Source organism: Streptomyces sp. ISL-1, assembly GCF_018614585.1.
In the GTDB taxonomy this organism is placed as follows: Bacteria; Actinomycetota; Actinomycetes; order Streptomycetales; family Streptomycetaceae; genus Streptomyces; species Streptomyces maoxianensis.
The window spans coordinates 1-55,984 of record NZ_JAGGOI010000055.1 but is presented as its reverse complement, the minus strand read 5'-3'; the positions used below and the strand labels follow the sequence as shown (position 1 = coordinate 55,984).

52 protein-coding genes and 2 pseudogenes (1 of these 54 cut by a window edge) are annotated in these 55,984 nt (G+C 70.0%); 29 read left to right on the top strand and 25 right to left on the bottom strand.

Annotated elements, in window-relative coordinates:
- From J7E87_RS31720 to J7E87_RS31700, 5 genes are all read right to left on the bottom strand, one after another.
- On the bottom strand, positions 1 to 743 hold the 5' portion of the coding sequence (locus tag J7E87_RS31720) for a galactose oxidase early set domain-containing protein (RefSeq protein ID WP_215098072.1). The gene continues 1,669 nt to the left of window position 1, outside the view; only the first 743 of its 2,412 coding nucleotides appear in the window; it begins with the start codon at positions 741 to 743; its stop codon lies beyond the left edge, outside the window.
- A gap of 191 nt (positions 744 to 934) precedes the next feature.
- Positions 935 to 2,161, bottom strand: a complete 1,227-nt coding sequence (locus J7E87_RS31715) for a glycosyltransferase (protein ID WP_215098071.1) — start codon at positions 2,159 to 2,161, stop codon at positions 935 to 937.
- Positions 2,158 to 3,870 (bottom strand): phospholipid carrier-dependent glycosyltransferase, encoded by a 1,713-nt coding sequence (locus J7E87_RS31710; RefSeq protein WP_215098070.1) that lies wholly within the window; start codon positions 3,868 to 3,870, stop codon positions 2,158 to 2,160. Before J7E87_RS31710 ends, J7E87_RS31715 begins: the two co-directional genes overlap by 4 nt.
- Positions 3,867 to 5,129 (bottom strand): glycosyltransferase, encoded by a 1,263-nt coding sequence (locus J7E87_RS31705; protein WP_215098069.1) that lies wholly within the window; start codon positions 5,127 to 5,129, stop codon positions 3,867 to 3,869. Before J7E87_RS31705 ends, J7E87_RS31710 begins: the two co-directional genes overlap by 4 nt.
- 178 nt (positions 5,130 to 5,307) lie before the next feature.
- Entirely contained in the window at positions 5,308 to 7,323 is a 2,016-nt protein-coding gene (locus tag J7E87_RS31700; protein WP_215098068.1) for a thioredoxin domain-containing protein, read from the bottom strand.
- A gap of 149 nt (positions 7,324 to 7,472) precedes the next feature.
- Between J7E87_RS31700 and J7E87_RS31695 the strand changes: the two genes are divergently transcribed.
- On the top strand, positions 7,473 to 10,712 hold the full coding sequence (locus J7E87_RS31695) for a tetratricopeptide repeat protein (RefSeq protein ID WP_215098067.1): 3,240 nt from the start codon (positions 7,473 to 7,475) through the stop codon (positions 10,710 to 10,712).
- Positions 10,713 to 10,790: 78 nt separating this feature from the next.
- Here the strand turns inward: J7E87_RS31695 and J7E87_RS31690 are convergent, their stop codons facing one another.
- Together J7E87_RS31690 and mca are read right to left on the bottom strand one after the other, a co-directional pair.
- Positions 10,791 to 11,042 carry a hypothetical protein gene (locus tag J7E87_RS31690; protein WP_215098066.1) on the bottom strand — a complete coding sequence of 84 codons (252 nt, stop codon included), beginning with the start codon at positions 11,040 to 11,042 and terminating at the stop codon, positions 10,791 to 10,793.
- Positions 11,035 to 11,916 carry a mycothiol conjugate amidase Mca gene (gene mca, locus J7E87_RS31685; protein ID WP_215098065.1) on the bottom strand — a complete coding sequence of 294 codons (882 nt, stop codon included), beginning with the start codon at positions 11,914 to 11,916 and terminating at the stop codon, positions 11,035 to 11,037. The genes J7E87_RS31690 and mca overlap by 8 nt, the downstream gene beginning before the upstream one ends.
- Before the next feature lie 98 nt (positions 11,917 to 12,014).
- Between mca and J7E87_RS31680 the strand changes: the two genes are divergently transcribed.
- Positions 12,015 to 12,419, top strand: coding sequence for a DUF4307 domain-containing protein (locus J7E87_RS31680; RefSeq protein ID WP_215098064.1), 405 nt, complete (start codon positions 12,015 to 12,017; stop codon positions 12,417 to 12,419).
- A 174-nt stretch (positions 12,420 to 12,593) separates the two neighbouring features.
- Positions 12,594 to 13,091, top strand: coding sequence for a transcription elongation factor GreA (greA, locus tag J7E87_RS31675; RefSeq protein WP_215098063.1), 498 nt, complete (start codon positions 12,594 to 12,596; stop codon positions 13,089 to 13,091).
- Positions 13,092 to 13,189: 98 nt separating this feature from the next.
- Here greA and J7E87_RS31670 read toward each other — a convergent pair whose 3' ends face one another.
- From J7E87_RS31670 to ilvA, 3 genes are all read right to left on the bottom strand, one after another.
- On the bottom strand, positions 13,190 to 14,050 hold the full coding sequence (locus J7E87_RS31670; protein ID WP_215098062.1) for an ABC transporter permease: 861 nt from the start codon (positions 14,048 to 14,050) through the stop codon (positions 13,190 to 13,192).
- Complete coding sequence (locus J7E87_RS31665; RefSeq protein ID WP_215098061.1) at positions 14,047 to 15,075, bottom strand: ATP-binding cassette domain-containing protein; 1,029 nt, start codon at positions 15,073 to 15,075, stop codon at positions 14,047 to 14,049. The genes J7E87_RS31670 and J7E87_RS31665 overlap by 4 nt, the downstream gene beginning before the upstream one ends.
- A 183-nt stretch (positions 15,076 to 15,258) precedes the next feature.
- The gene (gene ilvA / locus J7E87_RS31660; protein ID WP_215098060.1) at positions 15,259 to 16,488 is read right to left on the bottom strand and encodes a threonine ammonia-lyase; all 1,230 of its coding nucleotides are present in this window, start codon (positions 16,486 to 16,488) and stop codon (positions 15,259 to 15,261) included.
- Positions 16,489 to 16,634: 146 nt separating this feature from the next.
- Here ilvA and J7E87_RS31655 point away from each other — a divergent pair, with 146 nt between their 5' ends.
- From J7E87_RS31655 to J7E87_RS31640, 4 genes are all read left to right on the top strand, one after another.
- The gene (locus tag J7E87_RS31655; protein ID WP_215098059.1) at positions 16,635 to 17,147 is read left to right on the top strand and encodes a MarR family winged helix-turn-helix transcriptional regulator; all 513 of its coding nucleotides are present in this window, start codon (positions 16,635 to 16,637) and stop codon (positions 17,145 to 17,147) included.
- Between the two features lie 32 nt (positions 17,148 to 17,179).
- Positions 17,180 to 17,653 (top strand): sigma factor-like helix-turn-helix DNA-binding protein, encoded by a 474-nt coding sequence (locus tag J7E87_RS31650; protein WP_215098058.1) that lies wholly within the window; start codon positions 17,180 to 17,182, stop codon positions 17,651 to 17,653.
- Positions 17,650 to 17,901: a hypothetical protein gene (locus J7E87_RS31645; protein ID WP_215098057.1), complete on the top strand. Its 252-nt coding sequence runs from the start codon at positions 17,650 to 17,652 to the stop codon at positions 17,899 to 17,901. The genes J7E87_RS31650 and J7E87_RS31645 overlap by 4 nt, the downstream gene beginning before the upstream one ends.
- Before the next feature lie 63 nt (positions 17,902 to 17,964).
- Positions 17,965 to 18,156, top strand: a complete 192-nt coding sequence (locus J7E87_RS31640; protein ID WP_215098056.1) for a DUF1059 domain-containing protein — start codon at positions 17,965 to 17,967, stop codon at positions 18,154 to 18,156.
- 319 nt (positions 18,157 to 18,475) lie between these two features.
- Here the strand turns inward: J7E87_RS31640 and J7E87_RS31635 are convergent, their stop codons facing one another.
- Entirely contained in the window at positions 18,476 to 19,630 is a 1,155-nt protein-coding gene (locus J7E87_RS31635) for a cystathionine gamma-synthase (protein WP_215098055.1), read from the bottom strand.
- Between the two features lie 235 nt (positions 19,631 to 19,865).
- Here J7E87_RS31635 and J7E87_RS31630 point away from each other — a divergent pair, with 235 nt between their 5' ends.
- The 8 genes and pseudogenes from J7E87_RS31630 (at position 19,866) to J7E87_RS31600 (ending at position 26,750) form a co-directional block, all read left to right on the top strand.
- Positions 19,866 to 20,969, top strand: coding sequence for a hypothetical protein (locus J7E87_RS31630; protein WP_215098054.1), 1,104 nt, complete (start codon positions 19,866 to 19,868; stop codon positions 20,967 to 20,969).
- A 95-nt stretch (positions 20,970 to 21,064) separates the two neighbouring features.
- On the top strand, positions 21,065 to 21,778 hold the full coding sequence (msrA, locus tag J7E87_RS31625; RefSeq protein WP_215098053.1) for a peptide-methionine (S)-S-oxide reductase MsrA: 714 nt from the start codon (positions 21,065 to 21,067) through the stop codon (positions 21,776 to 21,778).
- Positions 21,779 to 21,919: 141 nt separating this feature from the next.
- Positions 21,920 to 22,513, top strand: a pseudogene (locus J7E87_RS31620) (DUF4291 domain-containing protein).
- A 311-nt stretch (positions 22,514 to 22,824) separates the two neighbouring features.
- Entirely contained in the window at positions 22,825 to 23,376 is a 552-nt protein-coding gene (locus J7E87_RS31615; protein ID WP_215098052.1) for a YciI family protein, read from the top strand.
- Positions 23,377 to 23,515: 139 nt separating this feature from the next.
- Positions 23,516 to 23,659 (top strand): annotated as a pseudogene (locus tag J7E87_RS35670) (peptide-methionine (S)-S-oxide reductase); the annotation flags it as partial.
- Between the two features lie 63 nt (positions 23,660 to 23,722).
- A complete protein-coding gene (locus J7E87_RS31610) occupies positions 23,723 to 24,829 on the top strand; it encodes a serine hydrolase (protein WP_215098051.1) in 1,107 nt (368 codons plus the stop codon).
- A 300-nt stretch (positions 24,830 to 25,129) separates the two neighbouring features.
- Positions 25,130 to 25,849, top strand: coding sequence for a peptide-methionine (S)-S-oxide reductase MsrA (msrA, locus tag J7E87_RS31605; RefSeq protein ID WP_215098050.1), 720 nt, complete (start codon positions 25,130 to 25,132; stop codon positions 25,847 to 25,849).
- Between the two features lie 517 nt (positions 25,850 to 26,366).
- Positions 26,367 to 26,750 carry an MmcQ/YjbR family DNA-binding protein gene (locus J7E87_RS31600; protein WP_215098049.1) on the top strand — a complete coding sequence of 128 codons (384 nt, stop codon included), beginning with the start codon at positions 26,367 to 26,369 and terminating at the stop codon, positions 26,748 to 26,750.
- Between the two features lie 66 nt (positions 26,751 to 26,816).
- Here the strand turns inward: J7E87_RS31600 and J7E87_RS31595 are convergent, their stop codons facing one another.
- The gene (locus J7E87_RS31595; RefSeq protein WP_215098048.1) at positions 26,817 to 27,401 is read right to left on the bottom strand and encodes a hypothetical protein; all 585 of its coding nucleotides are present in this window, start codon (positions 27,399 to 27,401) and stop codon (positions 26,817 to 26,819) included.
- A gap of 207 nt (positions 27,402 to 27,608) precedes the next feature.
- Here J7E87_RS31595 and J7E87_RS31590 point away from each other — a divergent pair, with 207 nt between their 5' ends.
- Positions 27,609 to 29,588, top strand: coding sequence for a nitrate- and nitrite sensing domain-containing protein (locus J7E87_RS31590; protein WP_215098047.1), 1,980 nt, complete (start codon positions 27,609 to 27,611; stop codon positions 29,586 to 29,588).
- 50 nt (positions 29,589 to 29,638) lie between these two features.
- On the opposite strand, the gene J7E87_RS31585 is transcribed toward J7E87_RS31590, so the two are convergent.
- The 3 genes from J7E87_RS31585 to J7E87_RS31575 form a co-directional block, all read right to left on the bottom strand.
- The gene (locus J7E87_RS31585; RefSeq protein WP_215098046.1) at positions 29,639 to 31,243 is read right to left on the bottom strand and encodes a cation acetate symporter; all 1,605 of its coding nucleotides are present in this window, start codon (positions 31,241 to 31,243) and stop codon (positions 29,639 to 29,641) included.
- On the bottom strand, positions 31,243 to 31,515 hold the full coding sequence (locus tag J7E87_RS31580; RefSeq protein ID WP_215098045.1) for a DUF485 domain-containing protein: 273 nt from the start codon (positions 31,513 to 31,515) through the stop codon (positions 31,243 to 31,245). The genes J7E87_RS31585 and J7E87_RS31580 overlap by 1 nt, the downstream gene beginning before the upstream one ends.
- Before the next feature lie 193 nt (positions 31,516 to 31,708).
- Positions 31,709 to 33,013, bottom strand: coding sequence for a CdaR family transcriptional regulator (locus tag J7E87_RS31575; protein ID WP_215098044.1), 1,305 nt, complete (start codon positions 33,011 to 33,013; stop codon positions 31,709 to 31,711).
- 381 nt (positions 33,014 to 33,394) lie between these two features.
- Here J7E87_RS31575 and J7E87_RS31570 point away from each other — a divergent pair, with 381 nt between their 5' ends.
- The 6 genes from J7E87_RS31570 to J7E87_RS31545 all read left to right on the top strand — a co-directional run bounded on the left by J7E87_RS31570 (position 33,395) and on the right by J7E87_RS31545 (position 40,292).
- A complete protein-coding gene (locus J7E87_RS31570) occupies positions 33,395 to 34,273 on the top strand; it encodes an ABC transporter ATP-binding protein (protein WP_215098043.1) in 879 nt (292 codons plus the stop codon).
- Positions 34,270 to 35,142: an ABC transporter ATP-binding protein gene (locus tag J7E87_RS31565; protein WP_215098042.1), complete on the top strand. Its 873-nt coding sequence runs from the start codon at positions 34,270 to 34,272 to the stop codon at positions 35,140 to 35,142. Before J7E87_RS31570 ends, J7E87_RS31565 begins: the two co-directional genes overlap by 4 nt.
- Positions 35,139 to 36,029: a branched-chain amino acid ABC transporter permease gene (locus J7E87_RS31560; RefSeq protein ID WP_215098041.1), complete on the top strand. Its 891-nt coding sequence runs from the start codon at positions 35,139 to 35,141 to the stop codon at positions 36,027 to 36,029. Before J7E87_RS31565 ends, J7E87_RS31560 begins: the two co-directional genes overlap by 4 nt.
- The gene (locus J7E87_RS31555) at positions 36,022 to 37,278 is read left to right on the top strand and encodes a branched-chain amino acid ABC transporter permease (protein ID WP_215098040.1); all 1,257 of its coding nucleotides are present in this window, start codon (positions 36,022 to 36,024) and stop codon (positions 37,276 to 37,278) included. Before J7E87_RS31560 ends, J7E87_RS31555 begins: the two co-directional genes overlap by 8 nt.
- Complete coding sequence (locus J7E87_RS31550) at positions 37,275 to 38,531, top strand: ABC transporter substrate-binding protein (RefSeq protein WP_215098039.1); 1,257 nt, start codon at positions 37,275 to 37,277, stop codon at positions 38,529 to 38,531. The genes J7E87_RS31555 and J7E87_RS31550 overlap by 4 nt, the downstream gene beginning before the upstream one ends.
- Positions 38,532 to 38,642: 111 nt before the next feature.
- Positions 38,643 to 40,292: a hypothetical protein gene (locus tag J7E87_RS31545; protein WP_374195245.1), complete on the top strand. Its 1,650-nt coding sequence runs from the start codon at positions 38,643 to 38,645 to the stop codon at positions 40,290 to 40,292.
- Positions 40,293 to 40,494: 202 nt separating this feature from the next.
- Here the strand turns inward: J7E87_RS31545 and J7E87_RS31540 are convergent, their stop codons facing one another.
- Positions 40,495 to 41,541: an NAD(P)-dependent alcohol dehydrogenase gene (locus J7E87_RS31540; RefSeq protein WP_215098038.1), complete on the bottom strand. Its 1,047-nt coding sequence runs from the start codon at positions 41,539 to 41,541 to the stop codon at positions 40,495 to 40,497.
- 119 nt (positions 41,542 to 41,660) lie between these two features.
- On the opposite strand from J7E87_RS31540, the gene J7E87_RS31535 reads away from it, so the two are divergent.
- On the top strand, positions 41,661 to 42,530 hold the full coding sequence (locus J7E87_RS31535; RefSeq protein ID WP_215098037.1) for a helix-turn-helix transcriptional regulator: 870 nt from the start codon (positions 41,661 to 41,663) through the stop codon (positions 42,528 to 42,530).
- On the opposite strand, the gene J7E87_RS31530 is transcribed toward J7E87_RS31535, so the two are convergent.
- From J7E87_RS31530 to J7E87_RS31520, 3 genes are all read right to left on the bottom strand, one after another.
- Positions 42,527 to 43,525, bottom strand: a complete 999-nt coding sequence (locus J7E87_RS31530) for a GNAT family N-acetyltransferase (protein ID WP_215098036.1) — start codon at positions 43,523 to 43,525, stop codon at positions 42,527 to 42,529. The two genes, J7E87_RS31535 and J7E87_RS31530, sit on opposite strands and share 4 nt — an antisense overlap.
- A 176-nt stretch (positions 43,526 to 43,701) precedes the next feature.
- Positions 43,702 to 44,967, bottom strand: a complete 1,266-nt coding sequence (locus tag J7E87_RS31525; protein WP_215098035.1) for an Ig-like domain-containing protein — start codon at positions 44,965 to 44,967, stop codon at positions 43,702 to 43,704.
- Between the two features lie 157 nt (positions 44,968 to 45,124).
- Complete coding sequence (locus J7E87_RS31520) at positions 45,125 to 45,502, bottom strand: hypothetical protein (RefSeq protein WP_215098034.1); 378 nt, start codon at positions 45,500 to 45,502, stop codon at positions 45,125 to 45,127.
- A 108-nt stretch (positions 45,503 to 45,610) separates the two neighbouring features.
- Here J7E87_RS31520 and J7E87_RS31515 point away from each other — a divergent pair, with 108 nt between their 5' ends.
- Complete coding sequence (locus J7E87_RS31515) at positions 45,611 to 45,883, top strand: hypothetical protein (RefSeq protein WP_215098033.1); 273 nt, start codon at positions 45,611 to 45,613, stop codon at positions 45,881 to 45,883.
- Positions 45,884 to 45,944: 61 nt separating this feature from the next.
- Here J7E87_RS31515 and hutH read toward each other — a convergent pair whose 3' ends face one another.
- From hutH to J7E87_RS31490, 5 genes are all read right to left on the bottom strand, one after another.
- Entirely contained in the window at positions 45,945 to 47,486 is a 1,542-nt protein-coding gene (gene hutH, locus J7E87_RS31510; RefSeq protein WP_215098086.1) for a histidine ammonia-lyase, read from the bottom strand.
- A gap of 86 nt (positions 47,487 to 47,572) precedes the next feature.
- Positions 47,573 to 48,736, bottom strand: a complete 1,164-nt coding sequence (locus tag J7E87_RS31505) for a diguanylate cyclase domain-containing protein (RefSeq protein WP_215098032.1) — start codon at positions 48,734 to 48,736, stop codon at positions 47,573 to 47,575.
- Between the two features lie 97 nt (positions 48,737 to 48,833).
- The gene (locus tag J7E87_RS31500) at positions 48,834 to 49,628 is read right to left on the bottom strand and encodes an enoyl-CoA hydratase/isomerase family protein (protein WP_215098031.1); all 795 of its coding nucleotides are present in this window, start codon (positions 49,626 to 49,628) and stop codon (positions 48,834 to 48,836) included.
- 228 nt (positions 49,629 to 49,856) lie between these two features.
- Positions 49,857 to 50,945 carry an adenylate/guanylate cyclase domain-containing protein gene (locus J7E87_RS31495; RefSeq protein ID WP_215098085.1) on the bottom strand — a complete coding sequence of 363 codons (1,089 nt, stop codon included), beginning with the start codon at positions 50,943 to 50,945 and terminating at the stop codon, positions 49,857 to 49,859.
- Between the two features lie 303 nt (positions 50,946 to 51,248).
- Positions 51,249 to 52,106 carry a biotin--[acetyl-CoA-carboxylase] ligase gene (locus J7E87_RS31490; protein WP_215098030.1) on the bottom strand — a complete coding sequence of 286 codons (858 nt, stop codon included), beginning with the start codon at positions 52,104 to 52,106 and terminating at the stop codon, positions 51,249 to 51,251.
- Positions 52,107 to 52,220: 114 nt separating this feature from the next.
- Here J7E87_RS31490 and J7E87_RS31485 point away from each other — a divergent pair, with 114 nt between their 5' ends.
- The 4 genes from J7E87_RS31485 to J7E87_RS31475 all read left to right on the top strand — a co-directional run bounded on the left by J7E87_RS31485 (position 52,221) and on the right by J7E87_RS31475 (position 55,015).
- The gene (locus J7E87_RS31485; protein ID WP_215098029.1) at positions 52,221 to 53,810 is read left to right on the top strand and encodes an acyl-CoA carboxylase subunit beta; all 1,590 of its coding nucleotides are present in this window, start codon (positions 52,221 to 52,223) and stop codon (positions 53,808 to 53,810) included.
- Positions 53,811 to 53,841: 31 nt separating this feature from the next.
- Complete coding sequence (locus J7E87_RS31480) at positions 53,842 to 54,048, top strand: acyl-CoA carboxylase epsilon subunit (RefSeq protein WP_215098028.1); 207 nt, start codon at positions 53,842 to 53,844, stop codon at positions 54,046 to 54,048.
- 212 nt (positions 54,049 to 54,260) lie between these two features.
- Positions 54,261 to 54,389: a morphogenic membrane protein MmpB gene (gene mmpB, locus J7E87_RS36030; RefSeq protein WP_285427440.1), complete on the top strand. Its 129-nt coding sequence runs from the start codon at positions 54,261 to 54,263 to the stop codon at positions 54,387 to 54,389.
- 20 nt (positions 54,390 to 54,409) lie between these two features.
- The gene (locus J7E87_RS31475; protein WP_215098027.1) at positions 54,410 to 55,015 is read left to right on the top strand and encodes a nucleoside triphosphate pyrophosphatase; all 606 of its coding nucleotides are present in this window, start codon (positions 54,410 to 54,412) and stop codon (positions 55,013 to 55,015) included.
- 1 nt (position 55,016) lies between these two features.
- Here the strand turns inward: J7E87_RS31475 and J7E87_RS31470 are convergent, their stop codons facing one another.
- The gene (locus tag J7E87_RS31470) at positions 55,017 to 55,490 is read right to left on the bottom strand and encodes a hypothetical protein (protein WP_215098026.1); all 474 of its coding nucleotides are present in this window, start codon (positions 55,488 to 55,490) and stop codon (positions 55,017 to 55,019) included.
- Positions 55,491 to 55,846: 356 nt separating this feature from the next.
- Between J7E87_RS31470 and J7E87_RS31465 the strand changes: the two genes are divergently transcribed.
- A partial coding sequence (locus J7E87_RS31465) for a biotin carboxylase N-terminal domain-containing protein (RefSeq protein ID WP_215098084.1) occupies positions 55,847 to 55,984 on the top strand: 138 nt, incomplete at its 3' end.

Below are 55,984 nucleotides of genomic sequence, written 5' to 3'. Positions count from 1 at the left end.
GCCTCGAACAGCGCCTCGTCGTTGCCGGAGCCCGCGATGACGAGGACCTTCCCGTTGTGCAGAACCACGGAGTGCATGGAGCGCACCGGGTTCTGGACCGGCAGGACGTCCCAGCGGCCCTTGGCGCACTCCTCGGGCGTCCCCGTGCAGACGGGGTCGGGGGCGGGGACGGTCACTTCCTCCATGACGTAGTCGTCGGTGGTGACCGAGCCCGTTCCGTACACCGACACGCCCCAGGTGATCCGGTCGGTGCCGGGCGGGACGGCGGGGGTGCGGACCTCCACCCGCTCGTAACCGGCGCTCATGGGGAGGGTCTTGAGATCCGTCCAGTACTGCCAGCCGCCCGTCACGTCGTGCCGGAAGAGCGTGACGGCGGTGTCGGGGGTGGTGCTCTTGTACCAGAGGGAGAGGTCGTACTGGCTCTCCGGCTTCACCAGGGGCGCGCAGACCGCGTCCTCGGTGATCAGGGCCTTGCGGTCGCCGTCGACCCGGCGGCTCAGCGAGACCTTCATGGCCTTGCTGCCCGAGTGGGCGTCGGCGACGGTCTCGAAGGTGAAGTCGTTGTCCCCCCAGCCGGACTTCTCCCAGCAGGCGGGCATGTCCGCGAGGCCGGCGGACTCGAAGCCCGGATTGGTGATCAGGTTGGGCGGGCCGGCGGAAGCCTGCTGCGGGGCGGTTATCAGCAGCCCCGCGGTGAGCGCTACGACGGCGAGCAGCGCGGTGCGGCGTCTTCCGGCTCGCATCGCTGTGCGGCGTCGTCCGCCCTGCGGCGCGGTGCGAAGTCTCTCGCCCTGCGGCGCGGTGCGACGTCTCGCGCTTCGCAGCGCGGTGCGCAACGCTCGCATCCCGCGCGGCGCGCGGATGCGCGGGACGCGCGGTTCGGACGCGCGGGTCCCGGGCTCACATGGCCCGGAGGTAGGTGACTCGTCAGGCATTACACGGTCCTTTCCTTACGGCTCCCTCGACTGCTGTCGCCTTCTCCCGCGCCCCGGTGGCGACCGGCGCCGCGCGGCAGATAGACAAGCGCCTCCGTCGCCGCGAACCGCAGGACGAACGTGGTCAGCAGCGCCAGCGTGGTGGCGGGCAGCACCGCCAGCTCCAGCAGGCCCACGAACAGTGCGATCAGCGGGATGCGCAGCAGCAGATCGGCGTTGGCGAGCAGGGCGAACCGGCCAACCCGGTCCGCCCAGTGCCGGTGCATGCGGCGGTCCCGGAACAGCAGCACCTCGATGAGGAGAAAGTTCCAGATCACGCCGAACTGGTTCGCGACGATCTCGGCGGGCAGATAGTGCATTCCGGCCGCGGTCAGGACATGCAGCCCGAGCAGGTTCGGCACGAAGCCGGTGAGGCCGATCAAGCCGAAGGCCACCATCCGGGCCGCCGACGATGCCGTACGCAGCGCGACGAGATGCCCGAGGAAGCGCATCCCTTCCTTCGCCGTCGACTTGGACTCGCCGGCGAACCTGTCCTGGAACACGAACGGCACCTCGGCCACCGTCTCGGGACGGCAGCGCACCGCCAGCTCCAGCAGGATCTTGTAGCCGAGCGGCTTCAGCGCCTCGGCCGTAACCGCGCTGCGCCGGATCGCGAAGAAGCCGCTCATCGGGTCGCTGATGCCGCGCAGCCGGCGCGGGAAGAGCGACTTCGTCAGCCAGGTCGCCCCGCGCGAGACGGCGATACGGTAGCCGCCGGCGAGGCCCGCGCGGCTGCCGCCGCGGATGTAGCGGCTGGCGACGACGAGATCGGCGCCCGCCCGCTCCCCCGCCGCGACGAGTTCCGGCACGAGCGCGGGCGGGTGCTGGAGGTCGGCGTCCATGACGACGATCCAGTCGGAGCCCGCGCCCTTCAGACCTTCGACGACCGCGCCGCCGAGCCCGCCGGTCGGGACGTCGCGGTGCAGTACGGCGACCGGGAACGGGCAGTCCTGCGCGGCGCTGCGGATCACATCAGGGGTGTCGTCCGTGGAGTCGTCGACGAAGACGACCTCGCAGGGCAGCCGGGACGGCACGGACTCGGTGAGCCGGTGGAGCAACTCCCGTACATTCTCCGACTCGTTGAAGGTCGGGATGATGACGGTGACTGCGCCGGGCTCGGCGAGCTGGGCGGCGCTGAGCTCCGGATCGCCGAGTTCCTCGGCGCCCGCACGGGGTGTGGTGGTCATCGCTCGCCTCCGGTGATCCGGCGGATCTCGATCCGGTCCTCGCCGTCGCCGAAGACGGCGACGGGCTTCGAATGTTCAAGCGCCGCCTTGACGTTGGGCAGGTCGACGGCGTCGCGCCGGACGGTCGGCGACGAGACGACATAGTCGAGGTCCCGCCAGCCGCGCGGCATCGTCTTCGTCACCGCGGGGTCCAGGTCGGCCTTGTAGAACCAGATCGCGCCGGTGCCTGGCTCGAACCCGTCGTGCACGAGGTCCAGCCAGAGCGCGTCGTCCACCAGGACCCGGGTGGAGGCGGGGTCGGCGACCTCGTTCTGCATCCAGGAAGCGGCCGCGCGGTAGGGGGCGTTGGCGTCGACGGTGAGGGCGTCGCGGTTTCCGTCGTACCAGCTCGGCACGACGTACGCGGCCGCGGCGAGCGCGAGGAGCCCGGCCACGACGTGGCGTACGCCGATCCCCAGCCGTGACCGCGACTGCGGGCCCTGGTCCGGGGCTCCGCCCGGGACCCCGCCCCTCAAACGCGGACGAGCCTGAATGGGCGCTGCGGGACGATCCACCGGACGTCTGAGCACGGCGTGAGCGACGCTCGCCGCGCCGCCCGCCAGCACCAGTGCCAGGAACGGCAGCGCCTGGATGACGTACATCGCGGGCAGATAGCCGGAGGGCCGCATCGCGACAACCGCGAGGATCGCCACCGCCAGCGCCGGTCCGGCCAGCGCCCGTGCCGTCACCGACCAGCGCAGGGTCACCAGCAGCAGGGCCGCGCCGGCGAGTCCGCCGAGCGGCAGCACCCGGTCGTAGTACAGCCAGGACGTGAAGACGCCGTGCGAGCCGGAGCCCGAATCGAAGATGGAGCCCGAGCCCTCGCGGCCCATCTGGTACGTGATCCCGTCGATCAGCGACACATGGCCGGGCCCGGGGAACAGCTCATTGTTGAGCAGCGCGAAGAGCGGATACGCGAGCCCGATCAGCGCACATGCGGTGACCGCACCCGTCACCGCGTACTTACGGGTGTCACGGTGACTGTGCCGCCACATCGTCACAAGCAGCGCGGGCAGCACCACCAGCATCGTCTCTTTGGTGAGCACGGAGGTCGCGGCCGCAAGTCCGGCGGCGAAGTGGTGCCACAGATGGCGACTGGGTGACGCCGCCAGACAGAACGCCAGCAGCATCCACATCACCGCGATGTTGTCCAGGAAGATCTCGCGCTGCAGGACCACGGAGAGCGGGGAGAGCCCGAAGAGGAGCATCGCGAGAGCGGCCGCCCAGCGAGGCAGGAACAGCCGGCGCGCCAGTACGTACAACAGCACCGCGCACGCCGCGCTGACCAGCAGCATCGCGAACCGCATCGTCGCCACGGTCATCGTCTCGGGCGCGATCAGCGACGGCAGCCAGGTGAGCGCGGCTATCTGGACCCAGCCGAGCGGCGGATGGTCGTACCAGTACGTGTAGTGCGCGAGCCCGTCGCCCTGCTGGACCGCCCAGGCCTGGGCGAGATAGGTGCCTTCGTCGTCGCTGAGGGTCGGGAAGTGCGTGATGTTCCAGCCCTGGACGAGCAGGATCACGGCCAGCAGCCCGAAGCACAGCAGCAGATCGGGCCGCGAGCTGCGAAAACGTATGACGGGCCGCACATGGACGGGCACCGTCGGCCGGGGCTTCGTCGCAGCGGGCGCAGTGGCGGTGTCAGGAGCGGGAGGCAGAGTTGTGGTCACCGGTGGACTTCCTCTCGGGTCTCGGTGAGATGCGCGCCGACATGGCTGGTCAGCTCCCACTCGTTGCGTCCCCGCTGCTCCCGCCAGACGGCGCGTATCGCGGCGCCGGCCAGGAGTACCTGGTAGAAGGGGCCGCCGACGATGAGCTTGAGGTAGTGGACGAAGCGGACGCGAAGGCCGTACTGCTTGCCGAAGTCGTGCAGCCCGACGATCTCGAAGACAAAGGTGACCATGGCCGTGATCAGCGGCAGGAAGGTCACGATGGCGACCCCGACAGGGACGTCGAGGAAGAGCGCGATGGCCACGTTGAGCGGGATGATCACGCCGGAGAATGCCTGCAGAAAGGGCGTCATCAGGGTGTAGCGGGCGAGCCACCGCTGCCCGAAGCCCGGGAGCTGCTTCCAGTCCTTCTTCCGGTAGACCTGCAAGAAGCCCTGGTTCCAGCGGGTGCGCTGCTTGAGCAGGCTCATCAGCGTGCCGGGGGTCTCCTCGCGGGTGACCATGTCGCTGTCGTACGCGACGACGACCTTCTTGCCGACGGACGAGAGCCGGACGCCCAGGTCGCAGTCCTCGGCGAGGCAGTTGGGGTCCCAGCCGTCCGCCTCGCGCAGCACAGCCGTGCGGACGAAGACGGTGTTGCCGCCGAGCGGGATGAAGCCCTTCTGCGCGTGCAGATGGAGGCGGCTGCGGAACCAGAAGAAGTACTCCAGGCAGTTGCGCAGGCTGTACCAGCTGGAGTGGAAGTTGATCAGTTGTACGCCGCCCTGGACGACGTCCGCGCCGGTGGAGGTGAAGGCGTGGTCGACATGGGCGAGCAGCTCAGGGTGGACCTGGTCCTCGGCGTCGAAGACGCCCACGATGTCGCCGCGGCAGTGCGGCAGCGCGGTGTTGAGGGCCTTGGGCTTGTTCTTCACCTCGTGCGTGTCGGTGATGACACGCACCCGCAACGGGTCACGGGCGGCCGAACGTTCGGCAACCGCCGCGGTCTCCGGGTCGTCGTGGCCGACGATCACGATGATTTCGAAGTTGGAGTGGCTGGACTGAAGCAGCCGCTCGATGGTGTGCTCCAGCACGGCCTGCTCGTGGCGGGCCGGCAGAAGCAGGGAGAAGGAGAGCCCGACGCCGCCGTCGGGCCGGTCGAACCGGGTCGCCGCGAGTATCTCGGGCGTACGCCAGGCATGCATCTGCCACCACAGCGTGAACGCCGCCATCCAGAACAGCGCCACGGAAATGGCAACAACGAACACCGATATGAGCACCGAAAGGTCCCCCCTTGGACCTGCGCCCCGGCAGCAGGACCCCCCTGGCCGGCGACACACCTGTCAGCCTCGGTGCGGCACTCCCCAGTGCGCACACTCGGCTACTCCTCGTTCCGAGGACCCTATAGGCGGAACGTTAAAGTCCGGTGCTTGTCAGATAAAAACTGGAGTTCCGCCGTCAATTGGCGAGTTTTCGGGCAAGTGACGATGCGTCTGCGGTAGGGGCATCACAGACGAAGTGCCTGCATACGTACGCGGCGGCGCTGCCGTCCACCAAAGGACGGTCCCTGAGCAGCGGAAACTCCTCGCCGTCCGGTTCGCCGACCGCGACCACCGCACCCGGAGCCTGCGCCAGCAGCGCCGTACGGTGCAACTCCCGCGTCCCCGCGTCGTCCTGAGGGCCGACCACCGCCACCTCGCGCGGCCCGTCCAGCAGCGCCTCCGCGACCGCTAGCCCCCAGCTGATGAAGCGCGGAGCCCGCGGCCCGAGCGCCTTCACCACGCCCAACGCGCCCTCGGCGGCGGCGCGATGAGCCTGAGAGCCGGTCTGAGCAGCATACGAAAGCAGCGCGCCGGCCGCCGCGGTCCAGCCGGACGGCGTCGCGCTGTCCGTCGGGTCCTGGGGGCGGCGAATCAGCTGCTCGGCGTCGTGCGCGGTGTCGTACAGCGCCCCGCCCTCGGCCACGAACTGGTCGAGGACGATGTCCAGCAAAAAGCCCGCGAATTCCAGCCACACGCCTTCACCCGTCACGCCCGCAAGCGCCAGGAAACCCTCCGCCACATCCGCGTAGTCCTCCAACACCCCCGAATTCGCGCCAACTTGACCGTCCTTGGACGTACGGGCGAGGCGAGCCGCGTCGTCCATGTGCAGCCGCACCAGCAGATCGGCGGCCTCGGTTGCCCGCTCGACAAGATCCGGCCGGTCGAAGTACGCGCCGACCTCAGCGAGCGCCGCGATCGCAAGACCGTTCCAGGCGGCCACCACCTTGTCGTCCCGCCCGGGCCGCGGCCGCCGCGCCCGCGCCTCGAGCAGCCGCTCCTTGATCGACGACTCCACCTCCCCGTCCGGGAGTTGGAGAACGGACGCGCCCTCCTCGAAAGTGCCTTCCTCCGTCACGGCGAAGAGCTCGGCGGCCCGCCGCCCGTCCTCGTCGCCCAAAACCTCGCGCAGCTGCTCCGGCGTCCACACGTAGAACGCGCCCTCGACATGCTTGCCGCTACCGTCTGCGACATCACTGTCCGCGTCGAGCGCCGAGGCGAACCCGCCCTCGGCCGTGCGCAGCTCCCGCACCATGAAGTCCGCGGTCTCCAGCGCCACCCGCCGGGCCAGCTCCGAACCGGTCGCCCGCCACAGATGCGCGTACACCCGGCACAGGAGGGCATTGTCGTAGAGCATCTTCTCGAAGTGCGGCAGCACCCACTCGCGGTCCACCGAGTACCGCGCGAAACCGCCGCCGAGCTGGTCGTAGATCCCGCCGCGGGCCATCGCCCCACACGTCCGCGAGGCCATCTCGAGGGCGCCCTCGGCCCCGGTCCTGGCGTAGTGCCGCAGCAGGAACTCGACGACCATCGACGGCGGGAACTTGGGCGCGCCGCCGAAGCCACCGTGCCGCTCGTCGTACTCCCTGGTCAGCCCGAGCAGCGCCTGCGCCAGCTCCTCCTCGCCCGGCACGCCCTCTCCGCCGTACGCGAGCGAGCGCCCGGCCAGATCCCGGACGATCTTCCCCGCGACCTCGCTGACCTCGTCCCGACGGTCGGCCCAGGCGGCGGTGACGCCTTCGAGGACCTGCCGGAAGGACGGCATCCCGTGCCGGGGCTCGGGCGGGAAGTACGTACCGAAGTAGAAGGGCTCGCCGTCCGCGGTGAGGAAGACGGTCATGGGCCAGCCACCCTGCCCGGTGGCGGCCTGCACGGCTTCCATATAGACGGCGTCGACGTCGGGCCGCTCCTCGCGGTCGACCTTGATGTTGACGAAGTGCTCGTTCATGAAGGCGGCAGTTTGTTCATCCTCAAAACTTTCGACCGCCAGAACATGACACCAGTGGCAACTCGAATAGCCGACACTGAGCAGCACGGGTACCCCGCGCCTGCGGGCCTCCTCGAAGGCCTCGCCCGACCACGGCCACCAGTCGACCGGGTTGTCGGCGTGCTGGAGGAGGTAGGGGGAAGTCTCATGGGCGAGGCGGTTCGGCATAACTCCCATCCTCTCTCAGGTACGGATGATCGTCAGACTCTCTCGCGCTGACGCGCCGTACGCAGGACACTTGTCGCCGGACCGGAACCGGAACCCGGGACCGGACCGGAACCGGAGCAGAACCGGAAGGCACTCGGAGGGGGACCCTTATGCGGGACAGCCATCGGGCGGAAGCCGAGCGGCTGTTGGAACGCGCCGTCGAGGAAGAGGTACGGCGTTCGGGCGGGCGGTCGGACTCGGGCGTGCTGATGGCACGCGCACGGGCCGCCCTGGACAGCATGGCGGCGAACGCGGGCGAGGAGTACGCCGCGTACGAGCAGGCGCTTGTGGAGGCGGAGGCCGGGCAGCAGCCCCTGTCCTCGCAGTTCAGCCGGCAGAACATCTCAACTGCCGTACTGATCACGGCCGTTGCCACGGCCGCGGCGATCGGGGCGGACATCGCGCTGGGGACGGCGACGGGAACCGCGCTGGGCGCCGGGGCTGTCGTCGCCGTCGCCGGGGCTGCGACCACCGTCGCCAAGGTGACCGCCTCGCACTGGCCTGCCGCGCACCGCAGAGCCGGGGCGCTGGGGCAGCCGGGCGGGACCGAGCAGCTGCGGTTGCAGTGGCTGACGGCGCTGGAGGTACGGGGCATCCGCCCGTTCCTGGACCAGCAGCGGATGCTCGCCTCCTCCACCCGTACCGCGAAGAAGACCACCGCGGCGCCGCAGCTGCGCGGCGCGGACCGGAGCGCGGCGGCGCGCAGGCGGTCGGTGCTGGAGCAGTCCTTCGGGCATCTGCCTGAGCTCGGTGGGGGTACCTCCCATGCCGGAGGCCATGGCGGAGGGCCGTTCGCGGGCCGTCGGGAGGCGATGGCGCAGATCTCGCAGTGGGTGCACGCCGCGCGCGCGTCGACGGAGACCAGGCCGACGGTCGTGGTGCTGTACGGCGCGCCGGGATCGGGGCGCACGACCCTCGCGGTGCGGGCCTCGCACCATCTCAAGGATCAGTTCCGGGGCGCGTGCGTGGTCGATCTGCGCGGTGACAGCGAGCATCCGCTCTCTACGCGCGATGCGCTGCTGCATCTGCTGAACCGGCTGGGGGCGCCGCGCGAGCAATTGCTGTTCCGGGAGCGTTCGTCGGCCGAGCAGCAGGTGCGGCGGCTGGGCGAGTTGTACCACCAGCATCTGACCGGGCTTCCGGTGACGGTGGTGCTGGACGACGCGAGCGACCCGGAGCAGGTACGCACCCTGGTGCCGGAGCGCTCGGACAGCCTGGTGCTGGTGACCGCGCGTGAGCGGCTCGATCTGCCGGCGGACATTCCGGTGTGGGTGCACCAACTGCCGGTCGACGCGCTGGACCCGGCGGGCGCGGAGGAACTGCTGCGGGCCTCGGCCGAGGAGCCCCTGTCCGGCCCGTACGACGCACAGTCGGCCGACGAGGTACGGGAATTGTGCGGCGGACTGCCGCTCGCGCTGCGTATCGCCGGCTCCTCGCTGGGCCCGCGGACCACGCAACAGCTGGCGGCCGATCTCGGCGCGTACGGTCCGGTGGGCCCGGTCGAACGGGCGCTGTGGTTGCGCTACACCGACCAGTCCGAGCAGGCGCGGCGGCTGCTGCGCCGGCTCGCGCTGGCCGGGCGGGCGTCACTGGGGGCGGCCGCGGCGGCGGCGCTGCTGGCCACGGACGAGCAGGAGTCGCAGCGGCTGCTCACCGGCCTGGCCGGCGCGGGGCTGATCGACCATGTGCGGGCCAGCCGCTACCGGCTGCACGACGTCGTACGGTCCTTCGCCCGGGCCCGTCTCCTGGACGAGGAGAAGGCCGCGGAGCGTGCGGCCGCGCAGGAGCGGCTCATCCAGAACTACGCGGACCTGGCCGGGGCGGTGATCCGCATGGTGGACGGCAAGATGTCCACGCGCGCGGGCCAGTTCGGGGCGCACGGATTCGCCTCGCTGGACGCGGCGCTGCGCTGGCTGGACGACGAGTCGAGCTTCATCACCTCTGCGCTGCGGCACGCGGAGGGTGTGAACCAGCAGACGGTGCTCAATCTGCTGGGCGCGCTGTGCGACTACTGCCTGCTGCGCGGCGACCTGTACCGGCTCGGTGAGATCAGTGAGCTGTCGCAGGCGGTGGACCAGGGCCTGCTGGAGCGCTCCGTTCGGTGGCGTACCGGCATCGCGGCCCGCCAGCTCGGCGAGCTCGACAAGGCCCGTACGACACTGTCGTCCGTCGTCGGCCTCTACCGCGAGGCGCAGAACGATTCGGGCACCGCGCTCGCTCTCTGCTCCCTCGGCATCACCCTGCACCACCAGGGCAATCTGACCGAGGCCGCGGCGAAGCTGCACGAGGCGATCGAGCTGCAGTCGTCCGACGAGCAGGCCGAGGACCGGGCGTGGTCGCTGCACGCGCTGGCCGCGGTCGAGCGCGACCGGGCCAATCTCGCGGAGGCGCTGACGCTGCTGGCGACGGCGCTGACGCTGCACCGGGAGGGCGAGTCGCTGCACGGCGAGGCGTGGACGCACTTCCAGCTGGGCCAGGTGTGCCTGCGGATGGGCGATGTCGCGCGGGCCGAATCGGCGCTGCGTGCGGCTCTCGACCTGTACGGCCGCACCGGCGACGGCCGCGGCGAGGCCTGGGCGCTGACGCAGCTGGGCCGGGCCAGGCTGGTGGACGGCGACCCGGCCCCGGCGGTGGACCAGCTGGGCCAGGCGCTGTCCCGTCATCGCGACAACGAGGACGCGCGCGGCGAGGCGTGGACGCTGTACTACCTGGGCCAGGCGCTGGAGGAGCGCGGGGACCGCGATCAGGCGGTACGGGAGCTGGAGCGGGCTCGCACGATGTTCTCGCGGATGCGCGACGTGTACGGCCTGGCGTGCGCCCGGCACCACTCGGGTCGTGTCACCCGGGACCAGCGGGCGGCGCAGACCGGCAACCTGCGCAACTCCGGCTTCGCCCGCCAGCTCCTGGTGGACGCCCGCGCCGACTTCCACCGCATCGGTGTCGCGCACGGTGAGGCCTGGACCTGTCTGGAGCTGGCGTTGATCGACGCGGGCAACAACCGTGCGGGGCAGGCGCTGGCGCTGTGCGACGAGGCGGCGGTCCTGTTCGCCTCGTACCAGGACGAGCGGGGCGCCGACTGGGCCAGGTTCCTGCGCTGCACGCTGCTGCCGTTCGCGTCGCCGGGCGGCATCGAGGTCGGCACGGTGGTGGCTCAGGAGGAACTGGCTCAGCTGATGCGGACGGGGCACGCTTCGCGCGACGGCAAGCTGGAGGACTGCGCGGAGGCGCTGGCGGTGATGCTGGAACGGGGCGTACACCTGGAGGACGGCTGGCAGGCGTGGCACCTGGGCATGGTCCCCAGCCGCCATGCACGCGAGGTGATGGGCGTGCCGGTGCCCGCGACGACGTAGCGCCGGGGCCGTCCGGGGCGGAGTACCGGTTGAGGGAGGGGCGGGGCGGGGGCAAAGCCCGCCCCGCCCCTTGCCCCGTCACACCGCAGCAGGTCCCGACTTGCCCTTGCCGCCCCTGGGAGCCTCCGCCTTCGGATCCGGGGCTTCCTCGAAGTCGACCTTGCCCATGTGGCGGTTCATCGACTTCATCAGCAGCCACACGCCCACGGCCAGCGCCGCGAAGACGAGGAAGCCGAGGAGACCGGGGGTGACCTTGTTGTCGTCGACCTCCTTGGCGAGGGGGACGAGGTGCGTCAGTGCGAGGTTTGCGCTTGCGCTCATATCAGGCATTCTCGCGGATGCCCGCGAAGAGGTCGTCCTCGGGGAGGGAGGTATCGACAAGGGACTTGGCGAGCTCGTACTCCTCGGTCGGCCAGACCTTCCTCTGGATCTCCATCGGCACCCGGAACCAGCCGCCGTCCGGGTCGATCTGCGTCGCGTGCGCGATCAGCGCCTTGTCACGGATCTCGAAGAAGTCCCCACACGGGACGTACGTGGTCAGGGTGCGCTCGGCGCGCTGGAACTCCTTCCAGCGCTCCAGCCACTCGCCGTAGGGGGACTCGATGCCGCGCTCCAGCAGCGCCTCGTGCAGCGCGACCGTACGCGGCCGGTTGAAGCCCTGGTTGTAGTAGAGCTTCTGCGGCTGCCAGACGGGGCCGAACTCGGACTCCGGGAACTTCTCGGCGTCCCCCGCACCGTCGAAGGCCACCATCGAGATCTTGTGGGTCATGATGTGGTCGGGGTGGGGGTAGCCGCCGTTCTCGTCGTAGGTCGTGATGACCTGCGGACGGAAGCCGCGGATCGATCTCACCAGACGGCCGGCCGCCACCTCGACGTCCTCCAGCGCGAAGCAGCCCTGGGGCAGCGGCGGCAGCGGATCGCCCTCGGGCAGGCCGGAGTCGACGAAGCCGAGCCACTCCTGCTTGACGCCGAGGATCTCGCGCGCCTCGTCCATCTCCTTCTTGCGCACTTCGTGGATGTGCTCCTCGATGTACGCGTCCCCCTGGAGCTTCGGGTTGAGGATGGAGCCGCGCTCGCCTCCCGTGCAGGTCACGACCAGCACGTCCACCCCCTCGGACACGTACTTGGCCATGGTGGCCGCGCCCTTGCTCGACTCGTCGTCGGGGTGGGCGTGAACGGCCATCAGTCGCAGCTGCTCAGTCAAGACTCGATCCTCAATGATTAGTCGCGTTGGGCGGCTTCTATAGTGACCGAATCGGGGGACGGAAAATTCCGGCAGCCCGTTCTGGAGAGGGATCCATCATGACCACGGTGCGCGAGCAGCTTCCCGAGGGCCGTTACGGCCACTCGGCGGACGAGCGCGCCGACCGCAAGCTCAAGATGGTGGGCGCGGGCCTCGGTGTGGTGCTGCTCTCAGTGGTCGGCTGGTTCGGTTACGACTACATCGCCGGGCAGAAGATCAGCGCCGAGGTGATCAAATTCAAGGTCGTCTCGGACACCGAGGTCCAGGTGCATCTGGAGGTGCGCAAGGACGCGGACGCCACCGGCACCTGCACGCTGCGCTCCCGCTCCGAGGACGGCAGTGAGGTGGGTCGTGTCGACGTCGCCGTCGGCCGGCCGGGAGACAAGCGGATCGACCAGGTCGTGACGGTGCGCACCACGGCGCGCGCGACCAGCGCCGAGCTGGAGCGGTGCACCGCACGCTGACGGCGCGCCGCCAAACTGAGTCTCGGCTCTGACCTGCTTTGATGCAATTCTGATGGCTTTCGTCCTCCCCCTTTCGCCACGAAATTGTTAGGCTCGTGGTTTCGCCCATCCAGGAAGGCACATCCTTCTGGGTAGGGCGATGCTTTGTATTCCCAGTACCTACGAGGAGCACCTGTGACCCAGACCAGCGAGAACGTCACCTGGCTCACCCAGGAGGCGTACAGCCAGCTGAAGGCCGAGCTGGAGTACCTGTCTGGTCCCGCGCGCACCGAGATCGCCACCAAGATCGCGGCAGCGCGCGAGGAGGGCGACCTGCGCGAGAACGGCGGGTACCACGCGGCCAAGGAGGAGCAGGGCAAGCAGGAGCTCCGTGTGCGCCAGCTGACCCAGCTCCTGGAGAACGCCAAGGTGGGCGAGGCCCCGGCGGTGACCGGTGTGGTTGCCCCCGGCACGGTCGTGACCATCGCCTTCGACGGCGACGAGGACGACACGACGACCTTCCTGCTCGCCTCCCGCGAGTACGCGAGCAACGACATCGAGACGTACTCACCGCAGTCCCCGCTGGGCTCGGGCGTGAACGGCAAGAAGGTCGGCGAGAACGCGGAGTACGAGCTGCCCAACGGCAAGAAGGCCTCGGTGAGGATCCTCGAGGCCAAGCCGTACAACGGCTGAGACCGGACAGTACGAAGGGGCCGGACCGCGTGGTGACGCGGTCCGGCCCCTTCGTACTGCGCGCTTCGTGCTTCGTACTGCGCGCTTCGTGCTTCGGATCAGGCGGTCGCCGAGCGGTACTTGCGCACCGCCAGCGTCCGGAACACCACGATGATCAGAACCGACCAGAGGATCGAGGCCAGCACCGAGTGCTCCATCGGCCAGGCGTCGGACGGCGAGACACCCGGGTTGCCGAAGAGCTCGCGGCAGGCCTGGACCGTGGCGCTGAAGGGGTTCCACTCGGCGATGGGCTGCAGCCAGCCGGGCATGTTGCTGGAGTCCACGAACGCGTTCGAGATGAAGGTCACCGGGAACAGCCAGATCAGACCGCCGGAGGTGGCCGCCTCGGGCGTGCGGACCGAGAGTCCGATCAGTGCGCCGATCCATGAGAAGGCGTAACCCAGCAGAAGCAGCAGGGCGAAGCCCGCGAGCGCCTTGGGCAGGCCCTCGTGGATCCGCCAGCCGACGAGGAGGGCGACGATCGTGAGGACCACGACGGTCAGCGCGGTCTGTACGAGGTCCGCGAGCGTACGACCGGTGAGGACCGCTCCACGCGCCATCGGCAGCGACCGGAACCGGTCGATGAGGCCCTTGTGCATATCGTCGGCGATGCCCGCGCCGGCGCCCGCGGTGGCGAAGGTGACGGTCTGGGCGAAGATGCCGGCCATCAGGAATTCGCGGTAGACGATCGGGTCGGTGGACGACCCGATCTGCATCGAGCCGCCGAAGACGTAGCTGAACAGCACCACGAACATGACGGGCTGGATCATCCCGAAGATGATCATCTCCGGGATCCGGGTCATCCGGATCAGATTGCGCTTGGCGACGACGAGCGAGTCGTTGACCGACTGCACGATGCCGCCGCGGGGTCTGGGGGCCGTGACCTGCACGGCGTCCGTTGGGGCGGTGGTGGCGCTCACTTCGCGGACTCCTTCCGGGACTTCTTGGCCTTCGCGCCCTGGGCGCCCCTGGCGTCCTCCGCCTCGCCGTTCTCCTCGGCCTCGGTCTCGGCGGCGTGGCCGGTCAGCGAGATGAAGACATCGTCGAGGGTGGGACGGCGCAGGCCGATGTCGTCGATCTCGACACCGCGGACGTCCAGTTCGCGGATGACCTCGGCGAGCAGCTTGGCGCCGCCTGTGACGGGGACGGTGAGCTTGCGGGTGTGCTCGGCTATCGCGACATCGCCCTTGCCGAAGCCGAGGAGCACCTCGCGGGCGGGGCTGATCTGCTCGCTCTCGTGCACGACGACCTCGACGCGCTCGCCGCCCGTGCGGGCCTTGAGCTGGTCGGAGGTGCCGCGGGCGATGACCTTGCCGTGGTCCACGACGCAGATGTTGTGGGCCAGGTGGTCGGCCTCTTCGAGGTACTGGGTGGTGAGCAGCAGTGTCGTACCGCCGCTGACCAGCTCCTGGATGACCTCCCACAGCTGCTGCCGGTTGCGCGGGTCGAGGCCGGTGGTCGGCTCGTCCATGAACATCACCGGCGGCGATACGACCAGGGCCGCGGCGAGGTCGAGGCGGCGGCGCATACCGCCGGAGTACGTCTTGGCGGGGCGGTCGGCGGCGTCGGCGAGATTGAAGCGCTCAAGCAGCCCGCCCGCCCGCTTCTTCGCGTCCCGCGCGCTCATCTGGTAGAGCTGGCCGACCATTTGGAGGTTCTCACGGCCGGTCAGATACTCGTCGACCGCGGCGAACTGGCCGGAGAGGCCGATGGAGCGGCGGACTTCGTTCGGGTGCTTGAGCACGTCGATACCGGCGACGACGGCCTTGCCGCTGTCCGGCTGCAACAGTGTGGTCAGTACGCGCACAGTGGTGGTCTTGCCGGCGCCGTTCGGGCCGAGAAGTCCTAGAACCGTGCCTTCGGGGACGTCGAGATCGACGCCGTCCAGAGCCCTTACGTCGCCGAAGGTCTTCACCAGACCTTCGGCGTAAATGGCGCCTGGCATATGGGGTCTCCCAGGGTGGCAGGTGGTGGTCGCATGGTTGCGGAAAGCTTGGATGTGCGTGCGTGCCCGCGGCTCGGCGGGAACATGGCAGGACCCCTAAAGTAACGCGATACATCGCGATACTCAAGGGGATTACGACAGGGTGCAGGTCGCGAGTGTGCGGTCATTGAGTCGTACTACGACTCAGGCAATGACGGTGTAACCCGCCTCACGCAGCGCCGCCTCGACCTCTTTGCAGTGCTCAGGGCCCTTCGTCTCCAGGTGCAACTCCACCTCCGCCTCCGTGAGCCCGAGCCGCGGATCGGTCCGTACGTGACTCACATCAAGGACGTTAGCGTCGACCACTGACAACGAGCCGAGAAGTGCGGCAAGGGCGCCCGGCCGGTCCGTCAGGCGCAGCCGCAGCGAGAGGTACCGGCCCGCCGCCGCCATGCCGTGCCGCAGGATGCGCTGCATCAGCAGCGGGTCGACATTGCCGCCCGACAGCAGGGCGACAACCGGTCCTTCGAACGCCCGCGGCTCGCTCAGCAGCGCCGCCACCGGACTGGCCCCGGCGGGCTCCACGACGAGCTTCGCCCGCTCAAGGCAGAGCAGCAGCGCGCTGGAGAGCGCGTCCTCGGAGACCGTACGGACCTCGTCGACAAGATCGCCAATGATTTTGAACGGAACGTCCCCGGGGCGGCCCACCTTGATGCCGTCCGCCATAGTCGACGGATTCTCGATCGACACCGGGTGCCCCGCCGTGAGCGAGGGCGGATAAGCGGCCGAGCCCTCCGCCTGCACCCCGACCAGCTTCACATCAGGCCGCAGCGCCTTCACCGCCACCGCGATACCGGCCGCCAGCCCACCGCCGCCGATGCCGACGACGATCGTCCGCACCTCCGGGCACTGCTCGAGGATCTCCAGGCCGACCGTGCCCTGCCCGGCGATGATGTCGGGGTGGTCGAAGGGATGGATGAAGACCGCGCCCGTCTCATGCGCGTACTCCTGCGCGGCGGCCAGCGTCTCCTCGATGACCTGCCCCTGCATCCGCACATCGGCGCCGTACTCCCTCGTCGCGGCGACCTTCGGCAGCGGCGCTCCCACCGGCATGAACACCGTGGAGCGCACCCCGAGCAGCGACGACGCCAGCGCGACCCCCTGCGCATGGTTGCCGGCGGACGCGGCGACGACACCAGCGGCCCGCTCCTCCGGGGAGAGCCCGGCGATCCGTACGTACGCGCCGCGCAGCTTGAACGAACCGGTGCGCTGCAGGTTCTCGCACTTGAAGTGGACGGGCGCGCCCACCAGCTGCGACAGATGCCTGCTGCCCTCCATGGCGGTCATCCTGGCGACCCCCGCGAGCATCTTCTGCGCCCCCCGGATGTCGTCGAGGATGATGGGGCGAAAGGTGCCAGGCGTACTGAAGGTCATGACGTCAAGTCTCGCAGCTCACCGGCCCGGCGGCTGCCCGGATCCCGTGCTTCCCCACTGGTTTGTGCAGCCCTGGTACGCACCGGGTCGTTGCCGCGTACTCTGTCCCCCACCAACCGACCACCGCACGAGAGAGCCCCCTGGCCATGCCCACGACTCAGGACATGACGACTCATCTCGATCCCGGCCTCCTCGATGCCCTCCAGCACCAGGTCGCCGTCTTCGCACGCCGCGCGGAACAGACCCGGCTCGGCGGGGTCGGCCAGGTCCGCAACTCCATGGACCGTGCCGCATATCTACTGCTCAACCGGCTCGACAAGGAAGGACCGATGGGGGTCAAGGCGCTCGCCGCGGGGATGGGCATCGACTCGTCGACCGTCACCCGCCAGGTCGCGCCGCTCGTCGACACCGGCCTCGTCAAGCGCACCTCGCACCCGGAGGACGGCCGCGCTGTCGTGCTCCAGCTGTCCCCCCGCGGCCAGGCCAGGCTCGAAGAGGTCCGCTCCTCGCGGCGCGAGCTGATGGCACAGGTGACGGACGGCTGGACGGAGACGGAGCGGGAGGCGTTCTGCACCCTGCTCACCCGTTTCAACACGGCGCTCTCCGCCCGCCAGGCCGGCCTGCCGCCCGTGGACACGGAGACGCCGCCGACCTCTTGACCCCGGCGCCTCATCTGCCTCTATATGAGGATGTGAGCGAGCGGCAGACGGCACAACGGCGTCGCCGGGCCCGTGAGTTCGATGCGTTCGTCGCGGGCGCGGCCGGCCGGCTGCTGCATGCCGCCACCCTGCTCACCGCCGAGCCCCCCGGTGCGAACCCGCACGCCCAGCAGCTGCTGACCTCGGCCCTCGCCCATACGTACGCGGAATGGGACCGGCTGCGCGGCGAGGACCCGTACGACCGCACCCGCCAGGAGCTCGCCGCCCGCTTCGCCCGCAGTGCCTGGCGCTACCACCGGGTGCGCGGCGGCCTACTGGCCCGCCTCACTCCGCAGGAACGCCTCATCCTGGTGCTGCGCCTGTACGAAGGGGTCGCCGAGGAGCAGACGGCGGCGCTGATGGGGCTCCCGGTGGACCGGGTCCGCGCGATCTGCACCCGCGCGATCGCGACGATGCGCAGCACCCCGCCGACGCCGCCGCGGGCTCCGGCCGGGGCGGTGACATGAGCCGCCGGGACCGCAAGGAGGAGGAGGTACGCCGGATGCTGGAGACCCGCCACCCCGCGGTCCCGGCAGATCTGGCGGCCCGCGCGACGGAGCACGGAACCCGGCTGCTGCGGCGCCACCGGGCGGTGCGCCGTGCCGCATGGCTGCTGCTCGTGGCGGCGGCGATCGCGTTCGCGATCTGGGCGGCTGCCGCGGAGCCGTGGGTGACTCCGCCGACCGATACGACACCTCCGCTGGAGGGCTGGTAACGACCCCCTTGTCCCGATCTATGCTGGATGGAACGGCGCACAGATCGAGCCGAGGAGGTCGTCATGACCAGAAAAGTTGCCGACTGCCGCAAATTCCCCAGCGAGATGAACTGCACCCTCACCATCTCCGGCGAGGAAGAGGAAGTCGTCCGGGCCGCCACTGAACACGCGGTCTCCGTTCACGGACACACGGACAGCCTGGAACTGCGTGCACAGATCCGGGAGTTCCTCGCCGACGAGAAGGTCCCCGCCTGACCGTGCCGCTTCCACGGCCTGACCGGCAGCCGGATCCGAAGCCTGGCCTGGGAGCTTCCGCGACGTGACCGGAGGCGGGATCCGAAGCCTGGCCTGGGAGCTTCCGCAGCCTGACCCGAGGCGGGATCCGAAGCCTGGCCCGGGCCGGATCCGTAGCCTGACCGGAAGCCGGAACCGAAGCCTGGCCGGAGCACTTCCGCGGCCCGGCTCGAAGCCGGATCCGTAGTTCGACCGGAAGCCGGTTTTGGAAGCCGGTTTTGGAAGCCGGAAGCCGGTTTTGGAAGGCGCCGGCCGGGCGTCGGTCTCCGGTCCGCCCGGCTCAGCCAAGCGCCTGCTGCAGGTCCGCCAGCAGATCATCGGCAGCCTCGATGCCCACCGACAGACGCACCAGGTCCGCCGGAACCTCCAGGGCGGAGCCCGCCACCGAGGCGTGCGTCATCCGTCCCGGGTGCTCGATCAGCGACTCGACACCGCCCAGGGACTCACCCAGCGTGAAGAGCTTCGCGCGGTTGCAGACCTCGACCGCCGCCTCCTCACCGCCGGCGACCCGGAAGGAGACCATCCCGCCGAAGGCCTTCATCTGCTTCGCGGCGGTCTCGTGACCCGGGTGCTCCGGCAGCCCCGGGTAGAGGACCTGCGTGACCTTGGGGTGGCTGGTGAGCATCTCGGCGACCCGGGCGGCGTTCGCGCTGTGCCGGTCCATCCGGACGGGCAGCGTCTTGATGCCGCGCAGCACCAGCCACGCGTCGAACGGTCCTGCCACCGCGCCCATCGCGTTCTGGTGGTACGCCAGTTCCTCGCCGACCGTCGCGTCCGCCGCGATCAGCGCACCGCCGACGACGTCGGAGTGCCCGCCCATGTACTTGGTCAGCGAGTGCACGACGATGTCCGCGCCGAGCGAGATCGGCTGCTGCAGATACGGGCTGGCGAAGGTGTTGTCCACGACGAGACGCGCGCCCGCGCCCCGGGCGATGTCCGCGACCGCCGCGACATCGGTGATGCCGAGGAGGGGGTTGGACGGGGTCTCGACCCAGATGACCTTCGTCTTGGGGGTGAGGGCCGCGCGCACCGCGGCCGGGTCGGAGGTGTTCGCCACCGACCACTCGACGCCCCACCGGGAAACGACCTTCGCGAAGAGCCGGAAAGTGCCGCCGTAGGCGTCGTTCGGGATCACCACATGGTCGCCCGGCTCCAGCAGCGTACGCAGCAGGCAGTCCTCCGCCGCGAGTCCGGACGCGAAGGCGAGCCCGCGCCGGCCGCCCTCCAGCGCCGCGAGATTCTCCTCGAGGGCGGTACGGGTCGGGTTGGCGCTGCGGCTGTACTCATAGCCGCCGCGCAGTCCGCCGACACCGTCCTGCTTGTAGGTGGACACCTGGTAGATGGGCGGGACGACCGCGCCTGTCAGCGGGTCCGCCGTGTTGCCCGCGTGGATCGCGATGGTCTCGAAGCTCTGCAAGCTGTGCTGGTCGCTCATGAGGCCCGAGCGTAGTCCGGGTCCGGGTCGGGGGCGCCCCCCGCCCCGGCGACTGTCCGGGACTGTGCGGCCGGACCCGAGACGGCCCGCCCTGTAGCTGTCCCGGGCCGTGCGGTCCTATCCCTGGCCCCCACGCCCCCACCCCACCCGCTGTCCGGACAGTACGGCCGGACCCCCGTCCCCAGCCCGCCCCCGCCGCTGTCCAGAACATTGCGGTCTTGGAGACAATGGGGCCATGGAGATTCTCTGGTTCCTGATCGCGATGGCCATGCTGGCCGCGGTCATCGGTCCTTTTGCGCTGCGCCGCCGCTCCGGCATCCGGCAGGTCGCGCCCGGCTCGCCCGACGCCGCCGACCCGGACACGTACGGATTCATGCGCCAGGAAGAGCTGGACATCCGGCTGCCGGGACCTGACCAGGACCTCCTCGACGTACTCGACGTCGTGCAGCACACCCAGGACTGGCGGGCCGCGTCCCAGCTGCTGGCCGGCACCCCGAAGGACGGCGAGGTGCGCTGGCAGCGCGTGCAGGCCTTCGCCGGGGCGGCGTCGCTGGAGCTCCAGCAGCGGCCGGGCGTCGGCGGGGCATGGCTGCGCGCCTGGCGCGCGGAGTCCCCGAAGGACGCGGGCGGCGCGCAGGTGCACGCGGAGTTCCTGGTACAGCAGGCCTGGCGGTCCTCGACCGCGGGGACGGACGACTTCCGGATCATCCTGGAGGAGGCCCGTGCGGTCTGCGGCGAGGCGGCTCTGCTCGCGCCGGGAGACCCTGTCCCGTACATCGTCGAACTCGCCGTCGCGCGCGGACTCGGCTACCCCCCCGAGCAGTTCGACCAGTTGTGGGCGAAGGTCATCGACCGCGCGCCGGAACACATGGGCGCGCATCTGGCCGCGCTGCACTACTGGTGCGAGAAGTGGCACGGCTCCCGGCAGGAGGCCGACCACTTCGCCACGACGGCCGCTGCCCGCGCCCCGCACGGCTCGCTGCTGGCCGCGCTGCCGCTGTTCGCGGTGTACGAGCACGTTCCCGACGTCAACCTGGTGCAGGGCTTCTACCAGAGCGCGGTCGTGACGAAGGCGATGGAGGGCGCGCTCTTCGCGGTGCACTCCGCCCGCCCCGACGACCCGATGCTCGCGCACGTACGGCATCTGCTGGTCCTCTTCCTCGTACGGTCGGAGAGGTGGGCGGAGGCGATGAACCAACTGGTGAGGGTGGACGGCCACGTCGGCGCGCTGCCATGGACGCACAGCGGCGACCCGGCGGCGGAGTACACGGTGTACCGGAATCTGGCGGTGGCCGGGTACGAGGCGAATGGCGGGAGCCCGGCGACGCTGCTGCGGTGAGGCGGGTCCGGCGGGAGGTCGGGGGGCTGTGCGGCCAGGAATCCTTGCCCGCCCCCGAACGTTGTCATGAAGGCCCGACCGTCGAGGAGATCCGCATGTTCCTGTCCCGCCGCACCCCCCAGCTCCCCACCCCCGACCAGGCCCTGCGCGGCCGCCCGACCCCCGAGTTCTCCGTCCCCGACCGCCACACGGTCCTCGGCAACCCGCTGCTCGGCCCGTACCCGGAGGGCCTTGAGGTCGCAGACTTCGGCCTGGGCTGTTTCTGGGGCGCGGAGCGCAAGTTCTGGCAGACGGACGGCGTCTGGACGACGCTGGTCGGCTACCAGGGCGGATCCACCCCCAACCCGGCGTACGAAGAGGTCTGCTCGGGCCTGACCGGCCACACGGAAGCGGTCCGTGTCGTCTTCGACCCGTCGGTCGTCTCGTACGAGTCGCTGCTGAAGGTGTTCTGGGAGTCCCACAACCCGACGCAGGGCTTCCGCCAGGGCAATGACGTCGGCACGCAGTACCGCTCGGCGATCTACACCCACTCGGATGCCCAGGCGAAGACCGCGGAGGCGTCCCGGGAGGCGTACCAGGGGGTCCTGACGGGCTCCGGGTACGGCACGATCACGACGGAACTGCTGCCGGCGGAGGGCCGCCCGTTCTACCCGGCGGAGGGGTACCACCAGCAGTACCTCGACAAGAACCCGGCGGGGTACTGCGGGATCGGCGGGACGGGCGTCAAGCTGAGTACCCCGTTCGAGACGAACTGGGGGGCGTCGTGCCCGACCGGCATCGCCCCAGCGCCGGAGGCAACGGACAAGTAGCCGTTGGCACCCCGTCCCGCGCTTCAGGAGGGCGGTCGTGGCACCGGCACCTCACGCAGTGCTACGGCCGGCTCTCCCACAAAGGGATCGGCAGTAGAAAATCAGTGGCCCCGCGCACCGGCCGACCCCACGCTGTCCGCCATGGAAGAACCCCAGCGTGGGATCCGGGCTGTCTACACAGCATCCACGGTCACCGTCTACCAGGCGTACTCCCCGGAAATCGGCCAACCCGCCGCCCAAGAGGGCCATTTCCCTCCGGCATGGAAACGGGACCGGATGACGTGGATCAAGCCGTCGTCCTGTGGATGATGTACCGCTGCGGCTGGGGTACGAAAGCAGGTCAGGAGACCGTCCTGGCTGTGGAAATCACGCGCGACGGCTTCGAGTGGGCGCTGCGCCACGCGTGCCTGTCGAGCTATGTGCGTGGGGTGCACCCCGACCGCGCCACCTGGCAGCGTCAGCTGAAGCGCGACGCCTACTCGCATCCAGTGGGATCCCGAGCGCGACCTGCATCTGCACGCCCTGCCGTACCGCTCCCTGCAACTCGGCCTCGCCGGTGAGGCCGTACGACGCTACGCGGACGAATGGACGGTCGCCGTCAGCGACGTGACCCCACTCGCCCGTGAGATCCACACTCTCGTGAGCAGCGGCGACTTCGACTCCGCGGCCCGGCTACTGCCACAGGAGCGTCCCTACCCTGCCGCAGAGGAACTGCTGGCCCACCTACGTCCGTGAACGCACAAGCTCGTCGAACAACCAACCGTCGTAATTGGGTTGGGTCACGTGGCAGCGCAGGCTCGCCGGGAGGGGCGTTTCCTGCCCGATCGGCGTCGCTCCGGCCGACGACAAGTGAGTCCTGGCCTCACCCCTGAGCTGCTGGCGGGGCCGAGCCGACATCCACGAAGCCTTCCTCAAACTCGCCTGCTGCCTCATCACTTACCGACAGCTGGGCACATTGTTTTCCCGCCGGTAGAGGTAGTTCGGCTCGCTGCCGGGGTGATCGCAAGTATGAGCTGGCGCGGCGCCTGGTAGTAGAGAGTGTGGGCATGGAGTTCTTCTGCTACCACCGCGATCGGACCGGCTCCGTGGCGCTGCGCCACGAGCTGTTGGAAGAGCACTGGTCCTACATGGACCGGTATGAGAAGGAGATGATCGCCCGCGGCCCCACCCTCACCAGTGACGGTGGCATGCCCACCGGCAGCGTGCACATCGTCGACTTGCCAGATCCCGCCGCCGCCCGCGCGTTCGCCTTTGACGAGCCCGGTTACCAGGCCGGCGTGTACCGGGACGTGCTGCTGCGCCGGTGGCGCAACATGCTGGGGCGCACCATGTGGGATTTCGCCGGTGGTCGGACCGGTGGCAACCGATACCTGGTGCTCGGCCTTGGCGCGGGGCAGGGCGCTGACCTAGCCGTGCCGCCCGACCGGGACGAACTGATCGCATATGGGCCGCTGCTGGCCGACGATGCCGCCACCTGGCTGGGTACGGCGGTGCTGGTCCGGGCGCCGGACCCGGACACGGCACGCGCCGTCCTAACCTCCGGCCTGTATGCCGACATTGAGGTCCACAACTGGCAGTTCGGCGGGCGGCCGTCATGAACTGAGGGCGCCGCCAGCCTTCGGCCTCATTGTGTTAGCCGCTGTAAGGGCTCGCGGAGAAACAACATGCGTGCGGGCGTCGCGCTGACCTGGGACGTCAAGCCCCAAAGCCCACAAGTTAATTCTCTGTAAGCCCTAACACCAGCAGTACCTCGACAGGAACCCAGCGGGGTACTGCGGGATCGGCGGGACGGGGGTCAAGCTAAGTACCCCGTTCGAGACGAACTGGGGGGCGTCGTGCCCGACCGGCATCGCCCCTGCGCCGGAAGCCACTGAGGGATAGCCGCCCCTAGCGGGCCGGGAATTCAGTTGCGTCGCGTCACCCCGAGCTGGCTAGATTCTCCGCATGGCGGACATTCAGGGCTCATACGATGATCTGTTCACTGCCGTGCCCAGCGCGCTGGCGGCATTGCTGGACGAGGGAGACGCCGGTGGCTCGGTGGCCGTCTTCGTGGATGGCCGGCCGGTGGTGGACGTCTGGGGCGGATTCACCGACGCCGACCGTACGATCCCGTGGCAGCGCGACACGATCGTCAACGTCTGGTCCGTCACCAAGACGATGACCGCGCTGTGCGCCCTGGTTCTCGCCGACCGTGGCGAACTCGACCTGGCCGCGCCGGTCGCCCGGTACTGGCCGGAGTTCGCCGCGGCGGGCAAAGAGAAGGTGCTGGTACGCCACCTGCTCGCGCACACGGCTGGCCTGCCCGACTGGGACGGGCCGGTGGCGGAGTTGTACGACTGGGCGTCCGCCACGGCACGACTGGCCGCGCAGGCTCCGCAATGGGAGCCGGGCAGCGAGGCCGGATACCACTCGCTCACCCAGGGATTCCTCGTGGGCGAGGTCGTACGCCGCATCACCGGCCGGACTCTGGGCGCGTTCTTCGCCGACGAGCTTGCCGGCCCGCTGGGCGCGGACTTCCACATCGGCCTGCCCGCCGAGCACGACCACCGGGTGGCGCTCACGATCCCGCCACAGTCCCGGGACGACGGCTACGCCGCGAGTACCCCCGCCAGCGGCGCGACTCCCGCCGCCGGGACCCCGATACGGGTCCACGACGGGAACAGCGTGGCCTGGCGCCGTGCGCAAATCCCTGCGGCGAACGGTCTCGGCAACGCCCGCTCGGTCGCCCTCGTCCAGTCCGTGATGGCCTGCGGAGGAACGGTGCGGGGGGCGCGGCTGCTGTCGCAGGCGGGTTGTGACCGTGCCCGGGAGGAGCAGTTCCACGGCGATGACCGCGTCCTGGGGATGCCGATGCGCTGGGGTCTGGGCTACGGACTCTTCGGCAACACCTACGGGTGGGGCGGTTGGGGCGGCTCACTGGTCATGATCGATCCTGACGCCCGTATGGCAGTGGCGTACGTGACACATCAGATGCGCGAACCCGCGGACGACAATCGGGGACTAGAGATCGTCACGGCCGCGTATGACGGGCTCATTGGTCTGCGCGCCTGATCCAGCGGGTCACATGGCAGCACAGACTCGTCGGGACAGGCGTGTCCTGCCCAATCGGCGTTGCGAAGGCTGATGGCTGACCCACCGCCCGCAGAAGCGACAGCGACACCGAGTGCGCTGCTTGCCGGCCAAGACCCGGTAGGCAGCGCACAGCGCACTCAGATCCCACACAGAACGCCGAAGCTGAGCAGGCACTCGGACAAGTAGAGTCGGCGCGCGCCGAATTGGGCGCCTACATCAAGGGAAGGTTCGACGCCCGAAGCGCCGATCTCAGCGCCCACAGAGGATGAGGAGGCTGCCATGTCGTTCGCACGGAATCGTGATCTGCGTCTGCCCGCACCCGAGGAGGCTCCGCCGGGCCGCCCCGCGCTCGCGTACGAGATTCCCGAGAGGCACACCGTGCTCGGGACGGCGTTACAGGGCCCTTACCCCGAGGACTTCGAGGTCGCCGACTTCGCCCTTGGCTGCTTCTGGGGCGCGGAGCGCCGGTTCTGGCAGCTTCCGGCGGGCGTCTGGACCACCCTGACCGGCTTTCAGGGCGGCTACACGCCCCACCCGGTGGACGACGAGATACGCACCGGGCGGACGGGGCACGCGGAGACGGTGCGGGTGGTTTTCGACCCCGCGGAGATCACGTACGAGCGGCTGCTCCAGCTCTTCTGGGAGTCGCACGACCCCACCCAGGGCTTCCGCCAGGGCAATGACGTCGGCACCCACGTCAGGTCGATCCTCTTCACCCACTCACCCGCCCAGCGGGCGGCGGCCGAGCAGACACGGACGCGCTACCAGCGGGCCCTGTCCGCCGCGGGATACGGCGAGATCACCACGGAGATCCTCGCGGCCGAGGACCACCCGTTCTATCCGGCGCGGGCATTTCACCAGCAGTACTTGGACAAAAACCCGGCCGGGTACTGCGGGATCGGCGGGACCGGGGTCCAGCTGAGTACTCCGTTCGAAACCAACCGGGGATCGTCCTGCCCGACGGGGATCGCCCCTGCGCCGGATGCAAAGGACATGTAGCCCACCGGCAGAAGCTCCCCACCTGAACAGCGCGACTGCAGAGGTGCTGCCGTGCAGCGCAGTGGTGCCGGGTGGCGGGACCGTGCGGGTGCGCTGGTCCTGGTGGCGGTCACGATCGCGGCCGCCTTGTCCCCGGCCAACTGACTGCCCCAGCACCCCCGGGTAGGAGCCGACTGACTGCCAGGGCGACGTGGACGGGACGGTTCGCCGCCGCCCCGTCGCGTCTGGCGGGCACGTTGCGTGCCGACCGAGCACGCAGGGCGGGCCACCGGGACTTCATCAATCGACTTCAGCAGCGCGCCTCGGCAATCGACGGGCGGTAGCCGGGCAGACATGGCCGGGCAGACATGGCCGCGATGATCGGACGCTCAATCCCCACCGCCGGCGGCGACGTGTACGTAGTGACAAAGCCTGGTCGGCGGAGCCGACCAGGCCCGAGGGCCGCTTGAGCCGCCGCGAAGTGCAGTCGCAGTTCAGTAGCGTGAGACGGGACAGACCGCGCAATCAGGAGGACGGGATGGCGGCACCACCGAAGCACGCGCTGGCGAAATGGGAGAAGGTGCGGTCCTTTGCCTTGGGACTGCCCAGCGCCGGCGAGGAATTTCCCTGGGGCGAGACCGTCGTCAAGGTCAACAAGAAGATCTTCGTCTTTCTGGGAGTGACCGACGGCAGCTATCCGCTGGGTGTCGGCGTCAAACTCAAGGACGAGGCGATGCACGCCCATGCCCTGTCCTGCCCGGGCGCTGAGCCGTCCGGCTACGGGCTGGGGAAGGCGGGCTGGGTGCAGATTCCCCTCGCCCAGAAGGGCGCACCATCGGCGGAGGTGCTCTGCGACTGGGTGGAGGAGAGCTACCGCACCATCGCCACGAAGAAGCTGATCGCCGAGCTCGAGGCCCGCTGATCGCGCCCCGGTCGGCGTGTGGACCGAAGAGAAAGGTGCCTGCGACTGCCTCACCAGTGACGTGGTTCATCGTCGGCGGCCGAGGAGCACGCGCCGACGTCCCGGGCCGGCGGTGTGGCCCAGCAGGCTCGCCTGCTCGCTCTTCAGGCGTGTGAACCGGGAACGGGTGTACGCCATCAACTCACGGCCGGGAAACGGTATGACCGACAGGTGCTCTTCATGGCGGCCCTCAGCCCAACGTGCGGCAGTGATCTCGTAGCCGGAGACGTGTGCGCAGAGTTGGAGCAGGACCGGGGGCATTTCCTCCTCGATGAGGAGATCGGCCTTGGCGACCACCACATCGCGCATCGCCTGAATGTTGGGGATGAAGACGGTGGTGGCCCATGTGCGCCACTCGGCGAGCTCGTGCTCGGTAGGAGGTACGTCATGGTCGAAGGGATCGCGGCCGTCGGAGCGGGCGTGCTTCTCGGAGAAGGTGTCGTCGGTACGGCTGTTGGCTTCCATCAGCGCGAACAGTGGACCGTGGAAGTCGCTCAACTGCAGATTGACACGTGTTAGCCGAGCCTGCCTCTGGGTCAGTCGCAGCCCGTTGAGATAGGTCGCCAGGTAACCGATGAACGCCAGCCCGACGGTCAAGATCACTGTGGCCATGATCGGTGATGCCAGTGAACGCGATGCATGCGTACGACACGACGGGTATGGACCGGCATCCCGCCCACAACTCAGTTCGCCCGCTGCCGAGTTACAGGAGGGTGGCGAACGGCGCGCGGCGCGGCCGGGCTTCCTGTGAGCCGGGAGCAACCATCCCCTTACCGCCGGGAAACCGCGCCGGGCACGCCGCTTCGTATCGTCGTCGAGGTGATTCGCAACCTACGAGGCACTCTGTCGCGACAGCCCGCTCTTCCCGCTCTGCCCGGTTGGGGCACGATCCGCGGCCGGGTAGCCGTCGTGCTCGCCGTTCCTACCTGTCTGCTGCTCGTCGTGACCGGCCTGGGTGTCGTCGACCGGGGAGCCGACTGGTCCGCGGCGCGCGAGACCGCCGGGCGGGTCGAGCTTGTCCTCAAAGCCCAGGATCTGGTGCGCGAGCTGCAACGCGAACGTGGCCTCACCAATGGGCTGGTAGGCGGCGCCGAGGAGTACCGCGACGACGTCGACGTTCAGCGTGCCCGCACCGACACCGCCCGGACCGGATTCGACGCCCTGCTCGCGGCGGGCGGCGCGGGAGCGGATACCGCCGACGACTTACGGGACGCGCTCTCCCCCGTCGCGGCGTTGGCCGACGTGCGCCGGACGGTTGACGACGGCGCTGCCCAGCGCGCGCCGACCCTGGCCGCGTACACCGAGGCGATCGACGGACTGATCAGCGCCGCGGCGGCGGAACCCGCTCGCGGTGACCGCCCCCTCGCCAACGCGATGGGCGCCCTGCAGGCCCTCGCCCGAGCCACCGAGGCGGTCGCCCTGGAGCGCGGCTCCCTCAACGGGGTCTTTGCCGCCGGGCGTTTCAAGGAGAGCGAGTTTCTCGACTTCACCGAGGTACGGGCGGACCGGCTGGCCTTCCTTCGTCAGTACTCCGAACTCGCCACCTCCGCCCAGCAGTCCGCGCTCACCGCCGCCTTCGCCACCAGCGACGCCCGGCGCGCCGACGGCTACGAGAAGCGGGCGGAGGGCGGAGCCGATGGCAGCCGGCTCGCCGTGGACCCCGGCCGCTGGTGGTCGTCGATGACCGTTCTCGTCGACCAACTCCACCGTGTTCAGCGGCAGATCGGCGCCGATGTGCGGGGTCGCGCGGACCGCATCGGGGACGATGCAACCAGGCAACTGGGCGGCTTCATCGGCCTCGGCGTGCTGATCCTCGTCGTTGCCATCGCACTCGCCGTGCTCTCCGCCCGCTCGATCACCCGGCCGCTCATGGCACTTGCCGATGAGGCCGACTCGGTGGCCCGTACCGGGCTGCCCGCCGCTGTTGCCCGTATCCAGGAGGCCGAGGCGGGCGACGAACTTGTCCCTGAACCGTCCCGCCGGGTCCCCGACAGCGCCCGCGAGTTCACCAGGCTCGCCACCGCCCTGCACAATGTCGAGCACACCGCGATCGGCCTTGCGACCGAGCAGGCTGTGCTCCGCCGCAACACCTCCGAGTCGCTCGCCAGTCTCGGCCGCCGCAATCAGGCGCTGCTCTCGCGCCAGCTCGGCCTGATCACCGTCCTGGAGCGCCAGGAAATCGACCCGGACGCGCTTGGTGAGCTCTTCGAACTCGACCACCTGGCCACCCGTATGCGCCGCAATGCCGAGTCGCTGCTCGTGCTCGCGGGGGAGGAACTGCCGCCGCGCACCTGGTCCGGCGTGGTGACGGCGACGGAGGTGGTGCAGTCGGCGATCGCCGAGGTCGAGCAGTACCAGCGCGTCGCTGTGACCGACGTACAGGACGGCCGGATCCGCGGCCGGGCCGTCGCCGAGCTCTCCCATCTGCTCGCCGAACTCATAGAGAACGCCCTGGTCTTCTCACCTCCCTCGTACCCGGTAGAGATCTACGGCTGGCGCGACGGCGGCGATTACTGCCTCGCGGTCGTCGATCGGGGTTCCGGCATGACCGACGAGGAACTGGCCCGCTCCAACGCCCGTCTCGCGGGCCGGGAAACGTTCCTGATCGCCCCCACCCGCTACCTCGGCCACTACGTCGTCGGGACACTGGCGGCCCGGCTCGGCGCCCAGGTCGAACTGCGCCCCACCCAGGGGCAGGACGGGGCCGCGGGCGTCACCGCGTACATCGCCCTGCCGGCCACTCTCGTCGATGTGTCACAGACGCAGTCGGCACAGACGCAGTCGGTGACGGCCGGCTGAACTCGGCGCGGCTCTGTGGCGGGTCGGCAGCTGTAGCCGAGTGCGCCGGTTCATGCCCTGGCGTGTTCCGCGACTTCCCGCACCCGCTGCTTTCCCATCACGCTGCCCAGCGCGCCGAGCAGAAAAGCGGCGGGCATCGACACGAGGACGACCGTCTGGAGCGGAAACCAGTCGAGGTGCCAGTCCGGGAAGAGCGCCGAGGGGGAGCCGGAGAAGACCGGGCCGGAGATCTGCAGTCCGATGGCGCAGCCCAGGCCTCCGTACAGCGTCCAGAGCAGCCCGGTGCGGGTGTAGCCGCTCCAGAAGAGGGAGTACACCAGTGCCGGAAGCAGGCACGAGGCGGCCACCGCCAGGGAGAGAGCAGACAGGAACAGGACGTTCCATCCCTGGACCCAGACCGCCAGTCCGATACTCAGTACGCCCACCCCGGCGGACGCCAAGCGTGCGGCGGCCACCTCCCGGCCTTCGGTCGTGCGCCCGCGGCGCAGGACATGCGTGTACAGGTCGTGGGCGACCGCCGCCGCGGCCGCCAGGGTGATGCTCGCTACGACCGCGAGCGTGGTGAGGAACACCGCGGAGGAGACCAGTACGACGAGAAACGCACCGCCCGTGTTGGTGGACGAGCCGCCCGCCAGTTCGCCGGTGAGCATCAGCAGGGTGGTGTTGCCTCCCGGATCCGCGGCCATGATCGCAGGGGCACCGACCAGCGCGGCGGCCGCGAAGCCCATCAGAGCCAGGGTGAGGCAGAAAGCGCCGACGATGCCGATGGTGTGGCGCACCGTACGGCGCGCGGCGGCCGCGTCGGGAGCGGTGCCGAGTTGCATGGACACGTGTGGCAGGCACGCCACTCCCAGCACGATCGTGATCATCAGGCCGATGAAGTCGAGTGTGCTCTCGGGGTCGGGGCTGCCGGCGAACCGGAGGCCTGGACTCATATAGCCGGCGGGACGGCCGCTGCCCTGTCCGGCGGCGTCGATCAGGGAGTCGCCGCTCCAGTGGAACTGATGGAGCAGAACAGCTGTCACAGCCAGGGCCGCGGAGAGCAGCACCACCGTTTTGATCACCTGAATCACGATGGTGCCGCGCATGCCGCCGAACACCGTGGCGCAGACGACCAGCGCGCCGATCATGATGACGGCTGTCTGTTCGGCGCCCGCACCGGACAGTCCCAGCAGCGCTGTGGTGGTCACTCCCGCGCCGGAGAGCTGCACGACCAGATAGGGGACGCACGCGCTCAGGGTCACGACGGCGGCCGCGATCCTTGCCGCGGGCCCTGGAGCCCGCAGGGCGAATATGTCGCCCAGGGTGTAGCCGGCGCGCTCGCGCAGGGGGCGGGCCAGCAGGAGGAGCACGCCGAGGGACAGGAAGGTGCACATGGCGATGAACAGACCGTCGTAGCCGAAAACCGCGACGCTTCCCGTGGTGCCGAGCACCGTGGCGGCGGACAGGTAGACGCCGGCCAGTACGAGAGCCCCCCGCAAGGGCGCCACCGTACGACCTGCTGTGTAGAAGTCGTTGACCCGGTCCCTTTCGGGGCCGCTGAGAACGCAGATGAACAAGATGGGGACGATGAACGTAAGAAAGCCCACGAGGACCAGGGCGCGCGTGTCCCTGTCCAGGGCACCGGGCGCGGCGAGCAGAATCTCCGGATTCATCAGTAATCCAGCTCCTGCTCCTGCGGAACGACGCGTTGGTCCGCACGGCGGTCGTACCGCGCCGCGGTCCACACCAGCAGGAAACCCTGGATGAGGAGGGCCAGCACACCGATGGTGGTTTTCCCCCAGACGCGGGTGGCCATGAAGTCGGCGGCGGAGCAGGCGAGCAGCAAATGGACGCTGAACGTCAGTCCGTTGACCACGGCGAAGGACAGACCCGGGCGATCCGGCCGTGGTCGATGATGTAGCAGGGGGGCGTGCTGTTGGGCCATGGCGGTCTCCTGGCGGGCGCGGATGCGGGTGGGTCACCTCTGATGCGAGGCTCACCAGAGCACCCGCGTCCCGGCCCGTCCATGCGCTGCGCCCGGGCCGTTGTCCGCTCCCAATTCCCGCCATGGGTGCCTGTGCTGATGCCCATTCGGCCAGGCCGCCGACGATCACCGGCCGCCGCTGAGCCGTGTGTCGTCAGGCAGTCGGCAGGGGATTGCGTTCGTCGGTGGTGCCGAGTGCGGCGGCCGGCCCGAGCAGGCGGTGGGCGTCGAGCGCGAGGGTGAGTTGCACCAGATCACGGGGGCGGGTCAGCGCGAGGCCGGTTATCTGCTCGAAGCGGCGCAGACGGTTGAGCACGGTGTTGCGATGGCAGAGCATGTGCCGGGCGGCCTGGACGGCGGAGCCGCCGTTCTCGATCCAGATACCGACGGTGTCGAACAGTGTGTCCCGGTCGGCGGGTTCAAGGTCGTACATGGGCCGGAGCACCCCGTGGGCCAGTTCGGCGGACAGATCGGGCCGCGAGATCAGGAGCCCCTCCGACAGGCGGGAGTCGAGCCGGGCGACCTCACCGTCGGCCCGGCACGTGCGAAGGGCGAGTCCCGCCATGTCACGCGCTCGGGCCAGGCTCTGCAGGCCCTGGACGACCGGGCTGATCCCGATACGGAACCCGGGACCGGCGGCCAGGCCGGAGGCGAGGGCGTCCAGGGGACGGTCGCCCAGGTGGGCGACGAGCACATCGCGGCGTCCGCAGGTGTGGCGCAGGATCCGGATGCCGCGAATCTCCGGAATACTCTCCGGCGCGCGGCCGTACGGCGGTGTCGCCCCCACCACGGCCACCGCGAAACGTCCGTCGAGCGGCAGATCGAGGATTGCCGCCGCGTTCCGGGTGAACTCCGGTTCGTTGCGTGTCTCCAGCAAGGCGGCGAGGATCAGCCGGACGCGTTCGGTGTGCCGGCTGGCCACGCCCTCGACGACCTGTCTGTAGGCGTCGGCGACCAGGACGGCGTCGCGGTCGTTGCTCTTCCACACCAGTTCGGCGACGTGTACGAGCTGGCGCGTGTCGCCGAGTCCGTCGCGCTCCACGACGCTGATGATCCCGCTCCAGACCTCGGAGCCGGCGACACGGAAGGCGTGCAGTACCTCGTCGAGGGGGCGGCCCTGTTCCGCGCGTCTCATGCCGAGGTCTCTGGTGGAGCGCTCGACGTCGACGATTCTGCTGGGATCCACGCAGGCTTCCAGCGCGTGGCGGATGCCGATGCCCACGTTTCGCCGCACGTCGGGCGGAGCGAGCACCGGGTCGGCGTAGTAGGGCACCTCGGCGCGGATCCTCTCCACCACGGTCTCGGCGAATTCCGGGCCGCGCCGCAGAAGACGCCGACAGGCACGGTCGAAGAGCTGGAGGGGAGAGGGATCCGCGCCGCCGTCGGGCGCCGGACCGCTGGGCAGGGATACGTCATGGCCGCGAGGGCGAACGCTCCCGGGGACGGAACTGGCGTGCATGGACCCTCCAAGTTGGACGGGGCGTGCGAGAACACCAAGCGAGTTGCCATGTCGTGAGCTGCGCGGAGCGCAGCGAAGTTCCTCCACCGGGTCAGCCGTCGGCGTGCGGAAGTCGCGTCCGGAAGTTCACTTGCGGAAGTCGGCGGCTCTTCCCGGAGGCCACCATGCTAAGCAGTTGCTTATCCAAGGGCGAGGACTCTGCCAAACCGTGATGTTTCCGCTCAGTAGGGCCTTGCCGACTGTGAGTCCTCACAAGCCGGACGCCTTCCCGCTGGGAGCGGACAGCGGCTCGCCGTTTCTGTATGGACCCCCCGCTCGGGCCGTGTTCTGGTTGCGCCCAGTCCGACCCGCTCGTTTGCGCCATTTGCGAGGAGACCCCCTATGAGCCCTCCACCGGTGAGCCCTGCACCGGCGCAGTCAGGATCCCTTCGGATCACTGATCTCCACGTCACCTACGGACGGTCCGTGCGGGCACTGCATGGCGTGTCGCTGACCGTCCCACAGGGCCGGATCGTTGCCGTCCTCGGCTCCAACGGAGCGGGCAAGACCACGCTGCTGCGGGCGGTCTCCGGGACTCTCACGCTCCATCGGGGCACGGTGGACAGCGGCACCGTGCACTTCGGCGGAACACGGCTGACGGGGGACCCCGCCCGGTCTGTGGCCGCCGGAGTGGTGCAAGTGCCCGAGGGCCGCAGGATCTTCGGCGCCCTGTCGGTGGAGGACAACCTGCGGGCCGGGTTCCTGGGGGCCCGCCGTAGCGGTCGCGCGGACCGGCATGCGGCCCGCGAGCGCGTCTTCGCGCTGTTCCCGCTGCTGGCCGAGCGGCGGCGGCAGGCCGCGGGACTGCTGTCCGGAGGCGAGCAGCAGATGCTCGCGATGGGCCGCGCGCTCATGGCCGCCCCCCGGCTGCTGTTGCTCGACGAGCCCTCACTGGGACTGGCGCCGCTCATGGTGCAGCGCATCGCGGCGATCATCCGCGAGATCAACGCCCAGGGAACGTCGATCCTGCTCGTGGAGCAGAACGCCTCCATGGCCCTGGCCCTGTCCGACCGCGCGTCGGTGCTGGACGTCGGCCAAGTGCGGCTGGAGGGGGCGTCGGCGGACCTCGCCGAAACGGACGAAGTGCGGCGCCTGTATCTGGGCGAGAGCTACGACGTCGACGGCACCGCGGACGAGGGTGCGATGTCGCCCGCCGCGTCCTCGACCGCCAGGCCGGCAACCGAACCTGGTCTGACCGAGCTGAGCAGGTGGAACGGATGAGCAGCAACGCCGCGGCCACGACGCGCGATGGCGCCGCGTCACCGGAGCCGGAGCCGAAGCCGGAGGAGGACAGGGAGCCGAAGCCGGTGCCGACACTCACGGTGGACGCGTTGACCGTCCGCTTCTCCGGCCTCGTTGCCCTCGACAACGTCTCCTTCACCGTGGCCCCCGGTACGATCCATGCCCTCATCGGGCCCAACGGAGCGGGAAAGTCGACCTGCTTCAACGTCGTGTCCGGCGTCTACCGCGCCACGGCCGGAGCCGTCCGGTACGCGGGCAAGGACCTCACCCGCCTGGCACCGCACCGCATCGCCCGGCTCGCAGTGGCCCGCACCTTCCAGAACATCGTGCTCACCCATGGAACGGTCGCCGACAACCTGATGCTCGGCCGCCACAGCCTGACCCGCGCGGGATTCACGTCGACCGCGTTGCGACTGCCCCAAGCGGTACGGGAGCAGCGCCGCCACCGGGAGCGCGCGGCCGAGATCGCCGATTTCCTGGGCCTCGGCCCCGCCTTCGACAAGCCGGTGGGTTCGCTCGCGTACGGCGACCGCAAGCGTGTCGAGATGGCCCGCGCGTTGTGCATGGAGCCCAAGCTGCTGCTCCTGGACGAACCCGTCGCCGGTATGCATCCCACCGAGCGGGTGGCCATGGCCGAAACCATCGCCAAGGTCCGTGACGCCCTGGGCATCTCGATCCTCATCGTCGAGCACGACATGGGCCTGATCATGCGGATCGCCGATTCCGTGACCGTTCTCGACTTCGGCCGGCTCATCGCCGACGGGACGCCCGAACGTGTCCAGCGCGACCCGGCCGTCATCAGCGCCTACCTCGGCACCCCCGCTCAGGACGAAGGAACACAACCATGATCAAGCTGGCCGAAACGATCCTGAACGGATTGGCGCTGGGCTCGGTCTACGCGCTGATAGCTCTGGGCTTCGTCGTGATCTTCAAGGCGTCGGGTGTCATGAACTTCGCCCATGGCTCCCTGCTCCTGTTCGGTGGCTACGTCATGGCACGGCTGCACGACAGCATCGGCTTCATACCGGCCGTGCTCGCCGGCGCGGCACTGGCAGCGGCGCTCGCCGGGCTGGTGCAACTGCTGGCCACCCGTGGTCTGCGGGGGGCGGAAATCCACACCCTGACCATCCTGACGATCGGTGTGGACGTCCTGCTCAGTACCGAACTGAACAGGCGGGTGGGCGCCGACTTCCTCAGCATGGGAGACCCCTGGGGCGCCGACGTGACGCAGTTCGGGGGCATCACCGTCGCCGACGCCCGGATCGCGAGCATCGCGGTGGCGGTCGTGGTCATCAGCGGGTTCTTCGCGGCGTTCCGCTGGACGCGCTGGGGCCTGTCCATGCGGTCGGCGGCCGCCGACCCGGAGGCCGCCGCCCTGATGGGGATACGACTGGACCGCGTACGGCTCATCGCCTGGTGCGTCGCCGGAGCGCTGGCCGCGGTGGCGGCGGTCTTCCTCGCCGCCTTTCCCGCCGCGGGACTGGACCGCACCACCAGCCAGATCGCCCTGAGCGCCTTCCCCGCCGCCATCCTCGGCGGCATGGACTCGGCCGCCGGCGCACTGGTCGGCAGTCTCGTGATCGGCCTGACGGCGGCGATGGCCGCCGGCTACCAGAGCGAATTGAGCGTCCTGGGCTCCGGATTCGCCGACGTGGCCCCTTACCTCGTGATGGTGCTCGTACTCCTGGTCCGCCCGACCGGCCTCTTCGGATCGAAGGAGCTGACCCGTGTCTGACACCCTGTCCCCCGATGCCTCCCCGGCGACCACGGCAGCGACTCCCCCCGACGGCTCGGGCGGCGCCTCCGGACGGCGGTCCGGCACCGCTTCACGGGCGGGGACCGCAGCCGCGGGTGTGCTGCTGCTGCTCGCTCTGCCCTTCTACGTCTCGTCGTTCTGGCTTCAGACGGGCCTGTTCGCCATGGCCGCCATCGTCGGCGCCATCGGACTGAACCTGCTTTCCGGGACTACCGGACAACTGTCCCTGGGCCACGCCTTCTTCCTCGCCGTCGGCGCGTACGGGTATGTGTGGCTGGCCGGGGACCCTTCCGGCACCGGCTCCGCCCAGCTGTACGGGCTCGGGCTGCCGCCCCTGCTCGCCTTCGTTCTCGCCATCCTCCTCGCCGGCGCGGCGGGAGGGCTGTTCAGCCCCATCTCCGGCCGCCTGCGCGGCATGTACCTGGGCATCGCCACCCTCGCCCTGGTCTTCCTCGGGCATCACATAATGCTCAACGCCCGTGACATCACAGGCGGCTTCAACGGCCGCTCCGTGCCGGCGCTGGAGATCTTCGGGTTCTCCTTCAGCGACACCTCCCCCGACGGGCTCGCCGTCCTCGGCGTCCCGTTCGGCGGACTTGAACGCCTCTGGTACTTCGGCCTCGTACTGGTGGCCGTGGCCTGGCTCGCCGCGCGCAACCTCCTGCGCGGACGCCCCGGCCGTGCCCTGGCGGCGGTACGCGACAGCGAGGTCGCCGCAGCCGTCATGGGAGTTCCCCTCTCCCGTTACCGGGCCTCGGCGTTCATCGTGTCCTCGATGTACGCGGGTGCCGCCGGCGCTCTGCTGGCCCTGGTGTTCAAACGCGTCGTCCCTGACCACTTCGGTCTGCTGCTCTCCATCGACTACCTCGCGATGATCGTCATCGGCGGCCTCGGATCGGTCGGCGGCGCCGCCGCCGGAGCCGTCTTCGTCGCCCTGATGCCGCATCTCCTCACCAAGTACGCCGACCACCTGCCGCTGCTCAGCGCTCCTGGGACCACCGGATCCGGAGTGACGCCCGGTGACGCCGCGCGCTACCTCTACGGCGCCGCGATCGTCCTCGTCCTGGTCTTCGCACCGGGCGGCCTGGCGGGCCTGGCCCAGAAACGGCCGCGCCGCACCGGCGACGGCACTCGCCGCAACCGGCGCTTCCCCTTCCGCACCCGCACCACCTCCGACTCCAACCCTCAGGGCGTCGAAGGCACCACCCCGAAGGAGCACACACCGTGAGACACACCCGCCTTGTCCCGGCCGCGGCCGTCCTTGCCGTACTCACCCTGAGCGTCACGGCCTGCAGCACCAAAAGTGGTACCGGATCGAACGCGGCCGGCAGCGACGGCCTCAAGACCGGGCCCGGCGTGACGGACACGACGATCACCCTGGGCGCGCTGACCGACCTCACCGGGCCGTACGCCTCGCTCGGCAAGAGCATTGTCAACGCCCAGCAGCTGTACGCCGACCAGCTCAACGCCTCCGGCGGCGTCTGCGGCCGCAAAGTCCGGATCACCGTCAAGGACCACGGCTACGACGTACAGAAGGCCGTGTCCGCGTTCACCGAGACCGAGCCGAATGTGGCAGCTCTGTCCCAGGTGATCGGTTCTCCCGTGGTGTCCTCGTTGCAGCAGGAGATCGAGGCCAAGCACCTGCTGACGTTTCCGATGGCATGGGCCTCCAGCCTGCTGGGTCACGAGCACGTCCAAGTGGTCGGATCCACCTACGACATAGACATGATCAACGGCGTCGACTTCGTCGTCCGCACCGCCAAGCTGAAGCCCGGCGCCAAGATCGGCCACGTCTACTTCGAGGGCGAATACGGAGAGAACGCCCTCGCCGGAGCCAAGTACGCGGCGAAGCAGCACCGGCTGAGCATCGTCGAGCAGAAGATCAAGCCCACCGATCAGGATCTGACCGCACAGGTCACCGCGCTCAAGCAGGCCGGCGTCAAGGCGATCCTCCTCAGCGCCGGTCCCAAGCAGACGGCGGCCCTGGTCGGCACCGCGGCGGCGCAGGGCTTCGCTGTCCCGGTCCTCAGCAACGCACCCGGCTTCGCCCCGCAGCTGCTGGCCACGCCGGTCGGACCCGCCCTGGAGAAGCAGCTCCATGTGGTCAGCGCCGCCCCGTCGTTCAGCTCCGACACCCCGGCGACCCAGCAGCTCGCCAAGGACTACAAGGCGAAGTACCCCAAGGACCCGCTCGACTCGGGCGTCATCAGCGGCTGGAACGCGATCAATGTCCTCGGTGAGGACCTCAAGGCAGCCTGCAAGGCCAAGGACCTGACCCGGGAAGGCATCACCGCGGCCCACCGCAAGCAGTCCAAGCTCACCATTCTCGGAGTGTCGCTCGACTTCTCCGACCGCGCCAAGCCGGCGACCTACCAGTCCTTCATCCAAAAGCCCGCCAAGCAGGCCGCGGGCGGACTGCTGACCGTCGAGCCGGCCCACGAAGTGCCCGCGGCACGGGCCTACCCGCTGCCCAAGAGCTGACGCGTCACCCCTGCCCCGCCCTGTGCGGACGGGGGAGGGCGGACGTCCCTGGTGCGGGCCCGCCCGCCGATCCCCGGATCGGCCGGGCGACGCCCCCATTAGGGTTGCCGCGTGGGGGTCAGCGAACAGACAGAGACTGTACGGACAAGCGCCGGCGAGCGGGACGCGTCACCCAGGTGGCGCGTCCCGCTCGTCGCGATCGCCGTCGTCGTGCCGCTGTACATCCTGTGGGCCGGCCGGCTCGCGACCGGCGGCGGCGATCTGGCCGCGCAGCTCGCCTGGGCCGGCTTCCTGGAGCGGCACCCCGCCTCCGCCTACAACCTCTCCTGGTACGGCGGCACCCACACCGCCAACTACAGCCTGCTCACTCCCCCGTTGATGGCCGTCTTCGGCGTACGGGCCGTGTCCGTGTCCGCCGGCCTCGGCGGAGCCTGGGTGCTGGCCTGCCTGTTCGTACGAAGCGGGGTGCCGCGACCGGTGTGGCCGGCTGTCGTCGGGGCGCTGGCGCTCTGGTGCAACGTGGCCTCGGGGCGTACGACCTTCGCGCTGGGCGTCGCGATCGGGCTGCTCGCCGTGCTGTACGTACGCAGGAGCGCCGTCGCGGCGGCGTGCGCGGCGCTTGCGACCATGGCCAGTCCTGTCGCCGGGCTGTTCCTGCTGGTGGCGGGGGCGGCGTATCTCCTGGACCGCCAGTGGCGGAAAGGGGCCGCGCTCGCGCTGCCGCCGTTCGTCGTGGTGGCGGCAGTGACGCTGCTCTTCCCCTTCCAGGGCGAACAGCCCATGGCGACCGGCAAATTGTGGCTGCCGCTGGTCGTATCCGCCGCGGTGGCCGTCGCGGCGCCGCGCGAGTGGCCGGTGGTGCGGTACGGAGCCGGGGTGTACGGCGCCGGGGTGGTGCTCACGTATCTCATCGCCTCGCCGATCGGCACGAACGTCGAGCGGCTGGTGGGGCTGGTGGGGCCGCCGGTGCTGCTCGCGGCGGTACTCGCGAGCGGGATCAGAGGGCTGGACAAGCTCGGCGGGCTGGACAGACTACGTGCGCTGATCGACCTCGGCGGGCTCCTGCGGGCCGTGCTCGCGATCGCGCTCGTCATGAACACGTACTGGCTGATCGACAAGACCGAGGACGATCTGGTCGTCTCCAACGACGTGCCCGCATGGGCCGCGCAGACCGACGGTGTCGTACGGGCGCTTCAGCGGCTGGGCGCCGACCGTACTCGGGTCGAGGTCGTCCCCGCCCGCAATCACCGCGAGGCCACCGTCCTGGCCCCGCACATCAATATGGCGCGCGGCTGGAACCGGCAGCTCGACGTCGAGCGAGGGCGGCTCTTCTACGACGGGTCGCTGACCGAGGCGACGTACCGGCAGTGGCTGGACCGCTGGGCCGTCGGCTTCGTTGTGCTGCACCACGGGCGTCCCGACGGGCCCGCCGAGGGCGAGGCCGCGATCGTCAGGAGCGGGCCCGGCTGGCTGGAGCGGGTGTGGCAGGACGAGGGCTGGACGGTCTACCGGGTGCGGGACGCCGTTCCGCTGGCGGCCGCCCCGGCGACGGTGGTGCGCGGCGATGACGCGGAGCTGGTCGTACGGATGCCGGCGGCCGGATCGGTGACTGTGCGGGTGGCGTACTCGCCGTGGCTGCGGGCGGAGGGGGCGTGTCTGCGGCAGGTCGGCGAGTGGACGCGGCTGACGGTGGCGCGGGCGGGAGAGTACCGGCTGGAGTCGCCCTATCGGCTGCCGCGATCGGCGGACCCGGGCTGCTGAACGGATCCCGGCCGGGCCGGCGGGTGGTTGGGCCGGGGGCGGTTTTGGCCGGCGGCCCGTTTGAGCCGACCGCCGCACGCCGACCATTCGGCGCGGCCCGGCGACAAGGCTTCACCGGTCGCGGCGGGCCGGGCTCGCCCGACCCGCCGCGACCGGGGCACCTCGCGCTACCCGCTCGGTCGGCCCAGATCGTCCAGTCGGCTCAGATCGTCGCCGTGTCGATCACGAACCGGTAGCGGACGTCGCTCGCCAGCACCCGCTCGTACGCCTCGTTGATCTGGTCCGCGCGGATCAGTTCGATCTCCGCGCCCAGACCGTGCTCGGCACAGAAGTCGAGCATCTCCTGGGTCTCCCGGATGCCTCCGATCCCCGAGCCCGCGAGGGTCTTGCGGCCACCGATGACGGAGAACAGGTTGAGCGAGACGGGCTCCTCGGGAGCGCCCACGTTCACAAAGGCCCCGTCCGTCTTGAGCAGGCTCAGATACCTGTCCAGCGGAAGCGGCGCGGAGACCGTGGAGACGATCAGATCGAAGGTGCCGGCGAGCTGCTCGAAGGTCGCGGCGTCGCTGGTCGCGTAGTAGTGATCGGCGCCCAGCTTCAGCCCGTCGTCCTTCTTGCGCAGCGACTGGCTGAGGACGGTCACCTCGGCGCCCAGCGCGTGCGCGATCTTCACGCCCATGTGGCCGAGGCCGCCCAGGCCGACGATGGCGACCTTCTTGCCGGGGCCCGCGTTCCAGTGGGCAAGCGGCGAGTAGAGGGTGATGCCTGCGCACAGCAGCGGGGCGGCGATGTCCAGCGACAGGCCGTCGGGGATGCGCAGCGTGTATGCCTCGTCGACGACGATATGGGTGGAGTAGCCGCCATAGGTCGCCTCGCCGCTCTTGTCGAGGGCGTTGTACGTGCCGACCATGCCGCCACCCGTGCAGTACTGCTCCAGACCGGCCTTGCAGTTGTCGCACTCGCGGCAGGAGTCGACCATGCAGCCGACGCCCACCCGGTCGCCGGCGGCGAACTTCGTCACTCCGGCGCCGACCTCGGTGACGACGCCCGCGATCTCGTGGCCCGGCACCATCGGGAAGATGCCCTCGCCCCAGCCGTCGCGGGCCTGGTGGATGTCGGAGTGGCAGATGCCCGCGTACTTGATCTCGATGAGGACGTCGTGCTCGCCCACAGGGCGGCGGGGGACGGTGGTCCGCTCCAGCGGGGCCTTGGCGGCGGGAGCGGCGTATGCGGAAACGGTGGTGGTCATGGCATCCAGCCTGGGGCAGGTCGCGACACTTACCCAGCCCTCTGTTGTGCCTACGTCCAGCGTGCCTACTACTGGCAGGGACAGCGTCGACAGGCTCCCCGTCCGGTAATACTGGCTGCATGGACCAGCGCGCCGAACTCAGCGAATTCCTCCGCTCCCGTCGTGGCCGGCTCCAGCCGCAGGACGTCGGGCTGCCGCAGCTGGGCCGCCACCGCCGTGTCCCGGGGCTGCGCCGGGAGGAGCTGGCTCAGCTCGCCGGTGTCTCCGTGGCGTACTACACGCGTCTCGAGCAGGGCAACGGCCGCAATGTCTCCACCGAGGTACTCGACGCCATCGCGCGGGCGCTGCAGCTGACCGACGTCGAGCGTGACCATCTCACCCACCTCGCCAAGCCGAAGCAGAAGAAGCACCGGCGGATGGGACGGCCGCAGCAGGTGCGGCCTGCCCTCCAGCAGCTGATCGACGCGATGGACTCGGTGCCCGCGTTCGTCGTCGGGCGGCGGCTGGACCTCCTGGGCTGGAACCGCATGGCCCGCGCACTGCTCGGCGACTTCGCCGCGCTGCCGCCGCAGCAGCGGAACATGGCGAAGCTCGTCTTCCTCGATCCCAACGCCCGCGATCTGTATGTCGACTGGGAGTGCAAGGCGGTCGAGGTCGTCAGCACGCTGCGGATGTACGCGGGCTGCTCGGCCGACGACCCCCAGCTGCCGGAGCTGATCGGCGAACTGTCCGTGAAGAGCGAGGAGTTCCGCCGGCTCTGGGCCGCACACACCGTGCAGGAGAAGGGTCACGGCACCAAGCGGCTGCACCATCCGCTGGTGGGCGAGATGACCCTCTCGTACGAGACGCTGAGGCTGCCCGACGACCACGATCTGTCGTTGGTCACCTATCACGCGGAGCCGGGCAGCCGTTCGGCCGATTCGCTGCGGCTGCTGGCCGGCTGGGGCGTTGACGAGGCGGCGGAGGCCGACGCGACCGGACGCGGCTAGAGCGTGTCTGCGAGCTTCGCCTGGAAGATCGCGACCCCGCGCTCACGCCGGTAGCCGAGCCTTTCGTTGACGGCCAGCATCGGAGCGTTGTCGTCGGCGACCGTGGTCGCGATCTCCCGTATCCCGGGATGCCGCGCGCTCACCGCCGACAGCATGTGCCGCTTGACCGCACGGCCGAGTCCGCGGCCCCGGTGGGCCGGGGCGACCACCGTGTCGTACTGGATGGCGCGGACGTCCGACGGGTCGCGCAGCACCAGTTCGGTGTACGCGGCGACCGCGTTGCCGCCCGCCGGGTGAAGGACCGCCGAGGAGAGGATCACCCCGCCCCGGTCCACGATCAGCTGCGCGGCGGCCCGCACCCGGTCCGCGTCCCACCGCGGTGACTGCTCGTCCCTTTCGCCGTTGGGCGCGTCCTCCATGGCGTTGTGGGCCTCGGCGAAGGCGTCGGCGAAGGCGTCGGGCACGACACCGGTCCACTGGGCGTACGCATAGCCCGCAGGCAGCTCCGGCGGCTGGTCGGCTTCGGGCGCGGCCCGCACATCCTGTACGTACCACTGGAGCGGCAGCACATTCCCGAAGCCGAGCCCGGTGGCGAACTTCTCGCCCGCGCCGCCCGGTTCGAGGGGCGTGGAGACCGATGTCCGTCCCCCGGCCGCGAGTTCGGCGCGTACGGCGGCCCAGAGCGCCGCGCCGACGCCGCGCCGCCTGGCCCGCGGGCGCACGGCCAGCACATCAAGGAAGGCGGTGTGCCGGTTGGCCTCGTCCGTGAACAGCAGCAGCGAGGCCACGCCGTCGTACGAGCCGTCGGGGGCCGTCGCCGCGAAATGGACGGCGTGCCCGCTCACCGAGGAGTGCCGCAGCTTCCCCTCGGTCTCGACCCGGCCGGGCACCGGCACCCCGGCCGGAAGATCGTGGGCGTGCGCGGCGGTGACCACCGAGTGCCAGGCGTCGATGGCGGAGGCGTCGGGCGTGACGGGAAGCCGAGTGATCGTCATGTCGAGCGACGGTACGGGCAGGTTCGGACGGGCGCAGGCCAATTTCTTCGGCCGCCGCCGCGCCGAGGGCCGGATTGTCCGCCGCGGTCCCGTTCGGAACCACACCACCTCGGGCAACGAAAGCGGCGGCACCCCGGGCAGGGCGCCGCCGCTTTCCAATGCCTACCGGGCCGGGCTCAGACCGCGGAGCCGGCCTTCCACTGGGTCCAGTTCAGGTTCCAGCCGTTCAGGCCGTTGTCGGGCTGGACGGTCCTGTCCTGGGAGTTCTTCACAATGACGACGTCGCCGACGATCGTGTTGTTGAACAGCCAGGCAGCGGGCTGGTTCGCGTCGCCCGCACCCTTCACGTCGTTCAGGCCGACACAGCCGTGGCTGGTGTTGGCGCTGCCGAAGATCGAGTCGGCGCCCCAGTAGTTGCCGTGGATGAACGTGCCCGACGTGGACAGCCGCATCGCGTGCGGGACGTCCTTGATGTCGTACTCGCCCTTGCCGTCCTTCTTCTTGAAGCCGACCGTAGAGCCGTCCATCCGGGTCTCCTTGAACTTCTCGGAGATCACCATCTGGCCGTTGTACGTCGGGTTGTCCGGGGCACCGGCGGAGATCGGGATGGTCTTGATCGTCTTGCCGTCCTGGGTGACCGTCATCGTCTTGGACGACGCGTCGACGGTCGAGACCTGATTGCGGCCGATCCTGAAGGTGACCGTCTTCTGCTGGACACCGAAGACCCCTTGGGCCCCCTGGACCCCGTCGAGGTTCAGCTTGAGGGTGACGGTCGAGCCCTCCTGCCAGTACTGGTCGGGGCGGAAGTCGAGACGCTGCCCGTTGAACCAGTGGCCGACGATCTCCTGGCCGCTGCTCGACGTCACGGTGATCCCGGACTGGACGGCCTTCTTGTCGGTGATCGCCTTGTTGAAGTTGATGGACACCGGCATGCCGACGCCGACGGTGGAACCGTCCTCCGGCGTGAAGTTGCCGATGAAGCTGTTGGCGGGCGAGACCGTGGTGAAGGAGGAGTTCTCGTGGGCCTCCAGGCCCTCGGTGTCCTTGGCGGTCGCGGCGATCTTGTACGTGGTGGAGCGCTCGAGCTGGCCGTCCGGCTTCCAGCTCTTGCCGTCGGCAGCCAGGGTGCCCTTGACGCTCTCGCCGGCGACGGTGGTCATGGCCACCTGAGTCAGGGTGCCGTCACTGACGGTGACTTTGGCGTCGTTGTTGATGCCGATGTTGCTCGCGCCGTTCTTGGGCGAGATGGTTATTCGCGCCTTCGAAGCGTCCTTCGCCGCCGCCTCGTCGACCTGGGCTTGCGACTTCTTCGAGCTTTCGGCGCTGCCGCCCTTGTCCCCGTCGCTGCTGCAGGCAGAGATCGCCAGCACGCCACCGAGCACGGCGGACGCGGCCATCAGGCCTTTGCGCCGCTTGCTGTCCGTCATCACACGCTTCTCCATCGTCGCCGATTCCCCTGACCAACACTCTGGACGACACCCATACCCGGTCATCCGGTTCCACATCACATTTGAATGTGGGGAACACCACTCACTGATCCACCGACGCAGTTGCGGCGCCCGCGGTTGCACTTCGGCACGAAATCAGCCGGGCCCCGGTTCAGCGACCGCCGTCTTCGTCGCCGTCTTCCTCGCCGTCTTCGTCGCCTTCGTACGCCTCGCCCTCTTCATCTTCCTCGTCGAGGTCCCACTCCTCCGCATCGGGGTCGTAGTCGATCTGTTCACTGCTCCAGGATGCCTGGGCGAGCTCCACCCCAGGGACGTCGCTGACCAGGTCGAAGGGGTCCACGAGATAGGCGATGGCTTCCGCCTCGTCCTCGCGTACGGCCGACTCGGCGTGCGCACGCTCCTCGTCGGGCATGAACTCGTCGGCCGCGATGCGGTCGAGGGCCGCGCCGGTCAGGGCCCCGGAGTCTCCCACCTCCAGCACCAATTCCACCCGCAGCCGCACATAACGTGATGTCTCAGAAGTGGTCATACGTCGGAGCGTAGGCCTCCCGCCCCTGCGGCTTTCCCCCGACCCGCTGCTTTCATTAGCATCAGCGCACCCGGCCAATTCGTTGATGCCTCAAGGGGGATCGAGTCCGTGTCCGTCGCACGTCGACCGCTTCTGACCGCCACTGCAGCAGGGACTCTGCTCTGTGCGCTGTGGTTCGTTCCCTCGGCGAATGCCACCATCGACCGGGAAGCGGTGCAGAGACAGCACAGCGGCGCCGCGGCGTCGTCGCAGGAGCTGAGGCTCGCCGACACGGGCACCGTGGACACCACGCCGTATCTGGTCGGCGGGACGGCGTTCCTGGGGATCGGCGTCGGCTTCGTGGCGTATTCGGTGCGCCGCAGCGGTGCCTGGCAGATGTGACGAGTTCTGTGTGCGTGTACGGCAATGGCCGCCCCGCGGGGCGGCCATTGCCCGTGTCGCGCTAGGCCAGCGGGCCGGTCACCGGCTCCACGGCCGCGATGAGCTTTCCGTCCCGTACGAACGCGTCCGCGGCCTCCAGGTCGGGCGCGAGGAAACGGTCCGGGCCCGGGCCCTGGACGCCCGCGGCGCGCAGCGCGCCGATCGCGGCCTGCGAGGCGGGCGCGGGGGTCAGATGCCGGCGCAGCTCGATGGCGCGGGTCGCGGCGTAGAGCTCAACGGCGAGGATCCGGTTCAGATTGCCGACGGCGGTACGCAGCTTGCGCGCGGCCGACCAGCCCATCGAGACATGGTCCTCCTGCATCGCCGACGATGGGATCGAGTCGACGGAGGCCGGCACCGCGAGCCGCTTCATCTCGCTGACCAGGGCGGCCTGTGTGTACTGGGCGATCATCAGGCCCGAGTCCACGCCGGCGTCGTCGGCGAGGAACGGCGGCAGGCCGTGCGAGCGGTTCTTGTCGAGGAGCCGGTCGGTGCGGCGCTCGGCGATGGAGCCGAGGTCGGCGGCGCAGATGGCCAGGAAGTCCAGGACGTACGCGACGGGCGCGCCGTGGAAGTTGCCGTTGGACTCCACGCGGCCGTCGGCCAGCACGACCGGGTTGTCGACGGACGAGGCGAGCTCGCGGTCGGCGACGAGGCGGGCGTGGGCGAGGGTGTCCCGCCCGGCGCCGGCGACCTGCGGGGCACAGCGCACCGAGTACGCGTCCTGGACGCGCGGCGCCTCCTCCTCCTGGAAGTGGCCGACGAGCCCGGAGCCCTTGAGCACGGCGCTCATATTGGCGGCGGCGACGGCCTGGCCGGGGTGCGGGCGGATCGCGTGCAGTTCGGGGGCGAGCACCTTGTCGGTGCCGAGCAGCGCCTCCAGCGACAGCGCGGCGGTGATGTCGGCGGTTACGTAGAGGCGCTGGAGGTCGGCGAGTGCCATGACCAGCATGCCGAGCATGCCGTCGGTGCCGTTCAGGAGGGCGAGGCCCTCCTTCTCGCGGAGTTCGACGGGCGCGATGCCGTGCGCGGCGAGCAGCTCGCCGGCGGGCTTCACGATGCCGTCGGGACCCTCGGCGTCGCCCTCGCCCATGAGGGTGAGCGCGCAGTGGGAGAGCGGCGCGAGGTCGCCGGAGCAGCCGAGGGAGCCGTACTCGTGGACGACGGGCGTGATACCGGCGTTCAGTACGTCCGCCATGGTCTGGGCGACCTCGGGGCGTACGCCGGTGTGGCCGGAGGCCACGGTCTTCAGGCGGAGGAACATCAGTGCGCGGACGACCTCGCGCTCGACGCGCGGGCCCATGCCTGCGGCGTGCGAGCGGACGATGTTGCGCTGGAGCTGGGCGCGCAGCTCGGGGCTGATGTGCCGGCTGGCGAGGGCGCCGAATCCGGTGGAGACCCCGTAGACGGGCTCGGGCCTGGCGGCCAGCGCGTCGACGATCCCGCGGGCCGCGGCGAGGGCGGCGACGGCCTCGGCGGAGAGCTCGATCCGGGCGCCTCCGCGGGCCACGGCGATGACGTCATCGGCGGTGGTACCGGACGTCCCCACCACGACAGTGTGCATATCCATATTCAGCAGCGTACGGACTGAATCTCAACCTGTCACTACTGCCGGCCGGGTTGGACCCTTACCGCAATGTCACGCCCACTTCAGGGCTCGCTCCAGGGCTCCTGGGCGTCCTCGGGCCGTGCGCCCCGGAAGGCGCGGCGCTCGTGCGGCGGGCGCGGCGGGGCGTCCGCGAGCCGGAGCACGGTGCCGTCACGGCCCGCGACCACCGGCTTCGGGGAGCGTGCCGCCTTCGCCCGGTACTGAGCCGCGTCCGCGAGCCGGAACAGCCGGCGGGACGAGCGGACCTGCCCGATCGGGTCGCCGGTCGACGCGACTCCGCACGCCACGCCCTCACCCAGCTCCAACTCGCCCGCGCGGACGCAGAGTTCGTCCGCGACACGGACCACCTCGTCCGCGGCGGGGCCCACCGTGACCAGGCAGAACTCGTCCCCGCCGAGCCGCGCCGCGAGCGCGCCCGGCAGCATCGCCCCGCACAGCGAGAGCACCGAGCCGAAACGTTCGAGCAGCCGGTCGCCGACCGCATGGCCGTGGGTGTCGTTCACCTGCTTGAGGCCGTTGAGGTCGCAGACGACGAGGCTGACGACGGAGCCGTCCGCGCGATGCCGCTCAAGGACTTCATCGAGCCTTATGTCGACGGCGCGGCGGTTGGCGAGCCCGGTCAGCGGGTCGGTGAAGGCCAGCCTGCGTACCTCTTCGAGGCGCTCGGTCTGGGCGATCCCGGCAGCCACGACGGACGCGAGCACGGTCGCGAAATCCGCGTCGTCCCGGCCGAACACCGGGGCGCCGAGCGGCCTGGCGACATACAGCTCTCCCCAGGCGCGCCCGTGCAGCACTATCGGCGCGACGACGCAGCAGCCGCGGCGGCGACGGCGCAGTGCCGCGACCCTCTGATGGCGGTAGCCGTGCCCGGGCGTGGCCGGGCCGTCCACGGTCTCCACCCAGGCTTCGGGCTCGCCGCCGCCGGCCCACCGCTCGTGCAGAAACTCGGTGATCTCCGGGAAGCGGTTGACCGGATAGGTCTCGGACTCGGGGAACTCCTCTTCCTCGGGGGCCCGTTCGCCCGCGTTGACGAGCACTCTGAGCCGTCCGAGATCGCGCTCCCACACCGACAGCGCGGCGAAGGAGCCGGCGAGCGCGTCACGCGCGCCCAGCGCGGCCGCCCGCCAGGATTCGCGGGGGGTGTGCGCGGCCGCCACCGCCTGCGCCAGCGCCACTACGGCTCGCAGCCGCCGATCCTCAGCCATCATCCCAGCTTAGGGAGTTTTGCCCCGCTTCGATCAATCGGGGTTGCTCCCGCCCAGTTCCCCGCTCCGAATGCTCACCCAGCCGTTCGGCAGATGGTCACTCGCCGGGCCACTGCGGCTTCCGCTTTTCGTTGAAGGCCGCGACGCCCTCGGCCCGGTCCCCGGAGAAGGCGACCGAACGCCAGGCGGCGTCCTCCACCTCGAGACCCGCCCGCAGATCGAGCCCCTGCCCCAGCCGCAGAGCTCGCTTGGCGGCGCGCAGCCCGACGGGCGAGTTCGCGGCGATCCGGGCGGCGACGGCGAGCGCCTCGGTCCTGGCGTCGTCCGCCAGCTGGTCGACGAGCCCCAACTCCCGTGCCTCGGCGGCCTGAACGCGACGCGCTGTATAGACCAGCTCGGCGGCGCGGGCGGCCCCGACCCGGCGCGGCAGCAGCTGCGTCCCGCCGCCGCCGGGGATGACGCCCACGGACACTTCGGGCAGCCCCACGACGGCGGTGCCGTCGGCCACAATCAGATCGCAGGCCAGCGCGAGCTCGAACCCGCCGCCGAGCGCGTAGCCGTGCACGGCGGCGACGGTCGGCATGGGCAGCTCGAGCACCCCGGTGTAGGCGGCCCGAGCGGTCGGCCGCTGGCGCACCAACTCGGCGTCGGAGAAGGAGTTGCGCTCCTTGAGGTCGGCGCCGACGCAGAAGGCCCGCTCATGGGTGGAGGTGAGAACGGTGACGCGCACGTCCCGGTCGGCGGCGAGCGCGTCGCAGGCGGCGGCGATGGAGCGGGCCATCTCGGTCGAGACGGCGTTCATGGCCTTGGGCCGGTCGAGCACGAGCTCGGCGACATGCTCGTGCCTGCGTACGACGACGAATTCCCCGAAGCGCTGCTCGGACTCGGACATGACGGCACCCTCCCAGGGGGTTTGGAGGAACCCCCGAACGACACAGCACGATGGTTCACCGGATCATAGGCGCGCGGGCCCTGACGGGGTCTGCCCCGCCCGGCCCAGGCCGGCTTTTCAGCGTCGCCGGCGTTTGCGGGCGTGGGGGTGCGGATTGCCGGGTGCGGGGCGGAGCCCCGGTTACGGAGCGGAGCCCCGGTTACGGGCGGGGAACAGGGCCGCCCGGACTCAGCTGCGGCGCGACAGCAGCCAGGGTTCGACCACGCCGAGTCCGCGGACCGGGCGTTGCCACATCGGCTGGAGGGCGAAGCGGTACGAGGGGGGCTCCTCGCCCTCCTTCTCCGCCGCGGCCGCCTCCTCCGCCGCCTCCGTCTCGGAGGCCGGCGCGTCGCCCGTACGGACAAGCTCCACCGCGAGCGCGCCGTCGACCAGCACCGCGTCCTTCGGCGCTATCGATGTCAGCCGACTGGCCAGGTTCACCGTCGTGCCGAAGACATCGCCCATCCGCGTGGTGACCGTCCCGAAAGCGATGCCGACGCGCAGCTCCGGCATCGACTCGTCGTTAGTCATCGTCTCTATCAGCCGCAGCGCGATCTCCGCCGCCGTGCCCGCCTCGTCCGCCGCGTACAGGACCTCGTCGCCCAGCGTCTTGATCAGGCGGCCGCCGTGCGCCGCGACCAGGTCGGCCGCCGTGGTTTCGAACGCCTCGACCAGCTCGCCCAGTTCCTCTTCCTCCAGCCGCCGCGTCAGCCGCGTGAAACCGACCAGGTCCGCGAAGCCGACCGCGAGCCGGCGGTCGACCATCTCCTCGTCGTCCGCGGCCTGGACCACGCGCCCGGTCGCCGCGGCGAGCTGGCGGCGCCAGACGTACACCAAGAACTCCTCCAGCTCGGGCAGGAGCAGCTCAACCAGGGGGTACGTGACTTCCGTGCGGGTCATCCCGGGCTCGGGCGGCTCCGTCAGGCCCTCCAGGAAGGAATCGATCTGCCATTCCGCCAGCCGGGCGGTGGTCTGTCCGGTCGAGCGGGCCACCTGGATCGCCATCGGCTCGCTCAGCAGGCCCGCCTCGACCAGACCGGCGAGGCGTCGCAGGGCCAGTACGTCCGCCTCGGTCAGCGCTTTCGCCTGGCCGATGTCGGCGAAGCCCATCGCCCGCCAGAAGCGGGAGGCCAGCTCCATCGAGACACCGGCCGTGCGGGCCGCCTGGAACGGCGTATAGCGACGTTCAGCGCCGAGAATCAGCTGCTCGAGGCGGATCGCAAGAGGGTCGTCGGTGGGCTCCACCGTGTGATCGACCTCGTGGTGGGGCGGGTGCACGGCGGGGGATCCGGAGTACGGCCCGGAAGTGGCACCGGGGGAAGTCCCGGGAGAGGCTCCCGCAGAGTCCGAAGAGAGCGCATCCGACGACAAAGAGGTCTTGTCGGACGATGAATTCGACGGGGCGGACGCGCCGGACGGGGAGTCCGACGGCGGCTGCGCGCCCTCGCCGGAATTGGTGTCGTCGACGGTCACCAGCCGCCTCCTGCCCGTTCCCTGCGCACTGCCCTGCCGATCTGTAGCTCGATCGCCTCAACGATACGGCAGGTGTGCCCTGGCTCACGTCCTGGTCGCCGTACCGGTTCAGCCGGCCGGCCGCAGGTGCACGATGTCGCCCGCGCTGATCGGCTGGTGCTCGCCGTCCTCGGTGGCCAGCACCAGCCGCCCGTCACCGTCCAGGGCCATCGCCTCGCCGGTGACCGAGCGACCGCCCGGCAGCTCGGCCCGTACGGTCCGTCCCAGCGTCGCGCAGTCCGCCGCGTACGCCTCCTGCAGCCCCGAGAGCCCCGGGTCGCCGCCCGCCGCGCGCCAGTCGCCGTACCACTGCTCCAGCGAGCGCAGCACCGCCCGCAGCAGCGGGTCGCGGTCCGTGGAGATCGCGTTCGCCAGGCCCAGGGAGCCCGCCGTGGGGACGGGGAGTTCGGCCGCGCGCAGCGTGACATTGACGCCGATGCCGATGACGACCGCGTCTTCCCCTGTCCGCTCGGCGAGGATCCCGCCGGTCTTGCGCTCCTCGCCGCCGACTTTTACCAGCAGGTCATTAGGCCATTTGAGGGACATGTCGACTCCCGCGGCCCGCGCGAGGCCCGTCGCTGCCGCCACTCCGGCGAGGAGCGGCAGCCACCCCCAGCGCTCCACCGGGATGTCCGGCCCGGGCCGCAGCAGCACGGACACGAACAGCCCCGACCGCGCGGGCGCCGTCCAGTTCCGGTCCATGCGTCCCCGGCCCGCCGTCTGCTCCTCGGCGACGAGCACCGCCCCCTCGTCGAGGGAGTCGGCACGGGCCGCCAGGTCGGAGTTGGTGGAGCCGGTCGACGCCACGACGTCGAACGAGGTCCACAGCCCCCCCGGCTGCAGCAGGGCGCGGCGCAGCGCGGGCTCGTTCAGCGGCGGCCGGTCGAGGTCGGACCAGCGGCTTCCGGGCGCATTGTCAGGCGTCATGCAAGCCAGGTTAGGTGTGGCAAACGCCGCACTGCTGAGCGCCATGCACGCCGATACGCTACGTGTCAGTAGCCATTCCGGTTGACGTTGACCAGGACAGGGAGCCGCATCCCGATGTCGGAGTCCGAGATTGACATCCATACCACCGCAGGAAAGCTCGCAGACCTGCAGCGCCGCGTTGAAGAGGCGACGCATGCCGGCTCCGCCCGCGCGGTGGAGAAGCAGCACGCCAAGGGCAAGTTGACGGCCCGCGAGCGGATCGATCTGCTGCTGGACGAGGGTTCGTTCGTGGAGCTCGACGAGTTCGCCCGGCACCGGTCCACCGACTTCGGCATGGAGAAGAACCGCCCCTACGGCGACGGTGTGGTCACCGGCTACGGCACGGTCGACGGCCGCCCGGCGGCTGTCTTCTCCCAGGACTTCACGGTCCTCGGCGGCTCCCTGGGCGAGGTCTACGGCCAGAAGATCATGAAGGTGATGGACTTCGCGCTGAAGACCGGCTGTCCCGTCATCGGCATCAACGACTCCGGCGGCGCCCGTATCCAGGAGGGCGTCATGGCCCTCGGCATGTACGGGGAGATCTTCCGCCGCAACACCCATGCCTCCGGCGTGATCCCACAGATCTCGCTGGTCGTCGGACCGTGCGCGGGCGGCGCCGTCTACTCCCCCGCGATCACCGACTTCACGGTGATGGTCGACCAGACCTCACACATGTTCATCACCGGCCCCGACGTCATCAAGACGGTCACCGGCGAGGATGTCGGCTTCGAGGAGCTGGGCGGAGCCCGTACGCACAACACCACCTCGGGTGTCGCGCACCACATGGCAGGCGACGAGAAGGACGCCGTCGAGTACGTCAAGTCGCTCCTGTCGTACCTGCCTTCGAACAATCTCTCCGAGCCGCCGGCCTTCCCCGAGGAGGCCGACCTGGAGCCGACCGACGAGGACCGCGAGCTCGACACCCTCATCCCGGACTCGGCGAACCAGCCGTACGACATGCACACGGCCATCGAGCATGTGCTGGACGACGGCGAGTTCCTGGAGACCCAGGCGATGTTCGCGCCGAACATCCTCACCGGCTTCGGGCGGGTGGAGGGCTTCCCGGTCGGCATCGTCGCCAACCAGCCGATGCAGTTCGCCGGCTGTCTCGACATCAACGCCTCCGAGAAGGCCGCGCGCTTCGTGCGCACCTGCGACGCCTTCAACGTTCCCGTGCTGACCTTCGTCGACGTGCCCGGCTTCCTGCCCGGCGTCGACCAGGAGTACGGCGGGATCATCCGCCGCGGCGCCAAGCTGATCTACGCCTACGCGGAGGCGACGGTCCCGCTGATCACGGTGATCACGCGGAAGGCCTTCGGCGGCGCGTACGACGTCATGGGCTCCAAGCACCTGGGCGCCGACCTCAATGTGGCCTGGCCGACCGCGCAGATCGCGGTGATGGGCGCGCAGGGCGCGGTGAACATCCTGCACCGCCGCACCATCGACGCAGCCAAGGACGCAGACGAGGCAGCGGCGACCCGCGCCAAGCTGATCCAGGACTACGAGGACGCGCTCCTCAACCCGTACGTCGCGGCGGAGCGCGGCTATGTCGACGCCGTGATCATGCCGTCGGAGACGCGTTCGCACATCGTGCGGGGGCTGCGTCAGCTGCGTACCAAGCGGGCAAGCCTGCCGCCGAAGAAGCACGGCAACATTCCTTTGTAAGCACAAGCCGACAAGCCTGGAAGGAGCCGCTGTGATCAAGGTTGTACGGGGCAATCCGACCCCGGAGGAGCTGGCCGCCGCACTGGCGGTGGTTCAGGCGCGCGCCGCGGCGACGGCCTCGGCGGGGGAGGGCGCCGACGCGCCGCCCGAGCAGTGGGCGGATCCGGCGCTCATCGCACGCAGTCGCAGGCCCCTGCCCGGGCCCCGCGCGTGGGCGCGCACCTACTGGCCGGTTTAGGGACCGACCACACGGGGCTCCGCCCCGGATCCCGGTCCCCGATGACCGGACGGGCTGATCCTCAGCCCGTCCGGCCATCGCGGTGCTCGTGTCCCTCTCTGCACACCAGCCCCGTCCGGCCGTTTCAACACCTGGAATTAGTCCGTTGTCACCCCGGCGGTTGAGTACGCGTACTCAGGCGCCGTCCAGGACCCGGCAGCAGGATCGAAGGCATGCTGTGGTCCGACCCGGAGGACGAGCCCCCCAAGGAACTGCGCGAGACGCAGGCCATGATGCGCCGCGTGGGCCTTGTGCTCGCCCTGGCCATGGTGCTTGCCATGTTCGTGCTCGGGCTCCGCTGACCGCCACCTACCATGACCCCATGACCGCTCAGCGCCCCCGCATCGTCCTCGGCTCCGCCTCCCCCGCCCGGCTCAACCTGCTGCGCCAAGCCGGACTCGCCCCCGAGGTGATCGTCAGCGGCGTCGACGAGGACGCGCTGAGCGCGGCGACGCCCGCCGAGCTGGCCCTGGCACTCGCCGAGGCGAAGGCAGCCGCCGTGGCCGCCCGGCCCGAGGCCGCCGGCGCGCTCGTCATCGGCTGCGACTCGGTCCTCGAACTCGACGGCCAGGCCCTCGGCAAGCCGGCTGACGCGGAGGACGCCACGGCCCGCTGGAAGGCGATGCGCGGCCGCTCGGGCGCGCTGCTGACGGGCCACTGCGTTGCCGACACCGCGACCGGCCGCAGCGTGTCCGCCACCGCGTCGACCACGGTGCGCTTCGGCGACCCGACGGACGACGAGATCGCCGCGTACGTCGCGAGCGGTGAACCGCTGCATGTTGCGGGCGCGTTCACGCTGGACGGCCGCTCGGCGCCGTTCATCGACTCCATAGAGGGCGACCACGGCAACGTGATCGGCCTCTCGCTGCCGCTGCTGCGCAGGCTGCTGGCCGAACTCGGTTACTCGATCACGGATCTGTGGGTGTAGGTCAGGCTGTGGCGGGGGCCCCGGTCTCCGCCCCGTTCCCGCTGCCGCTTTCGTTCCCCTTGCCGCTTTCGGCACCGGGGCCCGTCTCCTTGCCGTACGCCACGAGCGTCAGCACGATCAGCCCCAGCACGACCATCAGGAACGCGAACGCGTCCCATCCCACGAGCCCCACCGTCAGCGCGCCGAGCACCCCGTGCACGACCGCGCATGTGATCAGCAGAATCCGGGCGAAGCGCCCCGGAGCCCGGTCGCGCAGCCCCATCAGCAGGCACAACACGCCACACGTCGCCAGATACAGGCCGAAGACCCCGCCCATCACCCAGGTGCCGGCGACCATCGCGCCGGGGTCAAGGCCGTCGAGCGACATGTTCTGCTTGTCGACGAAGTTGGCGAGGATGCCGTTGATCACCACGATGCCGACGGCCTCCACCAGCAGAACAATCGCGGCCACCACGGCCACCGGTCTGCGCGCCACGGCGCCCCCAACCCTCTGTTACCGGAAGTACGTACGACACCGTGAACGCTACTAACGGGTAAAGGGCGGGACAAGGGTTCCGGCACGCTCGGTCTCGCGGCAAAGAATCATTGGGCCATTCGTAGGGACTCGACAAAGAAACGTCATCCGTCGCTGGCCTCTCGGACAGAGACCTGTGCCACACCCGAAGGCTACTGTTCGGGGGAGGAACCCGTCGTACCGTGGTGCGACAAGGGATTTCGCGACTTGCGCGAGCCTCGAATCACGCTCTGTGTGGGCAAGCTCACCATTGGGGATGGGTCGAAAGGCCGTGTCGGTAGTCCCTAAACTCAGCTTGTTTCAAGGAGGGAGCCATCGTGCGCAAGGTGCTCATCGCCAACCGTGGCGAAATCGCTGTCCGTGTTGCCCGTGCATGCCGGGACGCCGGGATCGCGAGCGTAGCCGTCTACGCCGATCCGGACCGGGACGCTCTGCATGTCCGCGCGGCCGACGAA

What these genes read in the sequence shown, in the direction of transcription:
- J7E87_RS31715 (WP_215098071.1), bottom strand. Translation starts at nt 2,161, where the DNA reads ATGACCACCACACCCCGTGCGGGCGCCGAGGAACTCGGCGATCCGGAG.
- J7E87_RS31700 (WP_215098068.1), bottom strand. Translation starts at nt 7,323, where the DNA reads ATGCCGAACCGCCTCGCCCATGAGACTTCCCCCTACCTCCTCCAGCAC.
- J7E87_RS31695 (WP_215098067.1), top strand. Translation starts at nt 7,473, where the DNA reads ATGCGGGACAGCCATCGGGCGGAAGCCGAGCGGCTGTTGGAACGCGCC.
- J7E87_RS31690 (WP_215098066.1), bottom strand. Translation starts at nt 11,042, where the DNA reads ATGCCTGATATGAGCGCAAGCGCAAACCTCGCACTGACGCACCTCGTC.
- J7E87_RS31680 (WP_215098064.1), top strand. Translation starts at nt 12,015, where the DNA reads ATGACCACGGTGCGCGAGCAGCTTCCCGAGGGCCGTTACGGCCACTCG.
- J7E87_RS31665 (WP_215098061.1), bottom strand. Translation starts at nt 15,075, where the DNA reads ATGCCAGGCGCCATTTACGCCGAAGGTCTGGTGAAGACCTTCGGCGAC.
- ilvA (WP_215098060.1), bottom strand. Translation starts at nt 16,488, where the DNA reads ATGACCTTCAGTACGCCTGGCACCTTTCGCCCCATCATCCTCGACGAC.
- J7E87_RS31655 (WP_215098059.1), top strand. Translation starts at nt 16,635, where the DNA reads ATGCCCACGACTCAGGACATGACGACTCATCTCGATCCCGGCCTCCTC.
- J7E87_RS31645 (WP_215098057.1), top strand. Translation starts at nt 17,650, where the DNA reads ATGAGCCGCCGGGACCGCAAGGAGGAGGAGGTACGCCGGATGCTGGAG.
- J7E87_RS31640 (WP_215098056.1), top strand. Translation starts at nt 17,965, where the DNA reads ATGACCAGAAAAGTTGCCGACTGCCGCAAATTCCCCAGCGAGATGAAC.
- J7E87_RS31635 (WP_215098055.1), bottom strand. Translation starts at nt 19,630, where the DNA reads ATGAGCGACCAGCACAGCTTGCAGAGCTTCGAGACCATCGCGATCCAC.
- J7E87_RS31630 (WP_215098054.1), top strand. Translation starts at nt 19,866, where the DNA reads ATGGAGATTCTCTGGTTCCTGATCGCGATGGCCATGCTGGCCGCGGTC.
- msrA (WP_215098053.1), top strand. Translation starts at nt 21,065, where the DNA reads ATGTTCCTGTCCCGCCGCACCCCCCAGCTCCCCACCCCCGACCAGGCC.
- J7E87_RS31615 (WP_215098052.1), top strand. Translation starts at nt 22,825, where the DNA reads ATGGAGTTCTTCTGCTACCACCGCGATCGGACCGGCTCCGTGGCGCTG.
- J7E87_RS31610 (WP_215098051.1), top strand. Translation starts at nt 23,723, where the DNA reads ATGGCGGACATTCAGGGCTCATACGATGATCTGTTCACTGCCGTGCCC.
- msrA (WP_215098050.1), top strand. Translation starts at nt 25,130, where the DNA reads ATGTCGTTCGCACGGAATCGTGATCTGCGTCTGCCCGCACCCGAGGAG.
- J7E87_RS31600 (WP_215098049.1), top strand. Translation starts at nt 26,367, where the DNA reads ATGGCGGCACCACCGAAGCACGCGCTGGCGAAATGGGAGAAGGTGCGG.
- J7E87_RS31595 (WP_215098048.1), bottom strand. Translation starts at nt 27,401, where the DNA reads ATGGCCACAGTGATCTTGACCGTCGGGCTGGCGTTCATCGGTTACCTG.
- J7E87_RS31585 (WP_215098046.1), bottom strand. Translation starts at nt 31,243, where the DNA reads ATGAATCCGGAGATTCTGCTCGCCGCGCCCGGTGCCCTGGACAGGGAC.
- J7E87_RS31580 (WP_215098045.1), bottom strand. Translation starts at nt 31,515, where the DNA reads ATGGCCCAACAGCACGCCCCCCTGCTACATCATCGACCACGGCCGGAT.
- J7E87_RS31575 (WP_215098044.1), bottom strand. Translation starts at nt 33,013, where the DNA reads ATGCACGCCAGTTCCGTCCCCGGGAGCGTTCGCCCTCGCGGCCATGAC.
- J7E87_RS31570 (WP_215098043.1), top strand. Translation starts at nt 33,395, where the DNA reads ATGAGCCCTCCACCGGTGAGCCCTGCACCGGCGCAGTCAGGATCCCTT.
- J7E87_RS31565 (WP_215098042.1), top strand. Translation starts at nt 34,270, where the DNA reads ATGAGCAGCAACGCCGCGGCCACGACGCGCGATGGCGCCGCGTCACCG.
- J7E87_RS31560 (WP_215098041.1), top strand. Translation starts at nt 35,139, where the DNA reads ATGATCAAGCTGGCCGAAACGATCCTGAACGGATTGGCGCTGGGCTCG.
- J7E87_RS31540 (WP_215098038.1), bottom strand. Translation starts at nt 41,541, where the DNA reads ATGACCACCACCGTTTCCGCATACGCCGCTCCCGCCGCCAAGGCCCCG.
- J7E87_RS31535 (WP_215098037.1), top strand. Translation starts at nt 41,661, where the DNA reads ATGGACCAGCGCGCCGAACTCAGCGAATTCCTCCGCTCCCGTCGTGGC.
- J7E87_RS31530 (WP_215098036.1), bottom strand. Translation starts at nt 43,525, where the DNA reads ATGACGATCACTCGGCTTCCCGTCACGCCCGACGCCTCCGCCATCGAC.
- J7E87_RS31525 (WP_215098035.1), bottom strand. Translation starts at nt 44,967, where the DNA reads ATGGAGAAGCGTGTGATGACGGACAGCAAGCGGCGCAAAGGCCTGATG.
- J7E87_RS31520 (WP_215098034.1), bottom strand. Translation starts at nt 45,502, where the DNA reads ATGACCACTTCTGAGACATCACGTTATGTGCGGCTGCGGGTGGAATTG.
- hutH (WP_215098086.1), bottom strand. Translation starts at nt 47,486, where the DNA reads ATGCACACTGTCGTGGTGGGGACGTCCGGTACCACCGCCGATGACGTC.
- J7E87_RS31505 (WP_215098032.1), bottom strand. Translation starts at nt 48,736, where the DNA reads ATGGCTGAGGATCGGCGGCTGCGAGCCGTAGTGGCGCTGGCGCAGGCG.
- J7E87_RS31500 (WP_215098031.1), bottom strand. Translation starts at nt 49,628, where the DNA reads ATGTCCGAGTCCGAGCAGCGCTTCGGGGAATTCGTCGTCGTACGCAGG.
- J7E87_RS31490 (WP_215098030.1), bottom strand. Translation starts at nt 52,106, where the DNA reads ATGACGCCTGACAATGCGCCCGGAAGCCGCTGGTCCGACCTCGACCGG.
- J7E87_RS31485 (WP_215098029.1), top strand. Translation starts at nt 52,221, where the DNA reads ATGTCGGAGTCCGAGATTGACATCCATACCACCGCAGGAAAGCTCGCA.
- mmpB (WP_285427440.1), top strand. Translation starts at nt 54,261, where the DNA reads ATGCTGTGGTCCGACCCGGAGGACGAGCCCCCCAAGGAACTGCGCGAG.
- J7E87_RS31475 (WP_215098027.1), top strand. Translation starts at nt 54,410, where the DNA reads ATGACCGCTCAGCGCCCCCGCATCGTCCTCGGCTCCGCCTCCCCCGCC.